Below are 56,655 nucleotides of genomic sequence, written 5' to 3'. Positions count from 1 at the left end.
TTTTGAGGAACAAGGAAAACTGGATGTTTTTCGATTAGATATCGACCGTAACCAAACGGAAGTAGAAGAACTTCGGGGACAACAATCATCGGCAAAAGCGAAGCTAGACAGTTTTACCCAACAGAACAGCGAGCTGCAGAACAGCATTTATAAATTAGAAAAAGATATTGCTGTTCTAAACATCCAAAAGGAAGCTTTACAACAGGAATCGGTACGTACGATGACGGATGCTTCCGCTAAGGTGGAAGAACTCAATGAGTTCAACAAAGCCGTGGACGATCTGGAAGAACGAGTGGAACAGCAACAAAGCCAATACGATGCTGCTATGCAAGCTGAAAACGCGTTGCAACAACAGATCCAATCCGTTGAAGAACAATTGAATGAAACACGTGCGCAATTAAATCGAGAATCTCGTTTGGTAGACGCAAAGCAAAACGAATATAACCTTACCAAGTCTCTAGTGGATAACCTCGAGGGTTTCCCAGAATCCATTAAATTTTTACGCAAAAACGCCGGTTGGAAGAAGTCATACCCTCTCTTTTCGGATATTCTCTTTTGTAAAGAGGAATATCGGGTGGCTATCGAAAACTACCTGGAGTCGGTCATGAACCATTATGTGGTACAAGACCAAAAAGAAGCCGTGCAGGCCATTCAATTACTGAGCGACGCATCCCGCGGAAAAGCAAACTTTTTCGTGTTAGATGCTATTCAGGCGGTCAAAACCAAACCACAAACGCCTGAAAATACGATTCCTGCTTTAGAGGTTGTTAAAGTCGATAAAAAATACAGCTTACTCTGCGAGCAACTGTTGCAACATGTATTTTTACTAAAAACCGAAGCTTCAGATAGCTTAGAAGAAGCCTTACCAAATGGCGATTTGGTCATCTTGCATCCCGAGGGAAAGTTCTCTAAAAACCGCTTAGGCCTAAATGGAGGTTCCGTTGGCCTATTTGAAGGGAAACGTATTGGTCGGGCGAAAAATCTGGAAAGCCTTACCAAAGAGATCAAGGAGCTCAACCATAAAATCGAAAAATTACAGCAGGACGAGGCGGATAACGTCAACAAATTAGCCACATTGCGCGTTGCCTCGCAAAAAGATATTATCGATGAACTTCGTATGGTATTAAATCGTTTAAACAACGAGTTGATTTCCGTAAAAACCAAACAAGAACAATATCAAACATTCATTGCCAACAGTCAGCACCGTAAACAGGATATTGAAAGCAAGATTACAGTAATCCAGTACGAGCTGCAAAAAGCAGAGCCGGAGTTACAGATATTGAAAGTAGAGGCAGAATCGGGGCAAAAGCAATTAACAGAATTGCAAAATGCCTATGCTGAAATTGCCGAGACCCTAAACGAAAAGTCGGCATCGTTCAATCAGGAAAACATCCGTTTCCACCAGCAGCAAAATAAAGTTTCCAGCTTGCAAAAAGATTTGGAATATAGAGAAAGTCAACAAGAAGCTTTCGAAGCTAGGATAGCGAAAAATTCGTTGGAGTACGAACAGGTGAAAGTAGATATGAAAGATACCTCTCACATTGCGGATCATAACGACGAAGATCTAGTGGCGATGTATGCGCAAAAAGAGGAATTGGAAAAAGGTCTTCAAGAAATCGAAGAAGACTTCTATACCACACGCCGGATGATTAACGAATTGGAAGAAGAAATAACCAAATTACGTCGTAGCAAAGATCAAGATGATTTTCTATTATCCGAATTAAAAGATAAGAAGACCGCTTTACAGATTGACCTTAATAGTTTGAAAGAGCGTTTATCGGTCGAGTTTAACATTGATATCCAGTCATTGCTCGAAGGAGACATGCCAGAGATTTCCGCCAGTCAAGAGGAATTGGCAACAGCTTGCGACAAATTCAAAAAGCAGTTAGATGCATATGGTTCCATCAATCCGATGGCAAAAGAAGCATACGACGAAATACAGGAACGGCACGACTTTATTGCCAAAGAGAAAAATGACTTGCTTGATGCGAAAGCCTCGTTGATGGCGACTATCAACGAGATAGACCAAACGGCCAACGACAAATTTATGCACGCGTTCAATACCGTTCGTGAAAACTTTGTGCATGTATTTCGTTCCCTGTTTAATCAAGAAGATTCGTGCGACATGGTATTAACCGATCCTGCCAATCCGTTGGAATCAGATATTGACATTATTGCACGTCCGAAAGGCAAGCGGCCGTTGTCGATTAACCAATTATCCGGTGGAGAGAAAACCCTGACCGCAACAGCGTTATTATTCTCGTTATACCTTCTAAAACCAGCTCCATTCTGTATATTCGACGAAGTGGATGCCCCATTGGACGACACCAACATCGACAAGTTCAATAATATCATTAAAGATTTCTCGAAGAACTCACAGTTTATCATCGTTTCGCACAACAAACGAACGATTGCGAGCACGGATATTATTTACGGAGTGACCATGGTCGAGCAAGGGGTTTCACGTGTAGTACCGGTAGATCTGCGGGATGTAGCATAATCTTGACGAACCGATTACAATCTGATAAGTTAATCGGTTCGTTCAGTCCTGTCACCATTTGATCTTCACCAATAATAAGCTTAACGTTCCGCAGAGTAACAGGATCGCGGTAAACTGATAAATGACGGACAGTCCAATCTGCGCATCCATCAGTGCTCCGCCCAAGTATACCATTATACCACCTACAATGGTGCTAAGACAATTTAAGAATCCGTAGGCCGTTGCCACGTACCTTCCCTCCACAATTTGTCGCAAGAGCGGCATTAAATTAGCATCATTGAATCCTCTACCTAAACCGAAGACAACCATTCCCGCGATAGCAATACCAAACGTCGAGGTCGATGCCAGCAAGAACAAACAGGGCGCCCCCAATACAAACCCCAGAACAATGGCATATAATCTTCCCTTAGCAGATTTGCGCACCCAATAATCTGCCAGAAGTCCACCCAATACAACTCCGGCGAAGGAGCCTATTTGAATATATCCCGTCGCAGAGAGTCCCGCTGCTCCTAAATCCAGCACATATTGTTGTTTCAAGAACGTAGGCATCCAACCATTCACGATCCAATTCGCCATTCCAAGTATGGCAAAATAAATAAGAACAATATAAAATGAGCGTAATTGGAATATAGCGCGAAAAGTCTGTCCCACAGCTATCGTCTTTTCGGAACCAGCGATAGCTTTTTTATCTGCAGCACTTTCTCTGTCTCGATATTCGACTAGCGTAAACCACAGGATTACAGCGTAAGCCACACCGATAAAACCGAACAAATGAAACCCGAATCTCCATCCCCATAAATCGGCCATGTATCCGCCCACCCCACCCAGCGCCATTCCCGCATATAAACCACTCATATGCAACCCGGTAGCCAACGATCGGCTTCTGCCACGATGGTAGTCTGTAATCATGGCAAGTCCAGCTGGAATATAACAGGCCTCACTGACGCCCATCAAGAACCGTGAAACCAGCATTTCTTCAAACGAACGGCAATAACCCGTCCAAATCGTCATCAGCGACCACACAAACACCGAGAAAACGATCAGTGTTTTGCGGGCATACTTGTCGGCCAAATAACCCCCAAGCGGACTAAACAGACCGTATGCGATGAGAAAAATGGTCGTCAGCAACCCGAACTGGGCATCAGTCAAGTTAAACTCGTTCACGATAGGATCACGCATCGAAGTAATCAATATGCGATCAAAGTAATTTAAGAAAGCTACGACCCACAATGCCGCAACCACAAACCAGATATAAAATGTTGACTGATTTCTCATAGATTCTTCGCTTTATGAGGTAGCATGCTCCCTTGAATAACCTGTGATGTCCTGATACCCGGCTTCACCTCTCCCATTGGTAACACTACCGTGTCTCGCACAACAATGGCTGTTGTGGTTACAGGAGGTAAGCTATCCAACAAGTCCATGGTTTGCTGATCATACCATTTTTGCCGCTCTACATCGAACATATGGATTCTATTAGAGAATCCTGGATGGCCCCTACCTAATTGCATCTGCGCCAGTTCTCCATCGTCTCCTCCGAAGATGAAAAATTGCTCGTTATCGGAATCATAGAAACAAGGACTGGGCGCCGCTGCGACAGCACGGGGAAGATTTGTCAATTTTGCCCAACCCTCCCCAGGCCGATAACGGTACGTATCCCGTAAATACTGTCTTTGACCGTCTCTAAGCGCCACACCCGAAAAAACATACAGAGCCTTTCCATCAGTTCCTAGAACCGCTAGCATTCTACCATCTCCCGGCAAAGGGGGGCAGACATCCCAACCATCCTCAGGTTGCTTTAAATCCATCCGGAAACATACATTCTCCGCCTGTACCGCATCCGGCTTAGTTGTCCCTCCGACAATATACCACGAGGTTCCAACGCGTATACCCGACATATTAGCAAGCGGCATCGGCAACGGCTGGAGCTCTACAGTCTGTAAAGAATCATTCTCCAACGTTATTCTGTATACCTTGTCCTGATGTCCTGTTTCATTACTTCCTCCACCTACGTAAAAAGCATTTTCCAAACTAGCAGAAGCACCATATCCCAAACGTATAGGCAATCTACCGCGTTCGAGCCATTCCCTGCTATTGTCCTCTAAAAAGAATATCTTATCGGTCCAATGCTTCTTGCCACCTTCCCACGGCAACTTTCCGTCAGGAAAATTAGCGCCTCCTAACAGGATAATTCCATCATCGAGCTTTCCGGCGAAAGATCCCGCAAAACCTAATGTATCCGGAACAGGGGGCATCATAGACCATTTCCAGTCATTTCTGTGATGCTGCGCATCTCCAACGTTGCAAGATACCATAGTTATAACGGGTAGTAGTAATAATAAAAATACATCGCGCATATACGAGGTCTATAAACCATTGACCAATTCCAAAAAACCAGAAGCGGTCAGATCTTCATAGAGTCTATGTTCTGATTCAGCGTCTAACGACTGTAATGGCAACCGAGGATCTCCTAGATCTAAACCTATCTTTTTCATAATAGACCGTTGTGTAGGGATTGGACCATACTTCACGATCAATTGTACCATCTCCACCGCATGGAAATGGAGTTGTTCTGCTTCCTTAATTTTCCGTTGCTCAAATAAATTCATCACCTCGATATAGAGGCGGGCAGCATAGTTATATGTACTGCCAATAGCTCCTTGTGCACCTACCGCCAGTGCAGGAAGCAACAGTTCATCGTATCCGAAAAGGATATCGTATTTACCTCCCTTATAATGCAAACACGCCTGATATTCGTTTATGGTAGAGGCTGTATATTTTATACCAGCAAAGGTAGGCACATATTCTTCCGCCAATTCCAAAAATTCAATCATATCCACCTGAATACCTGTAATGTTTGGAATATGGTAATAATAAAAAGGTGTGTTAGGAGCTGCCGATGCAATTTCTGCCATACTATCTATCAGGTTTTTAACCGTATTTGGTTTAAAATAGAAAGCAGAGACGGCAGAGATATAATCCGCTCCCATGGATTCCGCGTGCGCTGCCAAACGCCTTGCCTCCTTAACGGAGCTATGTCCAACATGCACAAACACCAGTAAACGACCACGAACAGCTTTCATATAGGCTTCCGCTACCTGCATTCTTTCCTCCGTCGAAAGGCTTGGCCCCTCCCCGTTTGTACCACAAATGAATATCCCCTTCACTTTTTGTTGCACCATGTACTCTGTAATCGCAGGTATTAAATCAAAATTGATTGATCCATCCGATTTGTATGCAGCAAATGTCGCTACTATTAATCCTTTAACTTTCTTCATGTCATGTAAAATGTCTAATTTATTTTTCTACCTCTTGCTATCAAATCGTTTAGTCTTTATCCGCGTCTTTAATTATATCCGATACCGCAAACTTTTGGAAGACCATATCCGCCTGGCTGCTCTCGTACAAAATGCCGATATAGCCGTCATCTACAGAGGTGATGCAGGAATATGCTCTGCTGCTGCCCTCGTCTAATAGGACCTGCAACTCTTGCGGCCACGTGCTTCCCCCATCCAAGCTAGCTTTTAGTGTCATATGGATTCTTTTGGACTTGTGATTGGGATTCGAGAAGAACAAGATCGACTTGCTTCCATTCACCGAAGCTATATCGTGTCGGTACAAGCTAGCCATACAGGTCGGTTCCGGCAAGTCGCGAAAAGAAGTGGGATGTTCCTTCCATGTGGCGCCTAGGTCAGACGACACGCTTATCGCCCTGCCATTGTCTGTTCCCAAATTATCCCTATTCTTGTTCGCTCGCATATTGAGCATGAGCTGTCCATTGGGCAACGCGACAACCGCACACTCGGTCGTTCCCCCTTCTACGTCGATCGCCTTTGCAGAAGACTTCCACGTCTGGCCACCGTCCTTACTATAAGCGATATTCGAAAACGGCTTTCCGGTATGGTCACGGCCCTGCGTTGGGAAAACGAGGGTGCCATCCGGCAAGGTTATACCGTTCCCCGGTGCCGGCGCCCATAGCCACCACTCTTCCTTTTTCCCCATCTTGGTGATATTTATAGGCTCGCTCCATGTTTTACCATCGTCGACACTCTTCACCAACATGAATTGGGAACTTTGCTTAACGTCGAAACCGGCCTGAGAACCCCTCTTTCTCCACTGATGATTCCAAGCCGTGCTCGTATCCTGCAGGCTATCTATCCAATTCCCGGTATCGTCTAACACGCCATACATCCATGTAGCCGCAATGTAAATTGTACCATTAATGCTATCTACCAAGATGCAAGCATCCGATACGCCGTTGAACTTTTGCGGCAAACCACCCCATTCGCCCATATCCATTGCAATTTGCATAGGCTCCCAGGTCTGGCCTCCGTCTTCGCTACGGTGCAAACCTATATCCATATGCCCCTGCAAATCGCGAGCACTCTCATACCGTGCATCAAAAATGGCAAGCAAGGCTCCTTTTTTTGTGCGTGCCAGCCCAGGGATCCGCGAAGTGTGTACGTTGTCCTGATTGTGCCGTCTTACCGCAACGGCAGGATAGAATGTTTTTTCATCTTCAGTTTTGGATTTATAGGTTTTTCCTCCCACTAGAATCTCCATCGTTTTTAACGCAAAGTTATCCGCTAGCTTCCACGTGTCCGGCAAGGCGCATGCGACGTAGAAATAAGAATCTTCTTCTTCCAAAACCACATCACCTGTAAAAATCTCATCAGCGTTATAAGCTATCTTTTTACGACCAAACAATGACCATTCCTGGCCTGGTTTGTTCCGGAATGAAGTGTCCGATTTAGCATAATAAATGGACACCTCCGCGCCACCCGTTGGGACAGCATTCATCTGCATCTGTAAGGCCATTTCACGCAAGCGCTGTCCTTTCTGTCCACTAATTTTTATCTTGGAAACAATTGTCTCCTGTGCTATAACCACCGGCACTTGGCGTTGGAATTCAACATATACTACGGTTTTCCCCTTTGCATACATGCACCCGCCAAGGCACATACTAAGAAAGAGCATATAAAAACCTTTAACTAACTGTAATTTATTCATCCTTAAAATTCAAATAGTGTTTTAACTTCTGTTTCACTCAGGGCTTTTTTATAAATGATAAGATCATCCAAATCACCTCTAAAATAGTTATCAAATCCGGCAACCATCTCTTGCAGGGCGATCTTGAACGGCCCTGCGTTGGATACCACTTTAACAGTGTTCGTGGTCCCCTCTCGAACAAGCATACCGTTAACGTAGATTATCGACCTATTACCATTCCGCACACAAACAACATGATTCCACTTTCCATCGGTCGTCGAGCGGTCACTATTTAGGATAAAACCGCCCGTGGCATCTTCTGTCGCAAATCGCATCTTCCGATCGGTTGTGTTATCTCCTAGGCGCAGCCATGTTTGATTATCGCCGCTTCCGTTCTTCCCACTTTCCTGCCATACCATCATTCTGGACGTATTAGACGACCTCACCCAAACCGATACCGTATAATTCTGGCTCGAAAAGTTCAGGGCGTCGTGATCCGGTATTACCAAGCCACCAGCACCACCGAAGGTGGCCACTTTTCCCCCTGCCCCAGATCGGTCTACACCGTTAAACGACGGCGCCACACCCTGTACCTGGGGAGACAAAGCGTTTGCTGACAAATCCGTTACGTTCCTGTCAAAGGGAATCAGCAACGCGAGATCGCTGTTGTCGACCACGCGGATAGCCCTTTCTTTCACCACCGTTTTGCTCGTATATTCATTGGACACTGTTAGCTTAACCCCATAGATCCCCGGCTGGGCATAACGCACGATCGGCTCCTTTTCGTTCGAAGTACTGGACGACGCACCTTCAAACTCCCACTGCCAGCTTTCTGCCAAACCGATAGATGCATCGAAAAAGCGCACATCATATCCTGTCGGAACCGTACTGTACGCCACATCAAAATCAGCGTTCAGATCCCGGGGATCTAAGACCGTTAAATAGCCTATCTTCTCCGTTATGTCGCTATATTCCGGATTCGAAACGGTAAGCGTTACGTCGTAAACTCCAGGATTTTCAAACACCACTTTTGGATCGCTGTCGGTATATTTGACCTCGTGGTCTGCACTTTTAAATACCCATTCCCATGAAGTCGCAACGCCTTTCGTCAGGTTTTCAAACGTAATTTCCTCCTGAATATACACCACGGTATTCGCTGTTGCAAAGTCTGCTGTCAGCGGGCCGTAGCCCACCGTTATATAGTCCTCGCGGACCACTTCATGGGAAACATTTCCCCGGGTGGTCACAAGCGTGACCTTGTAGGTCCCCGGAAGTTCGTAAACGATCACCGGATTAGCCAGTATCGACGTATCGGGCGATCCACCTTCAAATATCCACTGCAGCCGCGACGGCATCCCTTGAGACCGGTCCGAAAACATCACCGAGTCGCCGGCAGCAATTTCTTGTTTATCCACTGTAAAGTCTGCTTGTAATGGCCCTAGATCTGTCTCATTTTTACTACACGAAAGCATGGACACGCAAAAGAGCGACAACACGACTACCTTCCATATTGTTTTCATCTTCATCAGGTTTGTTATTTAAGGTTATCCAAAGATATGACTTCAAATGCTATCCCCTCGTTAGCATCTGACACGCCGCGTTCATAAAGCATCGCGAGGTTATCAGGATCCAATAAGGCCATGTCGGAGTATGCAGCAAATTCACCGTACAATAGCTGCTCTTTCGGATAGGTCCGGCCGTCGTCGTAGCTCACACGCAACGTCATGTTCCGGCGCCGGGTTTCATGGGCCGGGTTGGCAAACAACAAAATCGATCTGTCGTCTGTATCCGTAAAGGTGAGCATGCTTCCCTGGCAAACCGGATCGATCAATGTTTGGTGTACCTCTGGTGTACTCCAAGACAGGCCTCCATCAGCGCTACGCGAAAGTAACCTCCGCTTGTCACTATTCGGACAACGCATATTCAGTAAAAGGTCTCCATTGGAAAGTTCAGCTACGGTGCACTCGTTGGGCTTAAACACCGGATGGGAAGGAATGCCGCCAAGTTTCCACGTTTCTCCATGATCATCGGAATAGATGCTATGCGCATTCCCGGTATGATCACAGGGAATTACCAAACGACCAGCATATTCCCCTTTTTTAAGCTGTATGCCATGGACAGGACCTGTCGCATACCAGGTCCAGTTGTCTTTTTTAACAGAAGCCGTAATGTCTTTCGGTTGCGACCATGTAACACCATCGTCCGCCGAGCGCGTAACATACACTTGGTCATTATTCAAACACATCAATAAATGGATTTCCCCTGTCACTTCATCGACTACAGGAGCTGGATTTCCAGCCGTGTTATCACCTGCGTCCCAAATAACAAACATATCTTCCCAAGTTTCTCCGTTATCCACCGACCTGCGAAGAACAAGATCTATGTTTCCATCGTCTGCACAGTTGTCCTTCCGCGCCTCTGCAAAAGCCAGCAACGTGCCTTCCTTCGTCCTCACCAGCGCAGGAATCCGATAGCAGGCATAGTCTTTATAGCCTTTCTGATAAATATAGGGCGCGTCTAGTTCATCGTTCTCACGGTCAAAATAATCGTCGGGGATGCGCTCGCCCAATTCCCCGTCGCAGGAATAGCATATGAAACAAGCAGCTATCAGCCCTATTACTATTCGTATATAATTATTTCTTTTCATGGTTATCAAAATTAAAATGAATATCCCTCTGTTTGTTCAAGCAGAGGATTCAAATCTATCTGTGCTTGCGGTATCGGGAAAAACAGCGGTATATTTTTTCCTTGTAGGCTAGGAACCTCTTCATACGCATCTATTGTACCGCCAAAGTGGAAGCGTACCAAATCTGGCCAACGTTTCAGCTCGAGGTATGTTTCTTTAAATGATTCATTTAAAATGGCCTCCTCGATACTTCTTTTGGCCAACGGACCCGTGTATGGACCTATCGCCGCACGCTCACGTACGGCATCCAGAGCTTTTACCGATTCGTCCAGCTGTTCAAGCGCCGCCAGAGCCTCCGCCTGTAGCAGCTGCAGACCACCCCACCGGTAAATAATGATGTCGTTGTCGTAATGGCGATCATCGCTAAAACTGGTTCCGCGAAACTTGTTATCGAAAACGCCGATCGTACTTCCGTTTGCGGCTACAGCCCTGATGATTGACACGCTTGTCCTTTTATCCTGCGGGTATGCGGCAAAGGCTTCGATCAGCTTACTACTTGGGGCGTATACGCTGCGGGCTCCGTTCAAAGCATACGGTATCTGCGCTGCGTTGACCGCATTTTGCACAAAAATGTTCCGGGGCTTGAGACGGCTACTATAGTGGTCAGACTTCTCATCACGTTGAAAATGCAGGGAAAACAATATTTCTGCATTCTTTTTGCTATCCGTGGCGAAGATATCGCTAAACTCGGCCACAGGTGATACGACAGCCAGCGCTATGCGTACCGACTGCAGCGCTTGCTCCAGGTCTTCCTGATCTCCTCGAAGCACTTTAGCCTTCCATAAAAGTAAATCAGCCTTCAGCGCATGTGCAGCCGGTTTGGAAGCCCTCGATTTGTTCGAGACACCATCCTCTGGAAAGAGCCCAATAGCCTGGTCGAGATCCGCGAGTAGCTGTTCCGCCACTTCCGCAGCCGCCATGCGTGGCAACGGCTGCTTGTCATCACTTTCCGTAGGTTCCAGTTCCAACGGGACGTCGCCAAACGTCCGGATCAAGATAAAATACACATACGACCGGATGAACAACGTCTCTGCCATCGCCCTGCTCCGATCATGCTCGTTTACGTACGTAATGGTAGGCGCGTATTTAAGCAGCATATTACATTGCTGAATCACTTCATACAGCTCCAGCCAGTTCGGTGCGTTGGCGTTGTTCAGGTTTTGCTGCCAGCCGGGCGTTACGCCCGATTCCAAACCTTGTTCAAAAGCGTCTCCCCGATCTTCCAACCAGTAGGTCGTATTCATGACCCCGTTCGTTCCCGTACCGCTACCGCCACGAAACCTATTATAAATCCCCGTCAAATAACCGTTTACATCGTCCGGGGCATTCCAAAAGCCATTACCAATAATGGCCGACTCCTGTTCAACATCCAAGATGCTATCGCAGCTCGACAGCAAGCAGATGGAACAAACTAAAACTAAAATACTTTTAAAACGCATAATATATGTTTTTGAATACCTTCATTAAAACGTCACCGAAAGCGCTGCGTTAAACTGCCGCGGCCTTGGATACTCGCCCTGATCATTCCCCTTATAGATCTCTGGGAAGAGACCATCGTAGAATGTCCAATAGCCCAGATTAAAAGCCGCCACTGTAAGGCTCAGCCCTTTCACGCGAGCCTTTCTAAGCCAATCGCCCTGAAATTGATAAGATAACGAGAGCTCCCTGAAGGCCAGAAAATCTCCCTTCGAATAATACAGCGAGTTATTGCTGCTATATCCCGAAGTTCCGCCTATGCCATTAGGATTACGCAAATGGTTCCGGAAATTATAGTCTGCATCACTTTGCACGGTGTAGCGCGGAATCTCTGCCACGTCACCCTGCTCGTTCCACACATTATCGCCCATCACGTCCTTGATAATCATGTTGTTATTTCGTGCACTACCCATGACCCGCGCTTTCCACGAGTTATCAATGACATGTCCAATAGCATAATCCACCACAAACCTGAATGTGAGCGCTTTATATTGTAACGTATTCACCATTCCCCCTTGTTTGTCGGGGCGTATATAACCCATAAATACCATATCGCGGTAGTCGATGATACCGTTTCTATCCTTATCGTACCAGATGGCATCACCGCCAACTTTCTGCCTTCCATTGGCCTCTACATCTTCCTCGGCATGCAACGCTTCCTCGTCTGTGCTGTACACGCCGATCATTTGATAAGCATATCGGGCACCAAACCGCTCACCCTCTGCAAATCCACCTACCTTGACATATTCCTGCTTGTCGGTATCCCAGACAAAATTCCCTCCGCTTCTATTCTTATCCTCTTGGTTTTCCGGCATCTTAACTACAGTTGCTCTGTTAAATGAGAAAGTAAACCCCAGATCCCAATTGAAATGTTCCCCTCGTATAGGCTGCCCGGAAAGCTGCAAGTCAACTCCTCGATTACTGATAGAACCAAAATTGCTTCGGATAGATGCAAATCCGGTAGAAGCCCATAGCGGTCTCATAAATAAACGATCACTCGTCACTTTGTTATAATACTCCGCGGTCAACTGCAACCTATTGTCAAAGAATCCCCAATCCGCCCCTATATCAAATGAAGTGGTTGTTTCCCAAATCAGATTACGGTTAGCTAATACGGAATTATTAATCCCTACAGCACCATCATAAGGAAAACCGGCTGTATATTCACCTTGGGCATCCGCGATGGATAGCTCGTTGTTACCTGTTTGCCCCCAGCTGGTCCGAATCTTCATCTGATTCACGTAGGGTGAAATATTTTGCCAGAAACTTTCGCGGTGCAAGTTCCACCCTGCGGAGAAACCTGGGAAAAAGCCCCACCGGTTATTTTCTGCAAACCGGGAAGATCCATCGACCCGAAAACTGGCCGATAGCATGTATTTCGCCATGTAGTCATAGTCCGCACGACCAAAGTAGCTCATTATTACATCGGTTGCTTTGGTTGTCGTAATACGCTGCGTTTCCGGCTCCGTAGCATTCAAAGTCGGAATGTAATCAGTTGGCGCATTGTAACCGCTACCTCTCATTTGATAGGTATGATCGTTAATATAACTTGAGCCCAGTAACACATTCATATGGTGCCGCTCCGCAAAACGTTTATCATAGGTTAGCAAAGCGTCCGCTTGGATCTTGCGGAACTGATCATGCACCGCGCTCGCGTTCCGGTTACGGTTTGTTTCATTGGAAGCTTCAAAATAATTTTCGATACCCTCCGTCGTGTTGTAGTATAACGCAGGAGCAAACTTGAGCCCGGGCAGGATATTATAATCCAGTCCCAGTCCTATCGTCGTCCGGTATACCTTTACATCATTATATTTTTCTTTGTAATACACTTCGTAATGACGACTCCGGAAATTGGCGGGCCCTTCACCGGGAGCAGGCAGTCCGTCCTCGTAGTAATCACGATACGTAAACGGCATAGTTATCGAACGGGAAAGTACATTTTGGTAATTCCATGGTGCATTGGAACTCCTCATTTGATAGGAAAAGTTGGAGCGCAGCTTCATTTTCTCATTCAAGTTGTACTCACCGTTGAAAAGCGCGCTGTAGTTTTTATATTCTGTACCGACAACTGTACCCGCTTGGCTGTTATGTCCCAGTCCAAGATAATAGCTACCCAAGTCACCACCCCCGCTTACGTTCAGATCATATTGCGTGGAACGACCATTCTGCAAAGTCATGTCCTGATAATCCGTTTCCTTAAAGATCAAATGCTTTTGCGTCACCGGATCAATCATCGTCTCCCAACCCTGATTTTCCATCAGATCCGCCACATAATCCTGTCCATACTCTTGTAAATAGGTATCCAAGAAAGCCAACGTATTCCTACTATTACGCGGATTACCTGTAGACATCCCATAGGCGCCGCTAGACAGGAACATCTCTGGATTCGTTTTATTAAACTTGTGGGTATTGAGCCGACTGATGTAAATGTAATCCCGCGCACTGGCAAAGTCGTACCGCTTAGCTAGTTGTTCCAACGCCGGTGTAATTTTAAAATTGATGGTTGGTTTCCCTGCGCTACCAGATTTTGTTTTAATGATAATAACGCCATTGGCAGCACGCGCTCCGTATATCGCGGTGGATGCAGCGTCTTTAAGCACTTGCATCGATTCAATATCATCCGGATTTAAATCCGAAATATTTCGCATCGTTCCGACAACACCATCCACAATCATTAAGGGCGTATCACCTTCCGGCGACGTTGAACTTCCCCCACGGATGAAAATCTGTGGATTTGCCCCCGGCTGGCCGTTGGATACCTGTAGCGAAACCCCGGCAACCTTCCCCTGCATCTGCAACAGTGGGTTTTGTCCAGGAGCGTTGGCGAATTCTTGCGCGTCCACCTTCCCGACAGATGTAGTCACCGTAGCACGGCTCTGCTCGCCATAACCGATAACCACCACCTCATCCAGATCGGTCTGCTCCTTTGCCAAAAGCACGTCGAGTTCCCCTTCGGCGGGAACCTTCACCACTTGCCTACGGTATCCTACCGCAGAAATCTCGAGCTCACTGTTAACTTGCTGTGCTTGCAATAGGAACGTCCCCGCTGCGGATGTTGTCGTCGATGAAGCGCTCCCCGTTATCGTCACCCCTTCCAAAGGCGTTCCTTCGCTGTCCTTCACTTGTCCCGACACATCCCGGATCTGTCCCAATAATGGAACACAACAAATTGACAAAATAAAAAAAGAAAATAATTTCTTTAAAACTGATTCCCTCATAATCAGAATTTTAATGATTTAAAATTGAGTTATTTAATACTTATGTAGAACATAATAACAAATATAAAGTATTAAAATTAACACTTGCAAATTTTTAGGTTATTTTTTTAAGAATTTTGGGTTTTGGTATGAATTGGTTTTACGCGTTGTATTACAAATGAAAAAAGGAGGAAACTTCCCTCCTTTTTAATTTTTTAGCTTAATCGATCAAAATGTGGGCTTAGATGGATTCGCATAGCTTCTTTAAATTCCTGCGGCGTCCCGTTTTTTATTATCTCTACCAGATCACCGTGTCCGACGTTGCTTATAGGTGGAATGCCGTGGAGCTTCTCTTCTTCCGAAACGACATATTCAAAAATAGGCAGGAGTAAATTTTGAAAGCGCATAATAGTAGCGTTTCCGGTCATAGCGTATAACTTACCGTGAAAAGCAATCTCATGTTTCACTTTAAAAGAAGCTTTATTCTGATTTATACTCTTTTGCACGATTCTTTCGAGTTCAGCCACATCATCATCCGTTTTCCTCCGAAAGATCAAATCGGCTAATCCCATTTCCAATACCATTCGAAGTTCAAACAAATCTTGCAGCGTCCGTTGTTCCAAAATTAGTGGATCTAATACACGTTCAAAACCACCGAATATGTCGGGTTCTGACAACACCATACCTCGCTTCTTTCTTGATTCGACCATACCTAACATCTTTAATCTACTCAAAGCTTCCCGCACAACATTGCGGCTCACCTCAAGCGCTTCCGCAAGCTCCAGTTCCTTCGGTATGGCATCTCCAGGTTTAAACGCATTTTTCTTAAAATAGTCGAGCAGCCTTTTTTCTACAATATCTGCCATCGTCACACTTTCCACCTTTTCTATTTGATATGATTCTAATCCCATATGTTCAAAATTTGTTCAAATGTAGCACATAAAAATAGTACAAATTATTATTTTTTTTTAACATAAATCATATTGTAGCATATCTAACATCTCAAAAGGCAATCCTACTTTAACGATTTTGTATCTATTTTGTTGCAGATTAACTTCAAGTATGTATATTTGTCTGGAATCAGTCTAAATAAAATATATCATGAAGAAAGCTCCATTATTCGTGCTGTTAATAGCACTCCTGTCAAACTGTTTGTCACAAACGGCCCATGCACATGCTCTTTGGATAGAAGCGTCACAGATTGGCAAAAAAAATGGCACACAAACCGTCAAGGTGTTTTATGGTGAATACGAACACGGCACTAGAGATCTAGTCAAAGATTGGTATGCCGACTTAAGCAAACTCGAACTTTGGATACAACATCCCAACGGTCAATCAACACGCATTGAAACTACCGCCGCAGACGATCACCTTTCGGCCTCTTTTACTCCAGAGCAAGACGGGCTGTATCTTATTCATACCACCCATGCGGCAAGTGAATTAGGTGGGCAGACCAAGTATATCTTTTCGGCGTCTCTCCCTGTAGCTGTGGGACAATCAGATTTAATCATCACCAATCCGAAAGAACCAAATTTGTTGGCTTTTGTCGCACCCGGTGAAAACCGAGTAAAGCAAACAGTAAATATCGTTGTCCTAGACGAAGGAAATGCACTCGCCGACGCCGCTGTGACCGTAATCAGCGCGGAAGGTTGGGCAAAAACATTTAAAACCGATGCGACCGGGAAAGTGAGTTTTCAACCTTTATGGAAAGGTATGTATGTGGTTGAAACCAGTAAATATCTACCTAAAGAAGGCGTTTGGAACGATAAACCACACACCCATGTTTGGCAAGGTTCAACAACGACATTCATTGTAAAGTAGCGTATAGAGCGGACCAGGCGATCCGCTCTTTTTTGTTTCTCAACCGTTCGTAAAGAAATTCGTAACTTTAGATAAATTAAAGAAAAGCTGTCATGAAAAGCCAACAGATCATTCCCTACAGCAGCCGGATACTTTTCTTCCTGCTATTTACCCTTTCGATCTCCTGTGCGCAGACGAAATCGAACAGCGATTCCAGCACCATGGACAGGAGCGCCGCCACGGATCTAACAACCGATACAGCCACGTTTGCCGCCGGTTGTTTCTGGTGTGTTGAGGAGCAATTCAAACAGTTGGAGGGCGTTAGTGCGGTAATATCCGGCTACACGGGTGGCCATGTCCGCAATCCGTCGTATAAACAAGTGACTACCGGTAGAACCGGGCACGCCGAAGCCTGTAATATTATATACGATCCCGCTCAAATCTCATACGACGAATTGCTCGCAGCATTCTTTGTTGCCCATGACCCCACCCAGCTGAACCGTCAGGGCGCAGACGTCGGCACGCAGTATCGTTCGGCTATTTTCTTCCACAACGAACACCAAAAAAAGCTCGCAGACTATTACATCAAGCAACTAAATGATGAAGGCGCCTACGAGAAAAAAATCGTGACAGAGATTAGCCCCTACAGTAAATTTTATATCGCGGAAGATTACCATCAAGATTATTACACCAATAACATGGATGAAGCCTATTGCCAGATGGTCATTAAACCCAAGCTGGAGAAATTTAGAAAGGTATTTAAGGGAAAATTAAAACAACAGTAAGCTCCTCGCGTAATTTACCGCAAACCGGCGGGCTTGTTTCGCCATATCCTCTTCTGACAGGTTTCTCTCCTGTAATTCCGAAGTGCGTTCTTTGTCATGTCTCCGGCCATCGTTTATGCTTTCACCTGCCGTGTCTCGTTCTTCCGCGATGTTTATTATCGATCCGGATTCAGTTTCGTGCAAGTAAAATTGCTCTTTTGACTCTTTTCTTTCGTGGTTCATATCGTCTTTATTAACTGTTCATATACAAAAATACGCGGCAGAATGACAACTATATGTCAGTAGGATTTATCCCACATATCACGTTCCTTTAATTTCGCAGGCACTTTTGGAAGGGAGATGGCCAAAGCACTGCAGCCATTAGACCTTTTTTGCCAAACTGCGTGATCTGTATCTGTATACCGTCTTGTATGGATTTCAGCTGTTGTTCGCCACACCAAAAAGGAAAACAACGAATGGAAATTCGTCGCTTTCCGAAATGCTAGGATTAAAAGGATATCCTTGTGGGAAGGTATAATGATGTCGTTTAATTAACATTGGATCTATTTACAATTTATACTTATCATGTAGACCCACGCCATCTAAAATCTGCTGTTTGTACTTTTCAATCCGACCTATTCTCGTCTGGGCTTGTTTAGGCTGTGAAAAATGGATAATGTATCCCCTTTGTCGCCCAGCGGTCAAGGTGTAAAAAGCTTTTTCAAAAACTGGATCTTTTTCAAACGCCTGTAACAATTCTTCGGGGATAGGTTCTGGTTTTTTCCTGAACTCCACTTTTTTCCCGCTTTTTTCAATCTCAACAGCTTCCAGAATATACGATTTCAAAGTCTCCTTTATCTTTTCGATCTCCTCTGTACTGGTGAATTTTACTATCCTATCGGATTGCAGGTTGCCCTGTTGGGAAAGAATTTTTTGTTCGTCAGATAATAACGCTCCTTTGAAAAAGCCAATGTTAGCCGATGCTTTTAATGCACCTACCGAAACGATGTTTTTACTCTGATGAGTATAAATGGGCGCGCCCCATTTTAACTCTTCTTTCAACCCTGTTTCTAAGACAATCTGCCTCAATGCTTCTAGCTCATCCCGCCAAGCATGGACTTTGCATTGGGGAGTAGCGCCATATTTACAGCGCATACAACCATCTATCAAGTATTTATCGACCTGCGGATTTAATTCAATCTTCATTTTTAGCGATTACGAGTTTTCGTTCATTCGGTCGGAAATACCAAGAGATAATGGTTAGCACGAGTAGTAGTGACGGTCCAACATATTCCATCGCTCCGTCGCCAACCGCGATATGGGTAAAAATAGCGCCCGTCATTAAAAAGAAAAAACCTGCGTAAGCCCATTCTTTGATCAACGGAAGTTTCGGTAGCAAAACTACCATTACACCCAATATTTTCCAAACACCAATAATGGTCAAAAAATAGGCAGGATAACCCATCTCAGTCATTTTTTCGACTTCTTCCTCCATTCGGATAAGTTGTACAATTCCTGTTGAAACCATCCCTAAGCTAAGCCAGACCGTTGCTATCCAATAAATAATTCTATTTTTCCTTTTCATCGTATGCCTATATTAGTTTACCAATTACCTTTTCCAGTTGGTTATGTGCCATATTTATTCCCTCCGCAAATGGCATCTGTAACATCATATCCCTGTCTTCTACCGACTTGTAAATCACATGCATGGTCAATTTGCTACGACCACCGGCTAACTCAACAAATTCCAAAAATTCAAGCTGCACAGGGAACGGCGTATTCTCCATTTCGAACGTTCTGGTGATTTTTGCATCCGGTACAAACTCGTGGATCACACCATTGGCCCGGAAAAGAATATTGCCTTGTGCATCTTGCGTCTCGAACTGGTAGCTTCCATGCGGCTTACTTTCCATTTTCAGTACCTTGTTACCCATCCATTGCTCAACTAAATCGGGTTCGATATAAGCTTTGAACAACAAATTGAGAGGCAGTTCAAACTCTCGGGTAATGATGATTTCCTGTTTGCCTTCTACGGCATCCACTTTTGTCTTTCTTTCCATTTTATTACGTTGATTTATAGTTCTTCATGAGGGCCTCCAACTTATTAAACCGATCATCCCAAAGTTTCCTAAAAGGCTCTATGAAATCGGCAATTTCTTTCATTTTGCCTGCGTTGAGATGATAATAGATCTCCCGCCCCTGCTGCTCTTGTTTTAACAATTCACAGGCAGTGAGTATCTGCAGATGTTTCGAAACTGTTGGGCGAGCGGAATCAAAATTGGAAGCAATGACCCCTGCTGTCATGGACTGGGTTGCCAGCAGCATAAGGATGGCCCTTCTTGTGGGGTCAGCAATTGCCTGAAATACGTCACGTCTTAAATTCATTATGAAGTCATTTGACTACAAATATATATGTAGCCAGGTAACTTCGCAATTTTTTTTTAAAAAAATTCAATTTTACGTTGTATGAGGGAGCATATTACACAGCCAATATCCACCTCACCTCAAACCTGTCGACTACCTCTACCAATTTCTGGCTATCGTGATCGACAGCAGCAGAATGTGCAGTATCAAACTCGAGCTTTTCAATTAATACCTGCCTTTCATCCACATTCTTGCAATGCAGAAAAACGGCCATATAATTGCCAACTTTCCTTCCTTCATTATATACAAGATCTGACCCATGAATAGTAATACTGTCAGAAAAAAGCGAGCCAATAACGATAGGCTTTTCTGGATGCCCCTGCCATTCTGTTTCAAAAGGTTCGAACAGCAGTGAACCGCCAAAGCAAGTTTGGTAAAAGGCGAGCGCTTCCCTACAGTTACCCGAAAAAGTAATGAAGACAGCACTCGCACATTTGCCTCGGTTAGAAACGATCATAGTTTATTGCCCATCAGGTATTTCGGGTTCTACCAACTTGATTAATTTCTCCAGGGATTCCTGCCAACCTAAATAGCACATCTCTGCAGGAATTGCCTCGGGAATCCCCTCCTGTAACACCTTCAACTCTGTACCACATGAAACCCTATTCAGCCATACGGTTGTTGTCATTTCCCCTGGCATAGCTGGGTCATCAAACTTATCGGTGTATTTTATAAACTCATTCGGCTTTATTTCCACATACGTTCCTCCAAAAGAGTGGCCATTTCCCGTACTGAAATTGATAAATGTCATATGGTACTTCCCTCCCACTGCGAAGTCCATCTGTTGTACGGTACACACGAAGCCGTAAGGCGGCAACCAGGTGGCATGAGCTATGGGGTCCGAAAATGCGCGAAACACCTTTTCCGGACTTGCCTTAATTACTCGATGTAATGAAACTGAATTCTCCATGACTAATATTATTTTTTAAGTGAACTATTGTATACTAGGTATACTAGGGTTAAACCGATAAGAAACAGCAAGAATACCCAACACTACCAATGGCATCAGCATGAAGCCGATATTCTGATCTACACAGGCATGACTGATGAAGGCGAAGATCAAATTGAAAGTGAGTCCGGCATATGCCCATTCTTTTAATTTAGCAGGTGCTTTTGGATAGGAAATAGCCAACACGCCCAGTACCTTACATATGATCAATGCGTATGCAAAGTAATCGGGGTAGCCCAAAGGTCTGGTACCTATAGTCGCTTGCTCTGGTGAAAAAAGCAGTGCACTGAGCGGCATAACGCCTTCCCACAGGATAATGATAGCAGTTGCGACCCAAAAGATTATCTTATTTCTTTTCATAATAGTAAAGATTAAGGTTTACGATTGTGTTGATTCAACGTAACGCACAAAGTTGTCCGATATAGCTTGCCACCCTTGTTTCTGAAATTCCGGATCATTTTCTGTTTCCGCATCAAACGTGGTCTCTATTTTAGTTTTACCACCTTCTGGAGTAAACAATGTGGTCGACCTTCTGCCATCGGACATAGTGTACGAGATCTCTTTATGTAGCTCAACGCTATCATAAATGCCTTCAAAGTCAAAACCAAAACTGCCGTCTTTGGCCTCCATTCTGTTTTTAAACTTCCCGCCTACTCTCAAATCATTTTCGCTGCTTGGCGTATGCCAGCTTGGGTCAGGCGTGTTCCATTGCATGATATCACTTGGTGTGTTCCATGCCTTCCAAACATCTGCTACGGGAGCATTTGCTACTGCTTCTACCGTAATTCTTGTTACTTCTGTCATTGTTAAACTTCTGATTATTAATTATTACAATCCAAAATTACCAAAGAATACACGACTACGTCTATTGTAAAAACGACAGCCTTAGGGGTAAATTATGACAAAACAATTTGCTAACTTCGTTTAAATCATTTCATGACTATGCAGATTTCTGTCTTTGTTCCCGAGTTTGGTGTTATCGAGGCGATTACACCGCCGTTCAGAACCTTTCAAACTGCCAACGAGTTCCTCACCGTCTTCGGCAAAACGCCCGTTTTTACGGTCGAATACGTCGGTCTGCAAGAATATGTACCAGCCAACAATGGCGAATACGTAATCAAAACCAATAGGCTACTCAAGCACGTAGCCGAAACGGACCTATTGATTATTCCGCCGACTTTCGGTGACACGATCAAAGGGATCCAAGCCAACGCAGAAGCGATCCCCTATTTTAAAAAACTGTACGAAAAAGGTTCATGTCTCGCCAGTTTATGTATCGGAGCCTTTCTTTTAGCCGAAACTGGATTGCTCAACGGTAAGAAATGTTCCACACACTGGGCGCATGTAAACGAGTTCAGAGAACGATATCCTCAGGTGGAAGTCGAAGACGGTGCAATTATTACCGAGCACGACAATATTTACAGCAGTGGTGGGGCAAGTAGTTTATGGAACCTCATTCTATACCTGGTAGAAAAGTTTTCCGACAGGGAAACGGCCATCATGATCTCCAAATATTTTGCGCTGGATATCGGGCGGGATAGCCAATCCCAATTTGCGATATTCAAAGGACAGCGGACTCATGGCGATGACGCTATCAAAAAAGTGCAGGACTACATTGAAACCCACTATCAGGATAAAATATCCATCGAGATGTTGGCCAATTTAGTCCACATCGGCCGCCGAACTTTTGAAAGACGATTTAAGGAAGCCACCAATAATACCCCCATCGAGTATATCCAACGGGTACGGATAGAAGCCGCTAAGAATTTCTTTGAAGCCTCCCGAAAGAACGTCAGCGAAATCATGTTCGATGTAGGTTATACCGACACAAAAGCCTTCCGGGATACCTTTAAGAAAATTACTGGGCTTACCCCTATCGAATACAGAAATAAATTTGCGAAGGTGGCTACTGAAGTGTAAAAAAATGGAAAATAAAAGAATTAACGGCAACGACTTACTTGCCTTAGGATATAAAGAAAACCATGCGATGGGCGTGGCGTTGAAGATCAACAAGAAAAGACTCGGTTTCAGTCGAGAGCAAATGTTGGCGAAATTCAAAGACGTGCTGGACCACCCAGAGTCTTATTTAAACGACAAGACCTTTAAACCTTTGGCCGAGGTCCTGTTAAATATTGACGCGATCGAAAAAGAAACGATTTCTTTGAACGAAACCCCAGATGAGTATGCTGTATATGGCGAAGACCATATCGAAGAAGGAGCCAAGAAGCAGATGGACGTCGCTATGAAGTTGCCGGTCACGGTCGCCGGTGCTTTGATGCCAGATGCGCACCAAGGTTACGGCTTACCCATCGGCGGTGTGCTAGCCACCAATAACGCTGTTATTCCCTATGGCGTAGGTGTGGACATCGGATGTCGAATGGCGCTTTCGGTATTTGATTTACCAAGCGATTATTTGGATACCAACCGCGACAACCTGAAGAAAGTGCTCATGGCCAATACACGGTTCGGGGCAGGCCATGGTTATTTAAGACACGAGCGCGTGGATCACGCTGTTTTGGACAACGAGCTATTTGATACACACGATCTTATCCGATCGTTGAAAGATAAAGCTTGGACGCAGCTAGGTTCTTCCGGCGGAGGGAATCACTTTGTGGAGTTCGGTGTGATAGACTTTACCGAGGCAGATGAAGCCTTGGGTGTAGCACGAGGGAAATATCTAGCATTATTAACGCATTCCGGTTCACGTGGACTGGGTGCCACCATCGCGGGTCATTATACCAAATTGGCAAAAGATATCTGTAAACTACCTTACGCGGCCCAAAATCTAGCTTATCTGGATCTAAATACCGCCGAAGGACAGGAATACTGGTTAGCTATGAATCTAGCCGGCGATTACGCCTCGGCCTGTCATGAGGTTATCCACGATAAGATCAAAACAGCATTGGGTGCCGAATTATTGGCCAAGGTCGAGAACCACCACAATTTTGCATGGAAAGAGCAGTTTGAAGGAGAAGAAGTGATCGTTCATCGTAAAGGCGCCACCCCGGCAAGTAAAGATACAATGGGTATCATTCCGGGTTCAATGGCTACCCCAGGTTTTTTGGTTCGCGGCAAAGGCGAAGAAACCGCCATCAACTCGGCCTCGCATGGCGCTGGACGGTTGATGAGCCGTACGCAAGCCATCAAAACACTGGCAGCCGCCGATTTAAAGACAATGCTTGAAAACCATGGCATTACCTTACTTGGGGCCGGAATGGACGAAGCGCCTATGGCATACAAAGACATCTATACCGTGATGGCCGCTCAATCCGATCTGGTCGATATTGTGGCTAAATTCTCTCCTAAAATTGTCCGTATGGCAGCCGATGGGTCGCGGGAGGATTAAGTACACGGGAGCGGTTTCGGCTACAACTACCCCGTATTGAGATACAAAACGCCTGTTTATTAGAATGATCTTTGTCTTGTCATGATAAAAAAGAAGAACAATGAGTAAAATAGCATTCGTAACAGGCGGAAGCCGTGGATTAGGAAAAGACATGGCGCTACGCATTGCCGAAAAAGGCTTAGACGTCGTGCTGACGTACAAAAGTAACAAAGAAGAAGCCGCCAAAGTAGTTGAAGCCATTGAAGCGAAAGGCCAGCGGGCCTTTGCCGTACAACTGGACACTTCAAAAACAGACAGCTTTGATTCCGTCATTGCGGAGATTCGAAACACGCTAAAAGAAAAACGCGGACAAGAAACAGTTGATTTTTTAGTTAACAATGCAGGCATTGGGGTTGTTAACCCTATTACAGAAACCACAGAAGAGCAGTTCGACACCCTTTCGGATATCCACTTAAAAGGCGTATTTTTCTTAACACAGAAACTTATTCCGCTACTTAACCAGGGCGGCGGAATCATCAATATCTCTTCCGGTCTGGCAAGATTCAGCATGCCTGGCTATGCGGCCTATGCCATGATGAAGGGCGGTATCGAAGTTTTCTCCCGCTACTTGGCAAAAGAACTGGGCAGCAAAGGCATCCGGGCGAACACTATCGCTCCCGGCGCCATAGAAACTGACTTTGGTGGTGGCGCTGTTCGTGACAACGAGCAATTCAATCAGGCCGTTGCTTCGATCACGGCGTTAGGCCGTGCAGGTTTGCCCGAAGACATCGGCGGCGTCGTGGCGTTTTTATGTACGGAAGATGCCTGCTGGGTCAACGCACAGCGTATCGAAGTTTCAGGAGGCATGAACATTTAACAAAAAATGTAAAAAGAAAAGTAGAAGTTTGTATCTTCTACTTTTCTTAATGGATCAGCGCATATGAACAAATTAATCCGAATCGACACGATTACTGAATTTCACCGGTTTAACGGCATACCGCTTCCTGATAACCCACTCATCAGCGTAGTGAACTACGGTGACCTCCTCAAGACCGAGGGACGTTTTCAATACTTAAAATCGTTCTATAGCATTGCCCTGAAAAAAGACGTGGTCGGGAAATACCGTTACGGACAGCAATCCTATGATTTTGACGAGGGCCTGATGACGTTTTTTGCTCCACAGCAAGTACTCCAGGTCCATTATACCGAGGACGACGTACACCGCTCTCCTTCGGGGTATATCTTATTAATTCATCCTGATTTTCTCTGGAACACGAGTCTTGCGGAGAAGATGAAGCGATACGCATTCTTCGGATACGAGGTCCATGAAGCCCTTTTCTTATCCGAAAAGGAAGAAAAGATTATCTTGGAAATATTCCGACAGATCCAGCAGGAATATTCAGGCAATATGGATGATTTCAGCAAGAACATCATTATTTCCCAAATCGAATTGCTACTTAACTATTCCGAGCGTTTCTATAAACGGCAGTTCCTGACCAGAGATCAAAGCAACCACGAAATCCTAACACGGTTCGAAAAGGCATTGGATCGTTATTTTAAAAGCGACGCATTGCTGGACAAAGGCCTGCCTACTGTACAATACCTGAGCGACGAACTACATATCTCTCCGGATTATCTGAGCAGTACGCTAAAACACCTTACCGGTCAGAATACCCGGCAACATATCCAGCATAAAGTTATCGAGCGAGCGAAAGAGAAACTATCGAGTACCGCGCTTTCTGTCAGTGAAATTGCCTACCAGCTGGGTTTTGAACACTCGCAGTCGTTCAGTAAACTATTTAAGCAAAAAACAAATCAAACACCTTTGGAGTTTCGGAAAAGCTTCGATTTGAATTAGATATACAGACCTTCATCGAAGACGAATTTTTTAGCATATCACTGTTTCATTATATGTCGTTTTAATGCGTATACATAGTAAATAACAGCGCTTTAAAGTAGAAGTTTTTTTTCTGTCCCGTTAAATATTTATTATCTTATCGACACTTATCCCAATAATATGAACAAATTACTCAAAGAACTAACGGCAGACGATCAATTCATCATGGAGGAGCACCCTACGGATGTCAGCGCAGAGATAACGGAGGAAGAAGCTATCCGAGGATTGAAAAAGATCAGGAAAGAAATCGCGGAGATCCAAGACATCATCTATGCACACAACAGATATGCCGTGCTGATCTGTTTTCAGGGCATGGATACCGCTGGAAAAGATTCCCTTATTCGGGAGGTATTCCAAAAATTCAATGCCCGCGGGGTTGTGGTCCATAGTTTTAAAACACCCACCTCCAAAGAGTTGCAACACGACTATCTCTGGCGCCATGCGATTGCCCTGCCAGAAAAAGGCAAGTTTGGCGTTTTCAACCGCACCCATTACGAAAATGTGTTAGTAACCCGTGTGCATCCCGAATACATCCTCAACGAAAACATCCCCGGCATAACCACCGTCGAAGATATTCCGAAGGACTTTTGGAAAACCCGATATGATCAGATCAATGCTTTCGAGCGACATGTGGTCAATAACGGGACCATTGTTTTCAAATTCTTCCTCCATCTCAGCAAGGATGAACAGAAAGACAGGCTCCTCAGGCGGCTGGAAAAAGAAAAACACAATTGGAAGTTTTCACCGGGCGACCTGAAAGAACGTGCGCTATGGGATCAATACATGGCCTATTACCAGGAAGCGATACAAAACACCTCAAAGAGCCATGCCCCTTGGTATATTATTCCATCAGACAGCAAGCCCATCGCGCGGTATTTGGTAGCGAAGATCATATTGGATAAACTTAAAAAATACAAAGACATCCAATATCCCGAGATGCCTCCCGAAATCGAACAGCATAAGGCCACGTACAAAAGAGAACTGGAAAATCAGGATTGAGCTCTCGTCAACGATTAACTTGAATTAGTTAAACGACTTCCGAAATGCCAACGGCGTCAGGTCTGTTTTTGTTTTGAACAGTTTACTGAACGATTGAGCATGCTCAAAACCCAATTCATAGGCGATTTCGTTAACGGTTAATTGCGTGGTTGAAAGCTTTTCCTTCGCCTTATCTATCAATTTTAGATGAATATATTGCTGCGTGTTCAGCCCGATTAGCGAACGGAGCATATCACTTAGATACCCCGAAGACACATTGAGCCGCTCGGCCAAAAACTGTACAGTCGGAACACCATTTGTCAACGACCGCTGGTTGTTGAAATAATCGTCCAAAATTGCTTCCGCTTTCTGTAATAAATTATTATTAACCACTTTACGAGTAACAAACTGCCGCTTATAAAAACGGTTGGCATAACGCAACAGTAATTCAATCTGGGCGATGATCACGTCCTGGCTAAATTCGTCTACACGACTATCGAGTTCCTGTAACATGATTTCAAAAAGGGAGAGCATAGTCTCCCTTTCACTTTCAGACAAATGTAACGCTTCGTTGACCGAATAGGAAAAATACCCGTACCCTTTAACTCCTTTCGCCACCGGATACCCCTGTAAAAAATCCGGATGAATCAGCAGCAAGTAGGCGTAGGTTTTACTGTTGTACTCGGTCGTTCCGACGAGTTGATTGGGAGCTGTAAACAACATACTACCCTCGTTAAAATCATAGTAATCTTGCCCGTATTTCAGTTTCCCGCTATTTTTCGTGATGAACGTAATTTTGTAGAAATCCAGCACATCATAAATGGGAGCCATATCCGTATTAAACAGATTTCCTTCATGAAAATGCACCAAGCTAATCAACGGATGCTGGGGCTTGGGCAATCCAAACGCCTCATGGCTTTCCGATATGGATCGGAACCGTACCAGGTTTTCTTTCTTCGTTTTCATCACCATAAATCTAATAAAAATTAGACTACCAAGGAATTACATTATCCCGACCAGAAAAGCCTGCCGGCCCCGTAAAAATCCCCGTAGGAGGATAATCGAAAAATCAGTTGAAAAATCGTCTAAACTCCAAAGGCGTCTGGTTGGTTTTTTGTTTGAAAAGTTTACTGAATGATTGTGGGTGCTCGAAACCCAATCCATAAGCAATCTCACTTATAGACAGGTTGGTTGTGCTTAGTTGTTCTTTGGCGTAATCAATGAGCTTATTCTGGATGTGCTGTTGCGTGGTCTGTTGCGTGTGCAATCGCAAAAGCGTTCCCAGATAATTAGGCGAAATGTTCAGTTGTTCTGCAATGAGGGTGACTGTTGGCATACCATTTCCCAACACGTTATCTTTTTGAAAAAGATCAGAAAGTACGCTTTCAAAACGCTCCAGCAATTCGTAACTTGATTTCTTCCGAGTCAAAAACTGACGCTCATAAAAACGTTCCGCATAAATCAGCAAGAGCTCCAGTTGTGCTACAATCAGTTCCTGGCTGAACTTGTCTATATTCGACTGGTATTCCTGTTCAATCTTGAGCAAGATGTCTACCATAATGTTCTCTTCCTTATCGGAAAGAAAGAGCGCCTCATTTACCGCATACCGGAAAAAGTCAAAGGATTTTATCTTTTTCGCCAAGGGCGTGTTCCAAAGAAAATCAGGATGAATGAGCAAAAGCCAACCTGTGGGCTCTACCACAGCATTCGGATTGACTTCTATTTTCAGAAATTGAAGTGGTGCAACAAATGTCAATACTCCCGAATCAAAATCATATTGCTGCTGTCCGTAATTGAACTTGGCATTGACATTCCGCTTTAACCCCACCGAATAAAAATCCTGAATCCATTTCATCTGACTATCATTGATCGGATAAGCAACCTTACTGTAATCGATCAAGCTGATCAATGGGTGTTCAGGATTCGGCAAACTGCAGAACTTGTGAAACTCGGCTATAGAGTTAAAGCGGAATGTATTTTCCATCATAGCTAAATTACTTATTTTCTTTGTATAATATCATCCCGGCATGATACAAAATGCCGTCCTTAAACTCGCCGTCAGCCGTAAACCCCGTGTCGTCTTTGTAATCAATATGATTTCCCGTTACTTTGTAACTACCTTGGTAGGCACTTTTACGATTTCCACGAGCTTCATCATAACGATTTCCAGGCAATAATTCGTGACGGATCTTCCCATCGGCAGTTACCCACATCCCGATGTAATCTTGGGTTTCTTCGATAGTTTTTGTCATCTTATTTATCTTATCAGTCATCAAGTTTGTTAATTCATAAGTATCCAAAAATGCAATACAGCTTATGATTTTTCCGTTTTTCAACTGCATTTTCCATAAGTACGTATTTTCATAAACAGCATCACTTTTGGTAGTCGCACTTGCCTTAAAGTGAAGCCACACGTTAGCGCCATCCGCTGTAAGATTAATCAGCTCCGGCTTTAACGGAGTTTTCAGTTTGGCGATAATCGGCTGGACAGCACGTTTTAAAAAATCAGCTTTTCCGCTATATTTTCCCGAAACGGGCGATTTGCCGCTGACGGTCCATACCGCGTCATCCGCCAGCAGTTCAAAAAAGCTGGTCTCATTATTTTTCCATTTTTCAAATTGCAGATAAACGATTTCGACCGCCTCCTCCGTCTCGACGCCTACGGTTTCTTGTGCTTTGGAGGAACAACAGGCGCTTCCCATCGCCATAAGCACGATTAGAAGCCGGTGGATAGTGTGTAGCTTTTCCATTGTTCGATATCTTTGTTGAGCACATCCGCCTTGTTTTTCGCCATCTCGTAGGCATCAGCGCCTAGTAATAAATGAACCGGTGGAGTATCATCTTTACTGACAGCAATCAATACATCTGCCGCTTTCTCCGGATCGTTCGGCTGATTGCCGCTGATACTATCCAGGTGTGCTTTTTCGGACTGACGGGCAGCTTCATATTCTTGAATAGCCAGATTTGGTGTTTTTACAGAACCGCCAGCAAGAAAATCAGTACGGAAATACCCAGGATAAACAACCGTCGCGCTCACCCCAAATGCTTTTGCCTCTTCCGCCAATGCTTCGGTAAATCCAGCAACCGCAAATTTGGTAGCACAGTAAATACCCCATCCGGCAAAGCCCCCAAAAAGACCACCTACCGATGAAATATTAAAAATAGCACCCGATTTCTGCTTACGTAAATACGGCATAACATTTCGGATAACATTCAGTGAACCAAACACATTGACATCAAAATTTTCTCTAGCCTCTTCGTCGCTCAGTTCTTCTAATGTGCCTATCTGCCCATAGCCCGCATTGTTTACCACCACATCAATTTTGCCGAAATGAGCCATGCTTTTTTCAATGGCAGCTTTTACGTCGTTATCATCTGTTAGGTTTACTTCCATTGGAAGAAAGACCTCTGATGTATTTCCAATCTCTTCGACGAGCGATGTAGCGCTCCGTGTCGTAGCCACAACGCGATAGTTGTTTTGTAGTAGCTTTTTTACCAATGTAAGTCCCAGACCTTTTGAAGCTCCAGTGACCAACCATACTTTTCTTGTTTCCATTTTCTTAATCGTTATTACGTTAAAACAATGTAACAAAGTTGGTTATATTCAAAGTGTTAGACGTAGTTAAATCAATGATTGACGTAGTCATATCGTGGATACCGCTCGTTGCAGATTATTGATACCTGATTTCGGTTGTAGTATCTAGGTCTGGATAGAGGCGGATAATCATCCCGAAGAGGTATAAATACAGATTCTTTATAATACCATGAGCCGATTAATGCGATTAATCGGCTCATGTACTTGATGACACCTGGCTATTTCATTAAATAGTTTATAGCACCTCCATCTACCAACAGCTCTGTTCCGGTAACAAAACTTGCATTGGAAGACGCAAGGGACAGACCAACGATTTACGTCAGCTTTTTTATTTCATCTATGGATAGTTCCAGCACGTCGGAAATTACTTCTACAGCAAAGCCTTTCTGCAACATTTTCAATGCTGCTTCCTTACGGCTTTTCTCCATCCCCTTCTCCATCCCCTTCTCCATCCCCTTCTCTATTCCTTTCTCTATTCCTTTCTCTATTCCTTTCTCTATTCCCTCTTCAATTCCATCAGCATATCCCTTTGCCCTACCTGCTCGCATTGCTGAATTATATACACTTTCCGCATCACGTTTATGCTTTAGACTCGCTTCGTATGACATAAGTTCCTCCTTTGTTAATCTACCTATTTCACCTATATCAAAGATAAGACCAAATATCCGCTTATCCAAAAACGTGGGTAATTTGTCCATGGTACTCAAGTTTTTCAAGAGATAAAACCATTGATCCATCACGCTGTTTAACTCCGTCGACGTCTTTTTAAAATTGGGAAGCGAAACCAATTTATACCCAAGTTTGTCATAAAATAGCTCATGCGTGTGCTTGTCACAAAGTGCTACATCATAGAAATATGGACGGTCTGTAGTCCGCAAAGCTACATTTCCTCCTTCTCCTCCTAATCGGAACTCCAGAATCCCTATGAAATAGACCTCCGGCAGACGATAATTATTACCTTCCTTCCCCCTAGCCAATTGTTTACTGATCAAACGCGATGTGTAGTAAACCGCGCGGTCCTTAAAGAAATCCTGAAAAAGCTGCTGCATTTCTACAATAAAATACTCTCCGTCGCTACCGATACAATGCAGGTCAAACACGACACGACGCATTTCAGCATGATCACCGTCGTGTTCAACCGACTTATACTTCAGGTCCTTAATCACCTTTTCACCTTCGAAGAGACTGTTCAGAAACTCGATCAACAAAATCTTGTTCTCTTCCCTACCGAAGTAGAACTTCATACCAAAGTCCGTCCGGATATCAACATACTTTCCTACATGTTTTGTCTTTGCCATAATTCTTATATTTTGGTTATAGAAGCAAATATAAGAAAACTAAAATTATTAGCAACAATAACATGTAAATATCCGGTAATGTCGCAGGAAGCGGCAGTTTAGCTTACGTTTTTTTCATCCTGATAACAAACAGCGCAAGGACCAATATCAATACATTGATACCGATATTTGAAGCCTCGCCCTTGGAGATATGAAATAAAGCTGCCGACAACATCAGCAGCACGATTCCCCACGCGGCATAAACGATTAATTGCGGTTTGGCCTTTAGTAGAGACGGCAAGATAATCCCCAGCCCTCCCACAATATCCACGATTCCGACAATCATAACCAGCGGACGATTACCAACGGTCCATGGCCACATTTCGGCCAAGTCAGAGGCTGGGGTAAACAGCTTGGTATAACCAGCCCATAATAATGTCACAGATAACAGTTCCTGTACTATTAAACTTACGATATTCCATTTTCTCACTCGCATTTCTTTTTATTTTAATTATAAAAACAAAAATAGATACCTTTACTATCCCATTGATATTACTATCCCGTTGGAAAGCACTATCCAACCGGGTAGTATCACAAATACGATATTATGCTAGAAGAAGGAGGATGCCCCAAAACGATGCTGTCCATCAGTGATGCCTTAGAGGCCTTAGACGGTCGATGGAAATTATTGATCTTATTTGCCTTATCCGATGGACCACTACGGTTCAAACAGATTTCGCGAGAGGTCATGGGTATCACCGATAAGACGCTATCCAAAGAACTGAAATTACTGGAGTCCAATCTCCTTATAAGCCGCCACGTGTACGATACGTTTCCACCTACAGTCGAATACGCCATTACCGAACACGGCATGTCGCTGGAAAACGTACTTAAGGAGCTGCATTATTGGGGTCTGCATCACCGAAAAAAGGTACTTGGTAAGGTATCTTAATGCCTTTTCCTGACCAAATCAATTATACGAACGAGAATATTCACCATGCAAACGTAACATCCACCATCTAAACACGGATCAAATCTATAACATATAGTCCTGTTTGTATAACGAAGGAGCTAACGTACCTCCATACCTTTGCTGCATCGAATATGAACAATCATCCCGCTAGATAATAGCTGATGACTAAAAGGACATAGCATGGCAACGAAGAAAGCGTACGAACAGAACTTAAACATTATTACCGATGAAAATCGGCACGTTGCGAATTTGTTAGCATATGATGCTGTAGAGAAATTAGCAGCATCTATACAAAACTCAAAAAGGCTTTTTTTCGCTGGAGCAGGGCGAACAGGCTTGGCTTTAAAAATGGCAGCCATGCGTTTTATGCACCTTGGCTATGAGGTGCATGTAATGGGAGAAACCGTTACGCCGGCAATTTTAGAAGGCGATTTATTAATCTTAGGTTCTGGATCTGGAACCACTTCTACACTGGTTACCGCAGGAAAAAAAGCGAAAAACCAGCATGCAACCCTGGCAGTGCTTACGGCAGATAGTCAAAGTACACTAGCACAATTGGCAGATCAATCCGTCCTCATTCCGGCAGCAATTAAGACAGATTTCGGGATGTCTGCTTCCGAGCAATACGCAGGCAGTCTGTTCGAGCAATCCATCCTTCTACTTTTCGATGCCATCTTTATGACCTTATGGCAGGAATCAGGATTGAGTAAAGAAGATTTATGGCCGAAACATGCCAATCTCGAATAAGTAAACACATTTTTTAGATTATATTTTATTATGGCAAAATTACAAGTAGCAATTGATCTACTTACAACAGAAGCAGCATTGGAGTTAGCAGCAAAAGTAGCTCCGTATGTCGATATTATTGAGTTAGGAACACCGCTGATTAAAGCAGAGGGTCTAAAAGTGGTCACTGCAATGAAAAATGCCCATCCAGAAAAATTGGTCTTTGCAGATATGAAGACAGCAGACACAGGCGCATTAGAAGCAGAAATTGCCTTTAAAGCAGGCGCAGATCTCGTAACGGTTATGGGAACTGTAGATGACGCAACAATCAAAGGTGCCGTAGAGTCAGCAAAAAAATACGGTAAACAAGTAGTCGTAGATACCATCGGCGTTAAAGATCGCGTAAAACGGGCAAAAGAAGTAACCGCATTTGGCGTAGCATTTGTAGAGTTACATGCCGGCCTGGACGAGCAGGCACTTCCCGGTTACTCCGTTGAAACCTTAATCAACGAAGGTAGAGAAGCACAGGTACCCTTTTCGGTAGCAGGCGGTGTTAATTTAAATACCATCAAAGACGTTGTTGCTGCAGGCGCAACAGTCGCGGTCGCTGGAGGAGCAATTTATGGCGCGAAAGACCCGGCTGAAGCTGCAAAAGCCTTAAAAGAAGCTATGGAGGCATAATCTTGTATAAGATCTTGGCCCACGAGCTAAATGTGGTGCATTTATTTTTTTAAAAAACATCATTGCAGCACAGTTTTTGCGCTATCGGTATTCATTAAAAAAGATATATGACCACCCAACATTTAAAAGATATACAAACAAATTTTGAAAGGGCTATTACGCCCTTTCACATTTTTGATTTAGATCAAGACAAACTAGAACCATACAGAGAGCCGCATACCAAAGACCATTTTTGCCTGATGTTTATCGACAAAGGACAAATGAAAATGCAGGTCGAAGACCGGAACTACGAAATTATGGAAAACAGCATCTCCGTGATATTTCCCGGGCAGCTATCGTCCAAAGAGCAGGTCAGCAGCAACATTTCTGGCAAGATGATTTTGTTTGATGAGGTGCTTTTTTGCTCCGATATTCTACGAAACGAATTGCGTATCTATAACTACGATATTTCTACCAAACTAAATTATATCGCCTTACCAGAAAAAGAATCAGAAGAGACGCGGATGTTGCTAAAGCAAATTGAGTTGCTGTACAATGATCTTACCTCTGTTAAAAAAGAGCAAGCACGTTTTTTTATTAAAATACTCTTGTTAAAATTGGTCGAATTTGTTCATACCCATGTTGATAGAGAATCGTTGAAAAACGAAAATGCAAAAGTGTACGCAAACTTTTTAGAACTTCTCGAACGCAGTTATAAGACAGACCGAAATGTAGCTTACTACGCAGATCAATTGCACGTCTCAACAAAAAAACTGAATCAGATCACAAAAAAGTTAGCAGGACTCACCGCTATAGAGACGATCCATTCCCGAATTATGAATGAGATCAAGCAACTTCTGCTACTTTCCACCTATTCGCACAAAGAAATTGCGTTTGAACTAGGCTTCAATTCACCGGCAGCACTCAACAAATTTGTACGCTCCAAGTTGGGCGAAACACCTACGGAACTTCAAAACCAACTTATACAGATGTATAACACCTAATCTACAACATTCGTATTTCACAAACATAAGGAGGCTAGTATCTGCCAGCGCGCTCTTCATTGCTTAAATTTAAATAAAAACCTATGACAATATATTCGTCACAGGTTTTTCATCCTTCTAGGTCATTACCAAGGAAGTACATTATCCGGTCCATAAAGGTCCGCCGGCCCCGTAAAACTACCCGTTGGCAGATCTTCTGCTAAAGCCACGCGAATCGGTTCCAACGAACCATATTCCACCGTATCGGTTCCTTGAAAATTATTGAGTGCTGTAGCCGTAAAGCCTGGGCTTACCAGATGGACCTTGATGGGCGTGCTTCCTAACTCAATCGCTAAAGATAGAAAGATACCGTTAAGAGCTGTTTTGGAAGCGCCATAAACCGCATCAAATGCCGAGCGGTACGGATTGTCAGGGTTTGCATTTATCGTCAGGGATCCCAAAGCACTGGAAACAGTGACAATCCGCGGAGCAGACGATTCCTGTAACAACGGTAAAAATGCTTGCGTTACCTCCAGGGTTCCAAAAACATTAGTGTTCCAAACCGTACGCAGCTCACTTATTGACGCGATACTCGGCTTCTGCGATGCCAATACTTCTTCCATCCTTTGCCCATCTTTTCCCGTATGCGAAATGGCAGCATTGTTCACCAACAAGCTCAAGTATCCAAAATCAGCTTGAATTTTCGTTACTGCCTTATGAATAGATTCGCTGTCGGTGATATCTAACTGAATGGCCTTTGCATTTGCACCAAGGGTAGCTGCGGCAGCCTCTCCTTTTTTCAGGTTTCTTGCGCCTACATAAACCGTGTAATTATTTTCTGATAGGGCTTTGGCAATCTGAAAACCAACGCCTGTATTAGCACCTGTTACGAGTGCAATTTTTCTTTGTTCTGTTTGCATCTTTTTATTTTTTTAAATTTATGTAACAAAGTTCCCCATTGCCGTCTTGAGGCTTGTAGCCAAAATGAGGATTCTTGTAGTCGGAACGAGGATGATCGGCTCAGGGTAAAATTTTATTTCATTAAGTAGTTTATAGCACCGCCATCTACCAACAATTCTGTCCCGGTAATAAAACTTGCATTGGCAGACGCTAAGAACAACACAGCACTTGCAATCTCATCCGGATTGCCCAATCTTTGTAAAGCCGTACTGGAAGCTAAGAAATCTTTGGCCTCGGCCGATGCGACTCCGTCAAGACCTTCGGTTTGCGTAGGTCCGGGACTTACGATGTTAACTCTTATTTTTCTTGGCGCCAATTCGTTTGCTGCGATCTGGGCAACTTTGTTTACCGCACCTTTGGTTGCCGAATACACACTCGTATTTACACCCGAAGCTGTCGCTACCGTGGACGAAGTAAATAACACCGATGCCCCATCTGCCAAATGCGGAATCAGTTTTTGTAGTGTAAAGAACGATCCTTTCACGTTCGTATTAAATTGTCGATCAAAGTCAGCTTCTGTCGTATGTTCAATCGGTGCAAACGAAGCAATTCCAGCATTGAGAAAAAGAACATCCAACTTACTTCCATGTTCAACAACTGCCTGCTCTAAAACCGAAATATCCGTGAGATTTGACGTATCCGCAACAACCGTTTTCAATCTCGGACTATTAATTCCTGCTGCTGCCTTTTGCAGATTATCCGCATTTCTACCGGTTATGAGCACGTTAGCGCCTGCGTTTATAAAAGCTTTTGCCGTAGCAAACCCTATTCCAGTGGTGCCACCCGTAATGACTACATTTTTGTTTGTGAAATCCATTTTAATTATTTTATGTTTAACATGAGACAAAGGTATGTTATCGCGGTTATTTTAAGTAACTTTGTATCCAAAAGTAATAGTAACATCGGTGTAACAAGGTAACAATGGAGTGTAATAAAACTAATTTCGGGCAGGAGCATAAAAGAGAAATGCGCGCCGTTCAAGATTCTATGGATGTGTTGAGTGGAAAATGGAAAATCCCTATTATCTCATCCATCTGCTACTACAACAAGAGGCGTTTTTCCGATATTTTGAATGATATTGATGGCATATCCAACAGAATGTTGAGCAAGGAGTTAAAGGAGCTAGAAATCAATCAATTGATCAAACGAACCGTTTTAGAAACACAACCTATAACCGTTGAGTATCAACTCACAGACCATGGTCTAACGCTTAGAACCATCATCAACAACCTTACCGACTGGGGCGTCGAGCATCGAAAAGTGATCGTCGGAAAACCGCTATAATCAGAAAGTCTTATATTTATCGCTCATGAAACAAGTCGGTTTAATATTACTCTACTACCTCACCATGCACATTGGCGTTGCACAAGGGCAGACTAACGAAAAACAATATATAGGCCGATATGGCCATTATGAGGGGGTGTGCCTATTCGACGATGGACAATTTCTGCTTTACGGATATGCTACTGCCGTATTTGGTCGGTACACCAAAAATGGCGACAAGATCCTATTTTATCCAGCCAGACGGGATTTATTTGAAGTATACGGCCACCGCAATCCACAAATTGAAGGAGAGCAGTCTCGCTGGCAATTTATCGGATTTGAAGAAGGCGCAACATTTGCCCAGTTCGATCAGGATTCTATCCATAGAGTTTTCAATGTAGACGCGAATTGCTTTACCTACCCCTATATCACCAACCGAACGCAGCTTGTAGAACATATTACCCTAAGGGATCAGGCCGAAGGCTCGTCCACATTCAAAACATTTCATTTCGCAAATACAGCCGCATACAATGATTTTGTATTGGTTTATAATAAGATAAGCGACGAACAACATGATTTTGTAGGCCGACTCGAAGACAACGTGCTCAAGCTCTCTAACTATGGGGGTGACAATGGATACCTAAAGCAAGAAGAAGATAAGGAGTGGGAAGAGATCTTGCAATTTAAAGCGCAACACGAACAGGCGACGACCTATCGGGAAAACTCCTACATTGATGTTGAAACACAACTTCAGTACGATAAAGTACTTCGGCAAAAAAACAGTAACGAACCCTCAACACCCACGCATTTTGCGAAATCCACTATTTTCCATACTGTGTGTGAGGATTCTCTAGAACTGTACCAATAGACACATCCACCGTCTAAACAAGGATCAAATCTATAACATATAGTCCTGTTTGTATAACGAAGGAGCTAAGGCACCTCCATACCCTTTTCGGTAGCAGGCGGTGTTAATTTAAATAGCATCAAAGACGTTGGTGCTGCAGGCGCAACAGTCGCGGTCGCTGGAGGAGCAATTTATGGTGCGAAAGACGCGAAACACCTACGGAACTTCAAAACCAACTGATACAGATGTATAACACCTAATCGTGAACCGGTTACCCACTTTTGCGCTTCTTTTTCTTTTTTTTGTGTAACAAAAGCGATTGAACTGATACTTACTGTTCAAATAGTTAGAAACACATTCAATTAAAAACAGATGAAGACAAAGAACAAACGACGACAGCAACTTTCGCAAAAGGCCGAAACAACAGCAAACGTATTCGGAATTATTTTTAGCAGCCAACGGCGCTACCCTGAAGCACACGTTAGCTAAAACGAATACAAGTGGAACCAAAAGAACGCGCATTTTTAACACAGATAGAAGCACACAAAGGCATTCTACACAAGGTTGGCAGGATATACGTGGATGACATAGAAGATCGGAAAGATCTTCACCAAGAAATTATCATCCAACTTTGGAAATCCTACGATAAGTTTCAAGGCCAAAGTGCGTTTTCCTCCTGGATGTACCGCGTTGCCGTCAATACAGCAATATCATATTTCAAGAAGGAAAAACGGCACGGTAATACAATCGCCATTGATACGGTAGCCGAACCCGAAAGTGAACCGTACGACCCAAAAGCGGACGAGCAGCTCGAATTGTTTTACCGCGCCGTACAACACTTAAGCCCGGTAGAAAAAGCCATTATCCTTTACTTTATGGAGGGGCTTTCACACCGAGAAATCGGCCTACAGCTAGGTATCACCGAAGGGAACGCCCGCGTAAAGCTGAACAGAACAAAAGAAAAATTACAAACCATTACAAAAAAATACAACGATGAACTTTGATAAAATAAAATCTGCATGGGATAATGCTAATACGAACGATGTAAATATCCCCGACACACTAGAAAAGCTTAGACGGGCACAGCACCCACTCGATAAACTCAAACGGAATATGCGAAACGAATGGTATATGCAGCTCGTATCCATTATCGCTTTATGCTTCGCCCCGCAATTTCTAAATATACACCCCGATTTGCATGCCCTATATTACGCGATGTACGGCATGCTGATTATCGTATCGATATACTATCTGAACCTGTTCAGAAAATTCTATCAGGAACTTATCCACTATACTGCCGAAACCAAAGACAGCCTGAACGACATCTATTACAATTTCCGCTTAAATATCGCGCGGTATCACGCTTTCAGCTTTTTGCTGCTGCCCTACGTGCTCATGGTTGTAGGATTGATAATCTGTAGCCGCTGGATCGAACAAGGAACAGATATGGTTACGATAGCAGCGTACCTTAAACCAACCGGGATTATAGTGACACTCGTCGTGTCAGCACTATTTATAACAGCCGTCCCCATCTGGACCAAAATTTTCTACGGAAAATATTTAACACAGATCAAAAGCGTTCTAGATGAGCTAAAGGAAAAATTTGATTAATTTAGTGCAGCATCATTAAAGTATAAACTTACAAGGTAACACCACATGGAAAACAGATTCGATATGCAACAGACGGAGCCCGATGGCTTCAAAGCGATGTTTGCTTTAGAAAACTACCTACAAAACGCGCAACTGTCGAAGACACATTTAGAGCTTATCAAGATACGAGCCTCCCAGATCAACGGCTGTGCTTTTTGCATCGATATGCATACGAAGGACGCCTTAAAGCAGGGTGAAACGGCGCAACGTATTTTCTTGCTCAACGCCTGGAGAGAGACCGAATTATTTACCGAAGAAGAAAAAGTGGTTTTGGCCATCACCGAAGAAGTAACCCTAATTAATCAACACGGGTTAACAGATGCTACCTATGCGCATGCTGCGAAGCTTTTTGACGAGCATTACATTGCGCAGATCATCATGGCCGTTGCCACGATAAATGCGTGGAATAGGATTGCGATAAGCACCAAGCGGACGGTGAAATAACACCCTTTTATCGGCGTGCTGGGTAAGTAAATCAAACTTGACTCAGTACGCCATATTAAAATATTTCGCTTCCCACTTTTTCCTATTCTTTTCGTGCTCAGCGGGATGAATCTTCGTCAAATGATATCCATCACAAAGTTCGCAGGCATAAATGTAGCGCACCTTCGGCTTGTCCAACCGAAAGCTCTTCCTTGATTTCGACCTCCTGCTGTAACGCCATTTCATCCAGTACATAAAAAATTTCGCTTCGGCGTAGCTTCTGAAACTCACCTTTCCACTGCCCCGGCATTTCGTTCTCTCAATCTGATTAATTTCAACCTGTGCCATCAACTTATCTGTCATGGATCCTCGTTTCTTACGTTTCATGATAACCTCCTTTCTACATCTTAAAATACTTTATTAAGTTTTTCTTTCAGCCACAATGTCAACAACATTTAAAATGCGCTTTTCCAAGTTTTCATCCGGTTCTACCGGTCCAAAAATCTCTGTGTTATTTTTATCGCGCAAATACAGCACGAGCCTCTTATCTTTTCTCCTTACGCAACGTTCAATAGCGCTATCATTTATCAGAAAAGACCGCCGTACAACGAAAAAACGATCCCCGACCGCTTTATGTACTTCCGTCAAGGTCTTTTCCGTTGCAATGTATTCCTCTCCATTTTTCAGTCCAAACCAAGGTACTCCATCTCGCATAAAGAAAAGTGCTATCTCGCGGTGTCGGATCCGTCTCGTGGTAGCACCAAGCTTGTGTAAGTATACCTTGTCCTCTTCAGCAGCTGTATCAGCTGAAGCTTTCACCGTCATAGCATCTTTATAGGTATCAAATTTTGTTTGTAACACCACAAGATCTTCTTTCAAACTTTGAATTTTCTTTTTATCTTCAGCAGCTATTTGGCCAAACGCCGCATTCTTGCGTTCACCGTCTTCCTCCCAAGCACTTCTTTCCGAACGCAATTGTTCACGGAGTAAATCCGCTTCCTTCATATAAAAAGCGATTATGTAACAGGTATTTACAGCAAACAACAGCAAGACGACAATGTATATATCAATATGCAAGAATGTGGATTCGCGTAATGAAAGCGGAAGGATAAAAGAAAACAGGACAAAAACACCCAATATGGTCATAGACGGTAAAAACAAACAGCAGAAAACCTGCCATACCGCTCGTTGATAAAAGTTAATATCCCATGGCCATTTTTCATCTAAGCGTTTAGTAACTATGGAGATAGCAAACAACACAACGGAGCAAGCCAGAAAATACCGCAACCAAATATCTAAGAATTCGCGATGCGTCGCCGATTCTAGAATACCTCCCCTGTATCCGTAATTACATAAAATTCCACTAAATACCACACTAGCGAACATTATCGGCCAGAAATCGCGGTAGCGATTGGGAGACGGCTCCGCCTTCTCCTTAGCGGATATTGGTGGTACTTTCTTCATAAACCAACAATGGCAATGTTTATCTTCGGGTTGTTAATTCAAGATTAAGTTACAAATAAAAAGAATAAGTCCCAAGTGACCGCTAGGTGAAATCCCTGGCTCATAGCGTGTGAACGCCTGTCAGGCAGCCTTTGAACACCTACCATACCGGATTCGCCTGCTATATTCCCGGTTTCGACCTCCGATTTTCCGATTTCAATAAAAAAACAGCCCTCATCACCTCGTCTTCGCCTCACGCATGCTTATTTTTATAAAACACTAATGTAGATTGTTATGAAAAAGACAAAGCAACCCTGGCCATATACGCTCCTCCTATTCGTGATGATGACACTCATTGGTGTAGCCATTGTCCACCTTGTCCGCAATTTTACCACCGAGCTGGAAGCACTTCTGCACGAAACAGCCGGCTCTTTTATACTCTGGAAAAGCATCCTACTTTTAGCTAATACCAGCCTAATTGTTGCCTTGCTTGGTATCGTCTATCTGCTGTATGCTAAAGTTTGCGGCCTACCCATTCCAAAGAAAGGACCGCTATCCTACGTCCTTGATGCCCCCAACCTTCGGCAAGCTTTCGATTTCGGTGTATCCATACGTAATACGTACGTGCTGCTCATTGCCTTACCGACCACGTTCTATGCCCTGTTTCTACAAGCTTCGACTATGGTCATTCTGATCTGCAGCATCGCTATCCTTCTATTGATCTATCTGGTGGAAGCGCGCCACAACATAAAAAATGGCATCACTACGCTTGCTATCCTTGTCCTACTTCTTTTCTGTTTCAACGTCAAACTTACCTCTTTGCAAAACTATAGCCTACTGGGTAATTCTACCCCACGGGTATTATCGTTTTGCATCAGTTTCTTCTTTGCAGCCTCCATGGCCTTTCGGCATCGGCGGTTTTATGTAATCGATAAGAAAAGACCTTCAAAAGAGTCGTGGATGGTTCCCTTAACGATCATGACCGCCGTACTCTTTTGCATCTACTTCCAGACCGTCCTGCTCACGATCAACTGCCATTTCGCTCCACGAACCGGTGGCGAAAACTACCGCGCGACTGTGCATCTCAAATGCCCGATTCACGATCTGCATTTGAAATATCAAAAAAATGGAAAAGAAAAATATGCCGTCATTGAAGTGCACCCGAAGCTATTCCATCGTGTACAAGAGGGCGATACGATCAAGCTACATTTACATACCGGAAGATTAGGCTGGCCATGGTATCACGATCATATCAGTAAGCGCTATTATGATTAATGCACTCCACATATTGCAGGAGGCCGTAAACCATTACAAACAATGGTTCGCAGCGGAAAGTGCGGAAAGCGCTGAAAGCCTACAGTTGGCCTTGCAGCATGCCTGTGAACAAACCCTAACCGAGATCAACAACCTTTACCGCCAATATACCGAGCATCAGCTCGCTGAACACGCTGTTCAACATTGCCATCGCTTGTTGACAAATATGCATAACACCCTTCATGAAGAACGTCCAGCAGACAGCATGCTTCTCGAGCTATTGGCGGCGATGATCGAGCAATATGAGCTTTCCTACGAATCTTATCTCCTGCATACCTCTACCCTATCACGCTATGCAGAAAAAGAACTTCGCGAAGCCGTCCTACTACGCTTGAAGAACGTGCTCCCCTCTTTACGAAAAAAGAATATCCCGGCAGTATACCTCGCCGAACTGTCGTCCGCGATCAACAGTCTTTTCACCGCTGGTAAGCTGCCTGAGCTGAAATTCAGCCATCGGCATTACCTATCTGTATTCTTAACAGCACTAGAAGAGATGGCAGCTGATAGCAGAAAGAAAGACTGGGCAACACGCTTTCTACATATCCTTATTAATTACAATTTTAATCATATGGGTTTCTTCAATCGATGGAAAGAGTTGCAAGCTAAACTTCTCTCCGAGAAACATAGCCACCAAGATCATATCAGGTTACTCCGGCAGCAGGAAGATGATCTGCGACTACATATCCCCGTACCCACCTACAGCTACGACCCGCTTCGTCCATCACTCGCGTCTTACATGTCAGAACATGTACGCGCAACCATAGTATCTATACAAACCGCCATCGAAGAGAACCCTTTGCTCGACGAAGAAGTGCTTCTCAGCACGCTCAGTGCCGATGAAATGTGTGTTATCTTCCATGCGACCTATCATGCTAATCTATTCCCGCATTCCACAAAACGCGAGGCAGCCAAATCATTTGCCACAAACATCCGATCCAAGACCGGCCGAAAGATATCCTACAAAACATTGGTAAAATTCGACAGACCAGCACTTGAACCGGCGGCAAACAGCAGTAGGAAAAAAGTCAAACTCATGCTCCATTTTATCGAAAGAGAATTTAATACTATTGGAATGCCTAAAATATTAATCACGGGAAATGGTTTTGATCTAAGTTTTGGTCTTCCAACCGCTTATTCGGATTTTATAAATATTTGTAAAAAACTACAGACATGCTCTGAGTTTAATTGGGAAGATTTAAAAGAGGATATCTTAGCTTTACAAAACTCAAATATCGTCCCATCCTCCTCATTCGATGATTTTGAAGGTTTCAAAACATGCCTAAGCGAAAGTACTTGGTTTAAATATCTATCACGAGAATATACGATCAACACATGGATAGATTTTGAAAAACATATTGAAAAAGCTTTAGAAGCCATCTTAATCCACCTTGATCAAATTAGAACGGAGACTTTTATCGAAAGTGGAAGATATTCTAAAAATAAAAATATTTATTACAAATCGGGATTTGATCAAAAAAAATACGAGGCATATCTGACATTAATAGATTTTAAAATATTTATGGTGAAAGAAGGCTTTAAACCACAGCTAAACCCCCATTACTTGAAGTCAGTTAATGAATATTACGTCGACTTTGAAAGAGACAAATTATTCACTGCGATACTAGAAGATTTAGATGATTTCCGAAATATTTTTTCAGAATATTTAAACCATATAGTCACCCCACTGTATGAAATATTAAATAATGACGATAGAAGCATTTTGCTAAAAAATATTACTCATCATTTCACATTCAACTATACCCCAACCTTTAATAAACTAGTTTCACACACGCCCTTAACCTCTTTTATTCATGGAGAATTGGGAGGTGATAACAACATCGTTTTAGGCATTAATGACTGGGAAAACATAGGAGACGACGGATCGAATTTAATACCATTTACAAAATACTTTCAGAAGTTGAATTTCGGTATCGATCTCAAGTTTATAAATGAGGTGCAGTCTCGAGATAGTCTTTATCAATTCTTTTTTTGGGGACATTCTCTCGATAAATCAGATTCCTTATATATTAATGAAATCTTTGACCGGGTAGGAAATTTAGAGAAGGGGCGTGCAGAAGGTAGAATTATAGTAATTTATCACAGTAAATCATCGAAGTTTAACATAATTAAAAACCTTATTGAAATTAGAGGAAGTGAGGACGTACTGTACAAACAACGGAAAGGGCAACTGACATTTACTCATTGTAACTCAGAAAAGTTAGAAAAGGAATTGAATTTCGTAATACGGAGTAGAACAGCTTCGGACGGAGTAAATATATACTAATCAAATAAATAATATGGAAGAATTTAAAATTGGAGATGAGATTTTTCACAAATCAAACCCGTCGGTAAAATGGGTCATTGAAAGTATTGATGGCGAACAAGTAGCGTGTTCTACAGTACTAAAAGAAACACTTGAACAAAGGAAAGAGGTTTTTGTAACGACATCTATTAAGAAGTGTGCTGATCCTAAAACAACTTTTATAAACATTAATAAAAGAGATAATTATTGGTAGACAGATTTTACATTAAACTACATAACTTGTCTATAACGGAGGTCACTGGTCCAATTATTACGGAACTGGAGCCACCCGCCTGTATCTGTACTATCTATATTTAGATAAAGCCACAAAAATGTCTAAAACTATAACTTAAAAATGTCTAAAATGTCTATGAGAAAAACAAAATAAAAAACTGAAAAACAGATTTTTAACAAAAAAAATATTGCTAAAAAACGTCTAAAAAGCACATAAAAATGTCTAAAATCCAACTACTTATTTTTTACCAATCGCCACTCCTTACCCTCTACATAGATTACTTTTTTGTGTTTAAGCTCTTGTAATTGGTTCTTTATCTTATCTCGCTTTTGAACATCACTTAAACCTTCAGAAAGCTTCGGCATTAACACAACTTCTAAATCCTTGCGTAAGGTTCCGCCAAATTTTGATAAGTAATCAATAATAATCTTTTGGATATAACCATTATCTATACCACGAAGCTTGATGTAATCATCCTCCTGCTTAGTCGCCTTAGCGATATCTGAAGAAATATGATAGTTGGGTTTACGTCCTTCAATTAGACCCTTTGACCGCAAGCCTCGTATTGCCTCACTAGACAATTGCTTTTGTTTAGCCACCTTATCCAACAGCATAATCTCTTCCAATGACAATTCCGGCAACTCTGCTAATTTCTTGGCATAATTAACATCGATCAGTTTACCAAAGAAAACCGCTTTCACCTTATCGTCAGAAAGATCATAGTCTGGCAAAGGAAAAAATTTATGCCGCTGTATATTAAACATTTTCTTGATACCGCTGCCGATGGTATCAATCATATTCAGATTGACCATAGCGGCAACAAGAAAACTATTTCGATATGTTGGTTCTGGGGAATCTTGGATGACAACTTCTTCCACGCTATTCGGAATAAACTTACCAACATTGGTAAAAGACAACCAACCGTCTTCACTTTCTACGACGACAATCTTCCCTCCCATCGTATAGTCTTGATGCGCGATACAATTGTTGAGTGCCTCTCGGATAATGTAAGGGTCGTATTGATCCACCTCTTCCGGAAACAGAGTATTACCAGCTATATACCGATACTTTAGATTACGAATCTTGGTACTCACCTCTTCTACCGCAGTGACAAAAGGGCAATAGAAATGCTCATAATCTTTTTCTACATTATCGCGATCTTTCAGAATCCACGTAACCCGGGCAACAGCAGGACTGATTAAATGTTCAGACTCCGGCTTTCCCAAAAGAAGGATTGCCGTATTGGTAACCTTACCTTTGATCGTCAACTTGGCTTTATCTAAGAAAACGGAATCGCTCCATCGGCTAATTTCATCTTTTAGTCTGGGGTGCTTTTCTTTAAATTCTTCCCGGGCAAAAGCGATAGCCTCTGGCGATAGATCTTCCACCGTTGCTGAAGCTACAGTCTTTGCACTCCAGTCTTCCGTATCAAGCTGTTTCTTTATTCTTTCATACTCAAAATCGTGTAATGCTACTAAGGCTTCGCCGTCCCTCCCATACCAATGTCCCTTCCAAGAGACGGGGTAACCTTTGGATGCTGCAGGTATCTCGAGTAAAATAACCTCACCATTCGTTGTACTAATTCGATGATCTTGCAGAAAGTTGCATTTAGGCGATGTGTGCTTACTGATTTCCTGCTTGTACTCATTGAGCTGTCTATCGGTTATCTTCGTCCCTACGATCTTCCTAGAATCGTTTACTCCTAATACGAGCCACGCACTAGCTCTACCTTTGAGATTCGCCTCATTGCTTAACGCAGAAAAATACTTACCTAATTTATCTTTATCGAATTGGGTTTTCGCTTCCTTGAACTCGACGATTTCATTTTCGGCTTCGAGTTTCAGTAGTTCTTCTAATTTGGATTGGGGATTCATTTATTGCTTAGCTGTAGTGATCGGTTTTACACGCTCAAAAAAGATGCCTTCAAACTCTTTGGGTAAAGCTATACACTTTTGAATCCTCTCTACCAAAAAATGTCTAACATCACCACCTCGTAGTAAGCAATTGCACTTGAGAGTAGATTTTGACTCATCTTCCGGAATAGCTTCAGGTTTAGGAACAAAATCTTGAACGTACACAATTCTTTCCGTACTGACACCATTACTATCGATATAGGAAATCTTGAACCATTTATCCTTTACATCTGTCTTATTCTCTTCACTTAAATATTTCTGTATATTGCTTTTATCGCCTAGATCTTTACCAGACCTCAACATTTTTTTTAAATCGACATAAGATCTTACTGGAAAAGTGTGGGAATAAGAGCGAGACTTATTTGTAAATACATTCATCCCATCGTAGACATAATAATAGTGATTAAACGTTGTTGAAGTGAGTAAGACAGGAATCGATTTCATATATACATCGGTATTGTCCTCCAACTGCTTAGGTACCTTTAACGACAAGAGATAAGTTTTCTTCTCATTGTAAATAACAGGGTTTTCATTAAACTTAACCAACTTCAAGCATTCTAGTGGAACAGCTTCCTCACTGAATTTTCCAGATTCATTATTGAGCCATTTTAGCTTTGCATGCAATTGATGTTTTTTTGAAGTCACTTTGCCCTTATCATTGTGTTTCGTATGATCATCCTCATATTTGACATCCATAATAGATGCCACGGGAGGAAGATAATCTAACAAGTTACTGACTTTCATTTTTGAACGACCATCAACCGTATCTAAAAAAGTCTTTTTCTTGCCTAACTCTAAATCTACCGTCTGCAGAACTACCTCTTTTCCAAGCAATTCCTTTTTCCAATCAGTGATATCGAAAGAGCTAATTCCATGATCTTCCTTTACATAGTTTCCTATGTACTTTAATTCCTCACTTTTAAACCAAAGTTTCTCGAATTTCCCCTCTTTTGTTGAATAAAAAAGGCACTTGTACTGATTAGAATCCTTAACTCCTGTAAACGTATCGTGTGTAGTTTTGTTTAATATCTCTATTACGATCATCAGTGGTGGAGTAAATCTTGCATAAGCTCCGATCTTTGGCTCGAAATAGTTGGTTTGGTAAGGATGGCTCTTTAAGGCTACTATATCGCCTAGTTTAAATGTGTCATTACTGAAAGCGCTTTGTTCGATATTACTTATATAACAATTTGCACTTATTTCTTCATTATTCATAATATAAATTATTAATTGTGTTCGCAATTTAGTAAATTCGGACAGCTTATGCAATGGGATAAACAGTAGTTTACAATTAGGTAGGATTATAGAGCCTCTAGATTATTTAAAATTTATGCTTTACTATTAGAAATAATAGGTTGAGTGTTTATACAACGGTGTCTCGAGCAATCCGAGAGCATCAGTTGAAACAACTTCTAGGATGAGGTCTGATGCCGCTATCAGGTCAAACTGAAGCAGCAGAGCTAATGTTGCAAATTTAAACAATTTCTTCATACGCTTTGATATTATCTCATCTAGTTTATCGAAATTACAATGACTCAGTTATTGGGTCCTGGTCCGCACCGCAAGGTGGTATGTAAACAATAATACATTATTGAGAGTCCATTGTGTAAGCTTATTTAAATTATGAAAAGAAAACCAGACTGGCTACAGAGCAAAGGCTATATGCATATTACACCATCACTAAGTATGGAGCGTAATTGGGAAGATTATTATCACAAAATAACTTCTAAAAAATATATGGAGACCTACGCTTTCTTCCCGTTGATACACCGCATCCTTTCGGATCGAAAATACAAAAAGCCTGATCCGAAAAAACACCATATCAAAGCCGGAAAGAGCAGAGCGCATAGTCACAAAAAACTTGATGGTTCAGGAACTGTCAAAACAGTCAAGCAAAGACCGCTACATTACGCAAGCCACTTCGATGCCTTGATCTATGCGTACTACGCGCATGAACTAGGTAAGAAATATGAAGCTAAATTAAAAGAAGATCCAGAGCTCGACAAAGCCGTGTTGGCCTATCGCACCATTCCAATAAGCGAAGAAAACAAAAAAGGTAAAAGCAATATTCACTTTGCACACGAGGTATTTGAGGAGATCAACAAAAGAGTGGATACAGAGGGTGAAGTGGCAGTACTGGCCATCGATCTAAAAAGCTTTTTCTCCACCTTGCATCATCCTACCCTCTATAAAATATGGGCTTATGCACTCGGCGAAGATGAGTTACCGAAGGACCATCTGAACGTATTCAGATCCTGTACCAATTTTAGCTACGTATTGTACAATGACCTAAAGAAGAAAGGTAAACGTCACTTTGACGAATCGCGATTAGCAAAAATCAGAAAGACGAAGGGTTTCAAATGTTTCTTCGAATCGAATGCGGATTTCCGGAAAGCAATTAAGGAAGGGCGACTCCCAGTATATAAAAATCCTTTCTTCAGCGACAAAGATGAAGACAGCAAAAAAGAGCGAATCGGTATACCCCAAGGACTTCCCATTAGTGCCGTTCTAGCGAATCTCTACCTTATTGATTTCGATCGAACTATCATCAATGATCTGTCGCGTAAGTTGGGTGCACATTACCGAAGATATTCAGACGATATCTTGATCTTATGCAAGCCGGCGCAAATGAAAGATATAGATGACTATGTTAACGAACTGATAAAGAAGTTTCATGTCAAGATCAGTACAGAGAAAACGGAACGGTTTCTTTTTAGGAACATGGTGTACAATAAAAATGGCGACAAACGGATAACTGCGATTAAGATTATTGAGGGTGACAGATGTGTAATAGATAGTCCTCTCAACTATTTGGGATTTGAATTTAGAGGTTACAATACGCTGATCAAGTCTACGAATATTGCAAAATACTACCGCAGGGTAATCGAGATTATAAAACGGCGTTCAAGAAGAGTTATACGGCTATCATCTCATAACCCAACCATACCGCGCGCCGTATATCTTAACCAGGTAAAAAAGCTTTATAATGCTCCAATTAAGTATGCTAATAAAGTGGAGAACAAACAGGTGTTCCGCCGTCGATATTCGTTAACCATCGATGACCGGGGAGATTTTATATTTGACCATTTTGATGTACCGATAAAACAGCAATCGAATTATCTTTCTTATATCAAACGTTGTAAAAGACAATTCGGCTCGAATTCCTTTTCTCGACAACTAAAAAAGAAGAAACAGATCATTGGCCAGGCTATAAATAAGCATCTGGTGAGAAAGAGTTGGTGAGATGACGTACAAAGATTTATATAATAACAAATTATGATTATTGAAATATTAGGTGTTATTTTTGGTTTTTATGGTTTTACGAGAAAGGTTCTCAAAAACGATCCGATTAGAACACACTTCGATAATTTTTATGTAAAGATTAACGAAATCCTCGCCAAGTATAAAAAGCGTAGCATTTCAGAATCGACAGATGGACTTCTAAAGGTTGGGACTAGGTTTCTCGTTTACATTACTATTGCGATCTGTTTGACTCTTATTTTCCCCAAAAAGATTGCAGAAGTCTTTGGAATATTTCTGTATCCAATATTTATCACGCTCATGGGCTTGGTGTTCTCGTTAAAATGGATACATCAGCACGGCAAGTCTGTTAAAGATAATTTTTTAAACCTACCGTTTTTAAGTATTGTGTTCTTACCGTTAATATTACATTTCCTAGAAATACAAGGTGTTATAAAAAGCTCGCCAATTGAAGAGATGTTTATTTTTAAAATACTACCTATGAGCATTTTATATCTCCAGATCCTATGGGCTGTCGGCATCATTACTATGTTTTACATCGGTGGTTTTATTATTGCCGTCCCAATGTATTTAATGATATACTCAATTCTTTTTATTTCGTCCCGCATCATTGTCGTGTTTGAAAAATATATTAATGTCCACATACTAGATGGAATAGTGGGAACTGGAGCTTTGTTAATCGTAATTGCTAAAGCTGTTTGCAAGTAAACAAGTCCGTCTCCATGAGGTTCTAACTTAAAACACTAATCACCTATTCAGCTTCCTTGTATAAATCGGGCTCGGTGTACCCACTTTGGATATAGGCCGCTTTATTCATCTCGAAGTGCATAGTAGTCATATCGTTTAGATATTCGGATAATGGTGATAGGCCATATTCGGTTCTTCGCGTATCTATATTGGCGGAATCAATCAGACCATTTCGAGGTATGGCGCGGCCTGTAGATTCAACTAGATAATCTACTTGTGTCCCGAATAGCTGTTTTTTCCCGGCATTTACCTGAACGCGATCAAAAAGATAAGCGTAATTCTTTGGGTCGGCGTTATTCTTTTTGACCTGAATTTCCATCTCTTTCAATACCTGCTTTTGAAACTTGGGATCGTGATCACAATGCTGGACCAATAACCAGAAATGATTCGATCCTTCTTTCCCCACTTCATTGTAGCCAAGATACCCATAGGTCTTGAAATAGCCAGCAATGGTCTTTTGATTGGTCTGAAAAACGCTATCTTTAAAGGCTTGCCACTGCTCGTCTGTGTAATCGCTATATATACCTTTCTTTGGGAAGGCTGCAATTTGATCTATCTTGACCATCTCCAGCAAGTTGTTCTGTATTTCAGTTTTTGTGTCTCCGGCAATAGGTTGATATGAGCGACATCCTAAAATATAGGTAAGGAATAAGATGCCGAAGATTATGCAGTAGTTTCTCATCGCAATTTAGTTTATCTGTTAAATTTAACTAATATTCTAATGCTATCAATATGCTCCGCGTTTTTTTACCGAGTTATCCCTAAAAGTGTATTGTCGATCCATCTATTTTTACGGTTCGAATTGTGCCAGTTAAAAGATGACCCGAATTTTATCGAATTGCTAATCAGTCCCGGGTTTCTAGGGATAGGACCTCCCAATTTAGCAATTGCTTGGTACCTATAACGACTAACAAAGTACACACCTAGCGTTACGCAAATACAGAACGCGATGGGGATGAATACTGCAAAAATCTTTTTTAGTACCGTGTCGTTGAGCAAGCAGGTCGTCTCGATCACGGGGCCCAACATGGCCGGCAGCCTTGCAGATTACGCGGACGACAGAAAATCTAGCGCAACATGATAAAGCTCATCAAATTTTGTCTAGGATATGTTGTCCCATAGCACTAATTTTTTAAATCAAAAAATTCAATTACCTTAGTATAAATATACAATTATAGATATATGCGCCAACTCGTAGTTTTGACACTTTTACTTCTGGCTTTTGGTTGTAAAAAAAATGAAGATTATAATGACGACACCAAGGATAAACGTATAAGGAGTAAATTTTCGTACGTTAATCCTCAGGGAAAAACTCTTCCGGACTCTACACTGATTTTACCGACATATGGTTTCGCTATAAATGTAGATAGTCCATATAAAACATACGGGGGTGCTAACTTTGTAAATGAGACTCACTGGGAAACTAAGTCCGGTCAAAAACTTAATACAATGCAGGGCATCTTTTTACAATGGAAGCTCTTAAACCTAGCAAATGACAAATGGGTAAGAACAGATACAACTGAAGATTTAAAATTGCAGATTTTTGATCCGGGAAAATACAAGCTTTTCCAGTATGTTTATTCAAGTGCGGAGAACAGAAAAAACTCCATGTACCCACTAGATTCTATCTCGAAGAGTATCGAATTTGTCAATGTGAAACAAATTGATTCGATCACTGTCGACACCTTATCGTTTCATAGCCCATACCTAAATTGGGAACTAGACAGAGATGCTCCAGTGGACGCTTTTGTTTCGGTTTACAGCAGTAACACAGATATGGAGAACGGTGAAGAACCTATATTCACATCTGAAACGATCAAAGGTCTGAGACAAGGAACAACAGGTATCAAATTTAATCTCTCGGGATTAGACCATTTTATCCCCACTTTTATGACGACAAGAGGAACGGAGGATGGTGCATTATTACAGCTTAATGTTCAGCAAGGTGGAAAAACTTACACGCTGATAGACAATGATTGGCGCTTGATTTTCCGATACCTACAGACTGGATATCTGTCAGAAGATAAAAGTAGTGTGATGGAAGAATTAAAGATACGATTTGGAAACATGACCTTAAAGGTTAATTCATCCTTTAAGTTCTCCCAGTAGTAATCTTAGGCTCGTTCCTCCAATACAACACTCCCAGACGAGGTACTGATGAGTAGGATTTACGTTTTTCGAGATCATAAAGTGATGCTTGATCAAGATCTGGCGGAGTTATACGGAGTTACCACTGGAAATCTAAACAAGGCTGTTAAGCGTAACATCAAACGTTTCCCTGAGGATTTTATGTTTCAGCTAAGCGAAGATGAACTCAAAAACTTGATATTCCAAAATGGAACATCAAGTTGGGGTGGTACGAAAAAAGATTAGCAAAATTTTAGTACGTTAATACAAAATCTTCTTTAGGTACACGTACTTTTTTCATAGTCGAAAGCCAATCTTTTTCTACATCGGCATAACCTACATACATCAAAGAAACGCTTTTCAGACCATGTTTTTCCAATTCTAGCACTTCGTCTATAATCGCATTATTAAAACCTTCGGCTGGAGTAGTGTCTACACGCAATTCAGCCGCTTGAGCCAATGCCATGCCTAGCGCAATATAGGTCTGACGTGCTGTATGAGCAAAATTGCGTTCGGCAGGTTCGTTGAGATAAACATTTTTGAGCATATTGGTATACGAATCAAATCGTCCACGTGGCAATCCTCTTTCGTCTGTTGTGAAATTATACACATGATCTATACGATCTGCCGTATATCTATCCCAAGCTGCAAAAATAATGATGTGTGAAGCATCGCGCATACATTCTGGGTTCAGCGCACCTTTTACCAATTTGTTTTTCACTTCCTGGTCTTGTACTATGATTACCTTAAACGGTTGTAGACCAGAAGAAGTAGGTGCTAAACGCGCTGCTTCTACTATTTTGTCAATATCTTCTTGACTTACTTTTTTATTCGGATCATACGCTTTGACAGCATGTCTCCATTTCAAATCTTCTATTAATGACATTGTTATTTATTTTAAAAAATCTTTTTGTTTAAAGCTTGGATTAGGATATTTATAAAACCCTTCACCTGTCTCTACACCCAATTTACCTTTATCTATAAATTCTGCTTTCAGCTTATCTGCAATTTTAAGCTTCACAGGATCTTTTGTTTTATCTGCCACCATTTTATTAATATTATAAGCGGTGGTAATTCCCACAACATCCAAAATACCAAAAGGACCTAATGGAGCACCTGTAGCAACCATCCAAGTCTTATCTACAGTCTCAATATCTGCTACATCTCTTATCCACAAGTCCATTCCGGCGCTCAAAAGAGGAACTAGCAGTGAATTGACAATGTAACCTGGCTGTTCTTTATGAATGGCCAAAGGCACCATGCCGATCTGTTTAGCAAATACTAATAAACTTTCAAATACTTCATCCGAAGTACCAGGATGTTTCATTACTTCCCCAGTATTATGTTTCCATATTTCATTGGCAAAGTGTAGGGCCACAAATTTTTCCGGACGTCCGGTATACGCTGCAAATTGACTCGGTAATAAGGTAGACGAGTTGGTTGCAAAAACGGTTTTCTCCGGAGCAACTTTTGCTAATTTTTGATAAAATTCAATCTTAATTTGTGGATTTTTATGTTACTTTTAATTGTTAGTTACTACCAATTTTACTTCTATATTTCCGCGTGTCGCATTGGAATAAGGACAAACTTGATGCGCCTGTTCTACGAGTTTGTTGGCTTCTTCTATAGAGACCCCTGGAATATTAACCTCTAACTCGGCCTCCAAACCAAAACCACCATTATCCAACTGTCCGATACCCACCTTAGCGGTTACCGTAGTTTCTCCTGTCTGAATACGTGATTTTTTAATCACCAAATTCAAAGCGCTATCAAAACATGCTGCATATCCACCAGCAAATAACATCTCAGGATTAGTAAAGTCATCACTTTTACCGCCCAATGCTTTCGGTGCACGTACATCTACATTCAATACACCATTTTCACTTTTAATGTGTCCGTCTCGTCCTCCTTGAGCGGTAACACGTGTTGTATACAAAGTTTTCATTTTTCTGTTTTTATAAATTTGATAATATCTTGTCTATACTATTTTTCAATAGTTTTAATTCTGCTACAGGTATCGACATTGCATCAACCATTGCTGAAGGTACATTTTGTGCTTTCGTTTTTAATTGATGACCCGCTGCTGTAAGGGAAATGACTACTATTCTTTCATCTGCCTGACTTCTCTTCCGCATTACAATTTCCTTTTGTTCTAACCGCTTTAAAAGGGGGGTCAGTGTACCACTGTCTAGATTCAACTTCTCTCCGATGGCCGAAACAGATTGTTCATCTTTCTCCCAAAGCACGAGCATCACCAAATATTGTGGATAAGTTAACTCCAAATCTTCTAGCAAGGATCGATATTTGTTCACCATCTCTTTTGCCAAAGTGTAAATTGGGAAGCAAACTTGATTTTCTAATTTTAAATGATCCATCTTATACTCGTTTACTGTACAAAGATAAAGCCATTATGTATTGTGGCACAAATACGGACGGGCGCTTAGGCTACGTGTATAGATTGTAATTGTGTTAACATAATCCAATAACTAAAATTTATAGGCTAGCCCCTACAGCGCCGATAAAAATTCTTTGATGACCGCTGTCGTTCGTTCCAGTTGATCGTGGTGCAGGTTATGCCCTCCCCCATCAATATGCACAAGCTTACCCTTCGGCATAGCCGCAGCGGCATCCTCGTTAGCTTTACGAACTTCGGCAGAAGCGTCTGCTTTTAGGATAATAGCGGGTACCTGTATTCTAGACAACGCATTCCCGATATTCATCGTTCCGGTCATCGCTTCAGCGGCCTCGCTCGTATAAGGACCGTGATATTGCTTCTTCGAAAGCGCCCAATATGCAATATCCATCTCTCCCCATAGCGGGTTTTGCCTACGCCCCAAGGCGATCAGATCTTCGAAACTATAATTGTTTTGTGTCACAAGAGCCTCCGGATTACCAAACATATTAACCGCAATCTTGGGTTTTGTTGGAGCAGATTTGGACGATACATCCGTGTTGGGTTTGCTGTTATTCC

General features: G+C 42.5%; 62 protein-coding genes (2 of these 62 only partly in view). 24 read left to right on the top strand and 38 right to left on the bottom strand.

The genetic code is table 11. From position 1 onward, the window contains the following. Nucleotides 1-2,500 carry the 3' portion of a chromosome segregation protein SMC gene (smc, locus tag C5745_RS05075; RefSeq protein ID WP_105715893.1) on the top strand. Its footprint begins 1,037 nt before the window's first position, so only the last 2,500 of its 3,537 coding nucleotides appear in the window; its start codon lies beyond the left edge, outside the window; the stop codon is at nucleotides 2,498-2,500. 51 nt (nucleotides 2,501-2,551) lie between these two features. On the opposite strand, the gene C5745_RS05070 is transcribed toward smc, so the two are convergent. The 9 genes from C5745_RS05070 to C5745_RS05030 form a co-directional block, all read right to left on the bottom strand. Further along, nucleotides 2,552-3,775 (bottom strand): MFS transporter, encoded by a 1,224-nt coding sequence (locus tag C5745_RS05070; RefSeq protein WP_105715892.1) that lies wholly within the window; start codon nucleotides 3,773-3,775, stop codon nucleotides 2,552-2,554. Then, the gene (locus tag C5745_RS05065) at nucleotides 3,772-4,815 is read right to left on the bottom strand and encodes a galactose oxidase (RefSeq protein ID WP_133166293.1); all 1,044 of its coding nucleotides are present in this window, start codon (nucleotides 4,813-4,815) and stop codon (nucleotides 3,772-3,774) included. Before C5745_RS05065 ends, C5745_RS05070 begins: the two co-directional genes overlap by 4 nt. A gap of 51 nt (nucleotides 4,816-4,866) precedes the next feature. Beyond that, on the bottom strand, nucleotides 4,867-5,778 hold the full coding sequence (locus tag C5745_RS05060) for a dihydrodipicolinate synthase family protein (protein WP_105715890.1): 912 nt from the start codon (nucleotides 5,776-5,778) through the stop codon (nucleotides 4,867-4,869). A 49-nt stretch (nucleotides 5,779-5,827) separates the two neighbouring features. Further along, the gene (locus tag C5745_RS05055; RefSeq protein ID WP_207795718.1) at nucleotides 5,828-7,510 is read right to left on the bottom strand and encodes a sialidase family protein; all 1,683 of its coding nucleotides are present in this window, start codon (nucleotides 7,508-7,510) and stop codon (nucleotides 5,828-5,830) included. A gap of 2 nt (nucleotides 7,511-7,512) precedes the next feature. Next, nucleotides 7,513-9,015, bottom strand: coding sequence for a LamG-like jellyroll fold domain-containing protein (locus tag C5745_RS05050; protein ID WP_105715889.1), 1,503 nt, complete (start codon nucleotides 9,013-9,015; stop codon nucleotides 7,513-7,515). Between the two features lie 8 nt (nucleotides 9,016-9,023). Further along, nucleotides 9,024-10,136, bottom strand: coding sequence for a sialidase family protein (locus C5745_RS05045; RefSeq protein WP_105715888.1), 1,113 nt, complete (start codon nucleotides 10,134-10,136; stop codon nucleotides 9,024-9,026). 11 nt (nucleotides 10,137-10,147) lie between these two features. Next, entirely contained in the window at nucleotides 10,148-11,614 is a 1,467-nt protein-coding gene (locus tag C5745_RS05040) for a RagB/SusD family nutrient uptake outer membrane protein (RefSeq protein ID WP_207795717.1), read from the bottom strand. A 24-nt stretch (nucleotides 11,615-11,638) separates the two neighbouring features. Then, complete coding sequence (locus tag C5745_RS05035) at nucleotides 11,639-14,869, bottom strand: SusC/RagA family TonB-linked outer membrane protein (RefSeq protein WP_105715886.1); 3,231 nt, start codon at nucleotides 14,867-14,869, stop codon at nucleotides 11,639-11,641. A 194-nt stretch (nucleotides 14,870-15,063) separates the two neighbouring features. Further along, entirely contained in the window at nucleotides 15,064-15,759 is a 696-nt protein-coding gene (locus C5745_RS05030) for a FadR/GntR family transcriptional regulator (RefSeq protein ID WP_105715885.1), read from the bottom strand. A 190-nt stretch (nucleotides 15,760-15,949) separates the two neighbouring features. On the opposite strand from C5745_RS05030, the gene C5745_RS05025 reads away from it, so the two are divergent. Continuing rightward, nucleotides 15,950-16,669 (top strand): DUF4198 domain-containing protein, encoded by a 720-nt coding sequence (locus tag C5745_RS05025; protein ID WP_105715884.1) that lies wholly within the window; start codon nucleotides 15,950-15,952, stop codon nucleotides 16,667-16,669. A gap of 92 nt (nucleotides 16,670-16,761) precedes the next feature. Beyond that, a complete protein-coding gene (gene msrA / locus C5745_RS05020; RefSeq protein ID WP_105715883.1) occupies nucleotides 16,762-17,433 on the top strand; it encodes a peptide-methionine (S)-S-oxide reductase MsrA in 672 nt (223 codons plus the stop codon). Here msrA and C5745_RS05015 read toward each other — a convergent pair. The 9 genes from C5745_RS05015 to C5745_RS04975 all read right to left on the bottom strand — a co-directional run bounded on the left by C5745_RS05015 (nucleotide 17,419) and on the right by C5745_RS04975 (nucleotide 21,589). Then, nucleotides 17,419-17,655, bottom strand: a complete 237-nt coding sequence (locus tag C5745_RS05015; protein WP_105715882.1) for a hypothetical protein — start codon at nucleotides 17,653-17,655, stop codon at nucleotides 17,419-17,421. The genes msrA and C5745_RS05015 overlap by 15 nt on opposite strands. A gap of 324 nt (nucleotides 17,656-17,979) precedes the next feature. Then, complete coding sequence (locus C5745_RS05010) at nucleotides 17,980-18,618, bottom strand: YdeI/OmpD-associated family protein (protein ID WP_105715881.1); 639 nt, start codon at nucleotides 18,616-18,618, stop codon at nucleotides 17,980-17,982. Further along, entirely contained in the window at nucleotides 18,608-18,997 is a 390-nt protein-coding gene (locus C5745_RS05005; RefSeq protein WP_105715880.1) for a DoxX family protein, read from the bottom strand. The genes C5745_RS05010 and C5745_RS05005 overlap by 11 nt, the downstream gene beginning before the upstream one ends. 7 nt (nucleotides 18,998-19,004) lie before the next feature. Beyond that, on the bottom strand, nucleotides 19,005-19,472 hold the full coding sequence (locus C5745_RS05000; RefSeq protein ID WP_105715879.1) for an SRPBCC domain-containing protein: 468 nt from the start codon (nucleotides 19,470-19,472) through the stop codon (nucleotides 19,005-19,007). 4 nt (nucleotides 19,473-19,476) lie between these two features. Then, nucleotides 19,477-19,797 carry an ArsR/SmtB family transcription factor gene (locus C5745_RS04995; RefSeq protein ID WP_105715878.1) on the bottom strand — a complete coding sequence of 107 codons (321 nt, stop codon included), beginning with the start codon at nucleotides 19,795-19,797 and terminating at the stop codon, nucleotides 19,477-19,479. A 94-nt stretch (nucleotides 19,798-19,891) separates the two neighbouring features. After that, the gene (locus C5745_RS04990) at nucleotides 19,892-20,293 is read right to left on the bottom strand and encodes a VOC family protein (RefSeq protein WP_105715877.1); all 402 of its coding nucleotides are present in this window, start codon (nucleotides 20,291-20,293) and stop codon (nucleotides 19,892-19,894) included. Between the two features lie 3 nt (nucleotides 20,294-20,296). Then, the gene (locus C5745_RS04985; RefSeq protein WP_105715876.1) at nucleotides 20,297-20,746 is read right to left on the bottom strand and encodes an SRPBCC family protein; all 450 of its coding nucleotides are present in this window, start codon (nucleotides 20,744-20,746) and stop codon (nucleotides 20,297-20,299) included. Between the two features lie 24 nt (nucleotides 20,747-20,770). Continuing rightward, entirely contained in the window at nucleotides 20,771-21,145 is a 375-nt protein-coding gene (locus C5745_RS04980; RefSeq protein ID WP_105715875.1) for a DoxX family protein, read from the bottom strand. An 18-nt stretch (nucleotides 21,146-21,163) separates the two neighbouring features. Continuing rightward, nucleotides 21,164-21,589 carry an SRPBCC family protein gene (locus C5745_RS04975; protein ID WP_105715874.1) on the bottom strand — a complete coding sequence of 142 codons (426 nt, stop codon included), beginning with the start codon at nucleotides 21,587-21,589 and terminating at the stop codon, nucleotides 21,164-21,166. Between the two features lie 138 nt (nucleotides 21,590-21,727). Between C5745_RS04975 and C5745_RS04970 the strand changes: the two genes are divergently transcribed. The 5 genes from C5745_RS04970 (at nucleotide 21,728) to C5745_RS04950 (ending at nucleotide 27,006) form a co-directional block, all read left to right on the top strand. Further along, on the top strand, nucleotides 21,728-22,705 hold the full coding sequence (locus C5745_RS04970) for a GlxA family transcriptional regulator (protein ID WP_105715873.1): 978 nt from the start codon (nucleotides 21,728-21,730) through the stop codon (nucleotides 22,703-22,705). Between the two features lie 4 nt (nucleotides 22,706-22,709). Further along, nucleotides 22,710-24,131, top strand: coding sequence for an RtcB family protein (locus tag C5745_RS04965; protein WP_105715872.1), 1,422 nt, complete (start codon nucleotides 22,710-22,712; stop codon nucleotides 24,129-24,131). A gap of 100 nt (nucleotides 24,132-24,231) precedes the next feature. After that, the gene (locus C5745_RS04960; RefSeq protein ID WP_105715871.1) at nucleotides 24,232-24,987 is read left to right on the top strand and encodes an SDR family NAD(P)-dependent oxidoreductase; all 756 of its coding nucleotides are present in this window, start codon (nucleotides 24,232-24,234) and stop codon (nucleotides 24,985-24,987) included. A 63-nt stretch (nucleotides 24,988-25,050) separates the two neighbouring features. Beyond that, on the top strand, nucleotides 25,051-25,968 hold the full coding sequence (locus tag C5745_RS04955; protein WP_105715870.1) for a helix-turn-helix domain-containing protein: 918 nt from the start codon (nucleotides 25,051-25,053) through the stop codon (nucleotides 25,966-25,968). Between the two features lie 159 nt (nucleotides 25,969-26,127). Next, nucleotides 26,128-27,006: a PPK2 family polyphosphate kinase gene (locus C5745_RS04950; RefSeq protein WP_105715869.1), complete on the top strand. Its 879-nt coding sequence runs from the start codon at nucleotides 26,128-26,130 to the stop codon at nucleotides 27,004-27,006. Nucleotides 27,007-27,030: 24 nt separating this feature from the next. Here the strand turns inward: C5745_RS04950 and C5745_RS04945 are convergent, their stop codons facing one another. From C5745_RS04945 to C5745_RS04915, 6 genes are all read right to left on the bottom strand, one after another. After that, on the bottom strand, nucleotides 27,031-27,951 hold the full coding sequence (locus C5745_RS04945; RefSeq protein ID WP_105716033.1) for a helix-turn-helix domain-containing protein: 921 nt from the start codon (nucleotides 27,949-27,951) through the stop codon (nucleotides 27,031-27,033). 103 nt (nucleotides 27,952-28,054) lie between these two features. Next, a complete protein-coding gene (locus C5745_RS04940; protein WP_317046833.1) occupies nucleotides 28,055-28,972 on the bottom strand; it encodes a helix-turn-helix domain-containing protein in 918 nt (305 codons plus the stop codon). Nucleotides 28,973-28,979: 7 nt separating this feature from the next. Then, the gene (locus C5745_RS20585; RefSeq protein ID WP_243403251.1) at nucleotides 28,980-29,735 is read right to left on the bottom strand and encodes an Atu4866 domain-containing protein; all 756 of its coding nucleotides are present in this window, start codon (nucleotides 29,733-29,735) and stop codon (nucleotides 28,980-28,982) included. Further along, entirely contained in the window at nucleotides 29,702-30,541 is an 840-nt protein-coding gene (locus C5745_RS04930) for an oxidoreductase (protein ID WP_105715868.1), read from the bottom strand. Before C5745_RS04930 ends, C5745_RS20585 begins: the two co-directional genes overlap by 34 nt. Nucleotides 30,542-30,894: 353 nt before the next feature. Beyond that, nucleotides 30,895-31,878: an Rpn family recombination-promoting nuclease/putative transposase gene (locus C5745_RS04920; RefSeq protein ID WP_105715867.1), complete on the bottom strand. Its 984-nt coding sequence runs from the start codon at nucleotides 31,876-31,878 to the stop codon at nucleotides 30,895-30,897. Between the two features lie 103 nt (nucleotides 31,879-31,981). Further along, nucleotides 31,982-32,353, bottom strand: coding sequence for a DoxX family protein (locus C5745_RS04915; protein ID WP_105715866.1), 372 nt, complete (start codon nucleotides 32,351-32,353; stop codon nucleotides 31,982-31,984). Between the two features lie 111 nt (nucleotides 32,354-32,464). On the opposite strand from C5745_RS04915, the gene C5745_RS04910 reads away from it, so the two are divergent. From C5745_RS04910 to C5745_RS04895, 4 genes are all read left to right on the top strand, one after another. Then, a complete protein-coding gene (locus tag C5745_RS04910) occupies nucleotides 32,465-32,809 on the top strand; it encodes a winged helix-turn-helix transcriptional regulator (protein ID WP_105715865.1) in 345 nt (114 codons plus the stop codon). Between the two features lie 201 nt (nucleotides 32,810-33,010). Further along, nucleotides 33,011-33,577 carry a 6-phospho-3-hexuloisomerase gene (hxlB, locus tag C5745_RS04905; RefSeq protein ID WP_105715864.1) on the top strand — a complete coding sequence of 189 codons (567 nt, stop codon included), beginning with the start codon at nucleotides 33,011-33,013 and terminating at the stop codon, nucleotides 33,575-33,577. Between the two features lie 30 nt (nucleotides 33,578-33,607). Continuing rightward, a complete protein-coding gene (gene hxlA / locus C5745_RS04900) occupies nucleotides 33,608-34,237 on the top strand; it encodes a 3-hexulose-6-phosphate synthase (RefSeq protein ID WP_105715863.1) in 630 nt (209 codons plus the stop codon). 107 nt (nucleotides 34,238-34,344) lie between these two features. Beyond that, on the top strand, nucleotides 34,345-35,220 hold the full coding sequence (locus C5745_RS04895) for an AraC family transcriptional regulator (protein ID WP_105715862.1): 876 nt from the start codon (nucleotides 34,345-34,347) through the stop codon (nucleotides 35,218-35,220). 125 nt (nucleotides 35,221-35,345) lie between these two features. On the opposite strand, the gene C5745_RS04890 is transcribed toward C5745_RS04895, so the two are convergent. Together C5745_RS04890 and C5745_RS04885 are read right to left on the bottom strand one after the other, a co-directional pair. Next, complete coding sequence (locus C5745_RS04890) at nucleotides 35,346-36,119, bottom strand: SDR family NAD(P)-dependent oxidoreductase (protein ID WP_105715861.1); 774 nt, start codon at nucleotides 36,117-36,119, stop codon at nucleotides 35,346-35,348. A gap of 113 nt (nucleotides 36,120-36,232) precedes the next feature. Next, a complete protein-coding gene (locus tag C5745_RS04885; RefSeq protein ID WP_105715860.1) occupies nucleotides 36,233-36,976 on the bottom strand; it encodes an SDR family oxidoreductase in 744 nt (247 codons plus the stop codon). A 104-nt stretch (nucleotides 36,977-37,080) separates the two neighbouring features. Here C5745_RS04885 and C5745_RS04880 point away from each other — a divergent pair, with 104 nt between their 5' ends. From C5745_RS04880 to C5745_RS04860, 5 genes are all read left to right on the top strand, one after another. Further along, the gene (locus tag C5745_RS04880; RefSeq protein WP_105715859.1) at nucleotides 37,081-37,443 is read left to right on the top strand and encodes a winged helix-turn-helix transcriptional regulator; all 363 of its coding nucleotides are present in this window, start codon (nucleotides 37,081-37,083) and stop codon (nucleotides 37,441-37,443) included. A 25-nt stretch (nucleotides 37,444-37,468) separates the two neighbouring features. Further along, nucleotides 37,469-38,290: a hypothetical protein gene (locus tag C5745_RS04875; protein ID WP_105715858.1), complete on the top strand. Its 822-nt coding sequence runs from the start codon at nucleotides 37,469-37,471 to the stop codon at nucleotides 38,288-38,290. Nucleotides 38,291-38,769: 479 nt separating this feature from the next. Next, nucleotides 38,770-39,273, top strand: coding sequence for an RNA polymerase sigma factor (locus C5745_RS04870; protein WP_105715857.1), 504 nt, complete (start codon nucleotides 38,770-38,772; stop codon nucleotides 39,271-39,273). Then, nucleotides 39,263-39,880: a hypothetical protein gene (locus C5745_RS04865; RefSeq protein WP_105715856.1), complete on the top strand. Its 618-nt coding sequence runs from the start codon at nucleotides 39,263-39,265 to the stop codon at nucleotides 39,878-39,880. The genes C5745_RS04870 and C5745_RS04865 overlap by 11 nt, the downstream gene beginning before the upstream one ends. 45 nt (nucleotides 39,881-39,925) lie before the next feature. After that, complete coding sequence (locus C5745_RS04860) at nucleotides 39,926-40,363, top strand: carboxymuconolactone decarboxylase family protein (RefSeq protein ID WP_105715855.1); 438 nt, start codon at nucleotides 39,926-39,928, stop codon at nucleotides 40,361-40,363. A gap of 42 nt (nucleotides 40,364-40,405) precedes the next feature. Here the strand turns inward: C5745_RS04860 and C5745_RS04855 are convergent, their stop codons facing one another. Genes C5745_RS04855 through C5745_RS20050 form a run of 3 tightly spaced genes read right to left on the bottom strand, consistent with a single transcriptional unit; the run spans nucleotide 40,406 to nucleotide 42,042 of the window. After that, nucleotides 40,406-40,729: a hypothetical protein gene (locus tag C5745_RS04855; protein WP_105715854.1), complete on the bottom strand. Its 324-nt coding sequence runs from the start codon at nucleotides 40,727-40,729 to the stop codon at nucleotides 40,406-40,408. Between the two features lie 33 nt (nucleotides 40,730-40,762). After that, complete coding sequence (locus C5745_RS04850; protein WP_105715853.1) at nucleotides 40,763-41,806, bottom strand: LytTR family transcriptional regulator DNA-binding domain-containing protein; 1,044 nt, start codon at nucleotides 41,804-41,806, stop codon at nucleotides 40,763-40,765. 44 nt (nucleotides 41,807-41,850) lie between these two features. Continuing rightward, nucleotides 41,851-42,042 carry a hypothetical protein gene (locus C5745_RS20050; RefSeq protein ID WP_133166292.1) on the bottom strand — a complete coding sequence of 64 codons (192 nt, stop codon included), beginning with the start codon at nucleotides 42,040-42,042 and terminating at the stop codon, nucleotides 41,851-41,853. A gap of 37 nt (nucleotides 42,043-42,079) precedes the next feature. On the opposite strand from C5745_RS20050, the gene C5745_RS04845 reads away from it, so the two are divergent. From C5745_RS04845 to C5745_RS04835, 3 genes are read left to right on the top strand one after another with little or no spacing between them, the layout of a single operon-like run. Beyond that, complete coding sequence (locus tag C5745_RS04845; protein ID WP_105715852.1) at nucleotides 42,080-43,060, top strand: hypothetical protein; 981 nt, start codon at nucleotides 42,080-42,082, stop codon at nucleotides 43,058-43,060. Beyond that, nucleotides 43,053-45,383 (top strand): AbiH family protein, encoded by a 2,331-nt coding sequence (locus C5745_RS04840; RefSeq protein WP_105715851.1) that lies wholly within the window; start codon nucleotides 43,053-43,055, stop codon nucleotides 45,381-45,383. Before C5745_RS04845 ends, C5745_RS04840 begins: the two co-directional genes overlap by 8 nt. A 13-nt stretch (nucleotides 45,384-45,396) precedes the next feature. Further along, on the top strand, nucleotides 45,397-45,615 hold the full coding sequence (locus C5745_RS04835; protein WP_105715850.1) for a hypothetical protein: 219 nt from the start codon (nucleotides 45,397-45,399) through the stop codon (nucleotides 45,613-45,615). 254 nt (nucleotides 45,616-45,869) lie between these two features. Here C5745_RS04835 and C5745_RS04830 read toward each other — a convergent pair whose 3' ends face one another. The 3 genes from C5745_RS04830 to C5745_RS20165 all read right to left on the bottom strand — a co-directional run bounded on the left by C5745_RS04830 (nucleotide 45,870) and on the right by C5745_RS20165 (nucleotide 49,040). Next, nucleotides 45,870-47,510, bottom strand: a complete 1,641-nt coding sequence (locus C5745_RS04830) for an RNA-binding domain-containing protein (RefSeq protein ID WP_105715849.1) — start codon at nucleotides 47,508-47,510, stop codon at nucleotides 45,870-45,872. Continuing rightward, complete coding sequence (locus C5745_RS04825; RefSeq protein ID WP_105715848.1) at nucleotides 47,511-48,764, bottom strand: hypothetical protein; 1,254 nt, start codon at nucleotides 48,762-48,764, stop codon at nucleotides 47,511-47,513. It abuts the gene before it with no gap. A gap of 126 nt (nucleotides 48,765-48,890) precedes the next feature. Next, nucleotides 48,891-49,040 carry a hypothetical protein gene (locus tag C5745_RS20165; RefSeq protein WP_165793020.1) on the bottom strand — a complete coding sequence of 50 codons (150 nt, stop codon included), beginning with the start codon at nucleotides 49,038-49,040 and terminating at the stop codon, nucleotides 48,891-48,893. Nucleotides 49,041-49,172: 132 nt separating this feature from the next. Between C5745_RS20165 and C5745_RS04820 the strand changes: the two genes are divergently transcribed. Together C5745_RS04820 and C5745_RS04815 are read left to right on the top strand one after the other, a co-directional pair. Continuing rightward, a complete protein-coding gene (locus C5745_RS04820) occupies nucleotides 49,173-50,792 on the top strand; it encodes a reverse transcriptase domain-containing protein (RefSeq protein ID WP_105715847.1) in 1,620 nt (539 codons plus the stop codon). A 33-nt stretch (nucleotides 50,793-50,825) separates the two neighbouring features. After that, on the top strand, nucleotides 50,826-51,518 hold the full coding sequence (locus C5745_RS04815; protein WP_105715846.1) for a hypothetical protein: 693 nt from the start codon (nucleotides 50,826-50,828) through the stop codon (nucleotides 51,516-51,518). Nucleotides 51,519-51,561: 43 nt separating this feature from the next. Here the strand turns inward: C5745_RS04815 and C5745_RS04810 are convergent, their stop codons facing one another. Then, a complete protein-coding gene (locus C5745_RS04810) occupies nucleotides 51,562-52,239 on the bottom strand; it encodes a DUF6624 domain-containing protein (RefSeq protein ID WP_105715845.1) in 678 nt (225 codons plus the stop codon). Between the two features lie 500 nt (nucleotides 52,240-52,739). Between C5745_RS04810 and C5745_RS04805 the strand changes: the two genes are divergently transcribed. Continuing rightward, entirely contained in the window at nucleotides 52,740-53,666 is a 927-nt protein-coding gene (locus tag C5745_RS04805; protein ID WP_105715844.1) for a hypothetical protein, read from the top strand. Nucleotides 53,667-53,714: 48 nt separating this feature from the next. Continuing rightward, nucleotides 53,715-53,930 carry an ORF6N domain-containing protein gene (locus C5745_RS04800; protein ID WP_105715843.1) on the top strand — a complete coding sequence of 72 codons (216 nt, stop codon included), beginning with the start codon at nucleotides 53,715-53,717 and terminating at the stop codon, nucleotides 53,928-53,930. A 7-nt stretch (nucleotides 53,931-53,937) separates the two neighbouring features. Here C5745_RS04800 and C5745_RS04795 read toward each other — a convergent pair whose 3' ends face one another. The 5 genes from C5745_RS04795 to C5745_RS04775 form a co-directional block, all read right to left on the bottom strand. Then, nucleotides 53,938-54,570: an NAD(P)H-dependent oxidoreductase gene (locus C5745_RS04795; protein ID WP_105715842.1), complete on the bottom strand. Its 633-nt coding sequence runs from the start codon at nucleotides 54,568-54,570 to the stop codon at nucleotides 53,938-53,940. Nucleotides 54,571-54,576: 6 nt separating this feature from the next. Then, entirely contained in the window at nucleotides 54,577-55,185 is a 609-nt protein-coding gene (locus C5745_RS04790) for a 3-hydroxyacyl-CoA dehydrogenase (RefSeq protein WP_105715841.1), read from the bottom strand. 21 nt (nucleotides 55,186-55,206) lie between these two features. Further along, a complete protein-coding gene (locus tag C5745_RS04785) occupies nucleotides 55,207-55,629 on the bottom strand; it encodes an organic hydroperoxide resistance protein (RefSeq protein WP_105715840.1) in 423 nt (140 codons plus the stop codon). A 10-nt stretch (nucleotides 55,630-55,639) separates the two neighbouring features. After that, complete coding sequence (locus tag C5745_RS04780) at nucleotides 55,640-56,059, bottom strand: MarR family winged helix-turn-helix transcriptional regulator (RefSeq protein ID WP_105715839.1); 420 nt, start codon at nucleotides 56,057-56,059, stop codon at nucleotides 55,640-55,642. A gap of 132 nt (nucleotides 56,060-56,191) precedes the next feature. Further along, nucleotides 56,192-56,655, bottom strand: partial view of an alpha/beta fold hydrolase gene (locus C5745_RS04775; protein ID WP_105715838.1) — the final stretch only. 487 nt of this gene lie beyond the right edge of the window; the window shows 464 of its 951 coding nt (coding positions 488-951); its start codon lies beyond the right edge, outside the window; it ends in the stop codon at nucleotides 56,192-56,194.

The organism is Sphingobacterium haloxyli, from assembly GCF_002980525.1.
Classification (GTDB): Bacteria; Bacteroidota; Bacteroidia; order Sphingobacteriales; family Sphingobacteriaceae; genus Sphingobacterium; species Sphingobacterium haloxyli.
Note: the sequence above shows the minus strand (reverse complement) of the source record. Positions and strands in the feature narration are given on the sequence as shown.

What these genes read in the sequence shown, in the direction of transcription:
- C5745_RS05070 (WP_105715892.1), bottom strand. Translation starts at nt 3,775, where the DNA reads ATGAGAAATCAGTCAACATTTTATATCTGGTTTGTGGTTGCGGCATTG.
- C5745_RS05065 (WP_133166293.1), bottom strand. Translation starts at nt 4,815, where the DNA reads ATGGTATCTTGCAACGTTGGAGATGCGCAGCATCACAGAAATGACTGG.
- C5745_RS05060 (WP_105715890.1), bottom strand. Translation starts at nt 5,778, where the DNA reads ATGAAGAAAGTTAAAGGATTAATAGTAGCGACATTTGCTGCATACAAA.
- C5745_RS05055 (WP_207795718.1), bottom strand. Translation starts at nt 7,510, where the DNA reads ATGAATAAATTACAGTTAGTTAAAGGTTTTTATATGCTCTTTCTTAGT.
- C5745_RS05050 (WP_105715889.1), bottom strand. Translation starts at nt 9,015, where the DNA reads ATGAAGATGAAAACAATATGGAAGGTAGTCGTGTTGTCGCTCTTTTGC.
- C5745_RS05045 (WP_105715888.1), bottom strand. Translation starts at nt 10,136, where the DNA reads ATGAAAAGAAATAATTATATACGAATAGTAATAGGGCTGATAGCTGCT.
- C5745_RS05040 (WP_207795717.1), bottom strand. Translation starts at nt 11,614, where the DNA reads ATGCGTTTTAAAAGTATTTTAGTTTTAGTTTGTTCCATCTGCTTGCTG.
- C5745_RS05035 (WP_105715886.1), bottom strand. Translation starts at nt 14,869, where the DNA reads ATGAGGGAATCAGTTTTAAAGAAATTATTTTCTTTTTTTATTTTGTCA.
- C5745_RS05030 (WP_105715885.1), bottom strand. Translation starts at nt 15,759, where the DNA reads ATGGGATTAGAATCATATCAAATAGAAAAGGTGGAAAGTGTGACGATG.
- C5745_RS05025 (WP_105715884.1), top strand. Translation starts at nt 15,950, where the DNA reads ATGAAGAAAGCTCCATTATTCGTGCTGTTAATAGCACTCCTGTCAAAC.
- msrA (WP_105715883.1), top strand. Translation starts at nt 16,762, where the DNA reads ATGAAAAGCCAACAGATCATTCCCTACAGCAGCCGGATACTTTTCTTC.
- C5745_RS05015 (WP_105715882.1), bottom strand. Translation starts at nt 17,655, where the DNA reads ATGAACCACGAAAGAAAAGAGTCAAAAGAGCAATTTTACTTGCACGAA.
- C5745_RS05010 (WP_105715881.1), bottom strand. Translation starts at nt 18,618, where the DNA reads ATGAAGATTGAATTAAATCCGCAGGTCGATAAATACTTGATAGATGGT.
- C5745_RS05005 (WP_105715880.1), bottom strand. Translation starts at nt 18,997, where the DNA reads ATGAAAAGGAAAAATAGAATTATTTATTGGATAGCAACGGTCTGGCTT.
- C5745_RS05000 (WP_105715879.1), bottom strand. Translation starts at nt 19,472, where the DNA reads ATGGAAAGAAAGACAAAAGTGGATGCCGTAGAAGGCAAACAGGAAATC.
- C5745_RS04995 (WP_105715878.1), bottom strand. Translation starts at nt 19,797, where the DNA reads ATGAATTTAAGACGTGACGTATTTCAGGCAATTGCTGACCCCACAAGA.
- C5745_RS04990 (WP_105715877.1), bottom strand. Translation starts at nt 20,293, where the DNA reads ATGATCGTTTCTAACCGAGGCAAATGTGCGAGTGCTGTCTTCATTACT.
- C5745_RS04985 (WP_105715876.1), bottom strand. Translation starts at nt 20,746, where the DNA reads ATGGAGAATTCAGTTTCATTACATCGAGTAATTAAGGCAAGTCCGGAA.
- C5745_RS04980 (WP_105715875.1), bottom strand. Translation starts at nt 21,145, where the DNA reads ATGAAAAGAAATAAGATAATCTTTTGGGTCGCAACTGCTATCATTATC.
- C5745_RS04975 (WP_105715874.1), bottom strand. Translation starts at nt 21,589, where the DNA reads ATGACAGAAGTAACAAGAATTACGGTAGAAGCAGTAGCAAATGCTCCC.
- C5745_RS04970 (WP_105715873.1), top strand. Translation starts at nt 21,728, where the DNA reads ATGCAGATTTCTGTCTTTGTTCCCGAGTTTGGTGTTATCGAGGCGATT.
- C5745_RS04965 (WP_105715872.1), top strand. Translation starts at nt 22,710, where the DNA reads ATGGAAAATAAAAGAATTAACGGCAACGACTTACTTGCCTTAGGATAT.
- C5745_RS04960 (WP_105715871.1), top strand. Translation starts at nt 24,232, where the DNA reads ATGAGTAAAATAGCATTCGTAACAGGCGGAAGCCGTGGATTAGGAAAA.
- C5745_RS04955 (WP_105715870.1), top strand. Translation starts at nt 25,051, where the DNA reads ATGAACAAATTAATCCGAATCGACACGATTACTGAATTTCACCGGTTT.
- C5745_RS04950 (WP_105715869.1), top strand. Translation starts at nt 26,128, where the DNA reads ATGAACAAATTACTCAAAGAACTAACGGCAGACGATCAATTCATCATG.
- C5745_RS04945 (WP_105716033.1), bottom strand. Translation starts at nt 27,951, where the DNA reads ATGAAAACGAAGAAAGAAAACCTGGTACGGTTCCGATCCATATCGGAA.
- C5745_RS04940 (WP_317046833.1), bottom strand. Translation starts at nt 28,972, where the DNA reads ATGATGGAAAATACATTCCGCTTTAACTCTATAGCCGAGTTTCACAAG.
- C5745_RS20585 (WP_243403251.1), bottom strand. Translation starts at nt 29,735, where the DNA reads ATGGAAAAGCTACACACTATCCACCGGCTTCTAATCGTGCTTATGGCG.
- C5745_RS04930 (WP_105715868.1), bottom strand. Translation starts at nt 30,541, where the DNA reads ATGGAAACAAGAAAAGTATGGTTGGTCACTGGAGCTTCAAAAGGTCTG.
- C5745_RS04920 (WP_105715867.1), bottom strand. Translation starts at nt 31,878, where the DNA reads ATGGCAAAGACAAAACATGTAGGAAAGTATGTTGATATCCGGACGGAC.
- C5745_RS04915 (WP_105715866.1), bottom strand. Translation starts at nt 32,353, where the DNA reads ATGCGAGTGAGAAAATGGAATATCGTAAGTTTAATAGTACAGGAACTG.
- C5745_RS04910 (WP_105715865.1), top strand. Translation starts at nt 32,465, where the DNA reads ATGCTAGAAGAAGGAGGATGCCCCAAAACGATGCTGTCCATCAGTGAT.
- hxlB (WP_105715864.1), top strand. Translation starts at nt 33,011, where the DNA reads ATGGCAACGAAGAAAGCGTACGAACAGAACTTAAACATTATTACCGAT.
- hxlA (WP_105715863.1), top strand. Translation starts at nt 33,608, where the DNA reads ATGGCAAAATTACAAGTAGCAATTGATCTACTTACAACAGAAGCAGCA.
- C5745_RS04895 (WP_105715862.1), top strand. Translation starts at nt 34,345, where the DNA reads ATGACCACCCAACATTTAAAAGATATACAAACAAATTTTGAAAGGGCT.
- C5745_RS04890 (WP_105715861.1), bottom strand. Translation starts at nt 36,119, where the DNA reads ATGCAAACAGAACAAAGAAAAATTGCACTCGTAACAGGTGCTAATACA.
- C5745_RS04885 (WP_105715860.1), bottom strand. Translation starts at nt 36,976, where the DNA reads ATGGATTTCACAAACAAAAATGTAGTCATTACGGGTGGCACCACTGGA.
- C5745_RS04880 (WP_105715859.1), top strand. Translation starts at nt 37,081, where the DNA reads ATGGAGTGTAATAAAACTAATTTCGGGCAGGAGCATAAAAGAGAAATG.
- C5745_RS04875 (WP_105715858.1), top strand. Translation starts at nt 37,469, where the DNA reads ATGAAACAAGTCGGTTTAATATTACTCTACTACCTCACCATGCACATT.
- C5745_RS04865 (WP_105715856.1), top strand. Translation starts at nt 39,263, where the DNA reads ATGAACTTTGATAAAATAAAATCTGCATGGGATAATGCTAATACGAAC.
- C5745_RS04860 (WP_105715855.1), top strand. Translation starts at nt 39,926, where the DNA reads ATGGAAAACAGATTCGATATGCAACAGACGGAGCCCGATGGCTTCAAA.
- C5745_RS04855 (WP_105715854.1), bottom strand. Translation starts at nt 40,729, where the DNA reads ATGAAACGTAAGAAACGAGGATCCATGACAGATAAGTTGATGGCACAG.
- C5745_RS04850 (WP_105715853.1), bottom strand. Translation starts at nt 41,806, where the DNA reads ATGAAGAAAGTACCACCAATATCCGCTAAGGAGAAGGCGGAGCCGTCT.
- C5745_RS04845 (WP_105715852.1), top strand. Translation starts at nt 42,080, where the DNA reads ATGAAAAAGACAAAGCAACCCTGGCCATATACGCTCCTCCTATTCGTG.
- C5745_RS04840 (WP_105715851.1), top strand. Translation starts at nt 43,053, where the DNA reads ATGATTAATGCACTCCACATATTGCAGGAGGCCGTAAACCATTACAAA.
- C5745_RS04835 (WP_105715850.1), top strand. Translation starts at nt 45,397, where the DNA reads ATGGAAGAATTTAAAATTGGAGATGAGATTTTTCACAAATCAAACCCG.
- C5745_RS04830 (WP_105715849.1), bottom strand. Translation starts at nt 47,510, where the DNA reads ATGAATCCCCAATCCAAATTAGAAGAACTACTGAAACTCGAAGCCGAA.
- C5745_RS04825 (WP_105715848.1), bottom strand. Translation starts at nt 48,764, where the DNA reads ATGAATAATGAAGAAATAAGTGCAAATTGTTATATAAGTAATATCGAA.
- C5745_RS20165 (WP_165793020.1), bottom strand. Translation starts at nt 49,040, where the DNA reads ATGAAGAAATTGTTTAAATTTGCAACATTAGCTCTGCTGCTTCAGTTT.
- C5745_RS04820 (WP_105715847.1), top strand. Translation starts at nt 49,173, where the DNA reads ATGAAAAGAAAACCAGACTGGCTACAGAGCAAAGGCTATATGCATATT.
- C5745_RS04815 (WP_105715846.1), top strand. Translation starts at nt 50,826, where the DNA reads ATGATTATTGAAATATTAGGTGTTATTTTTGGTTTTTATGGTTTTACG.
- C5745_RS04810 (WP_105715845.1), bottom strand. Translation starts at nt 52,239, where the DNA reads ATGAGAAACTACTGCATAATCTTCGGCATCTTATTCCTTACCTATATT.
- C5745_RS04805 (WP_105715844.1), top strand. Translation starts at nt 52,740, where the DNA reads ATGCGCCAACTCGTAGTTTTGACACTTTTACTTCTGGCTTTTGGTTGT.
- C5745_RS04800 (WP_105715843.1), top strand. Translation starts at nt 53,715, where the DNA reads ATGAGTAGGATTTACGTTTTTCGAGATCATAAAGTGATGCTTGATCAA.
- C5745_RS04795 (WP_105715842.1), bottom strand. Translation starts at nt 54,570, where the DNA reads ATGTCATTAATAGAAGATTTGAAATGGAGACATGCTGTCAAAGCGTAT.
- C5745_RS04785 (WP_105715840.1), bottom strand. Translation starts at nt 55,629, where the DNA reads ATGAAAACTTTGTATACAACACGTGTTACCGCTCAAGGAGGACGAGAC.
- C5745_RS04780 (WP_105715839.1), bottom strand. Translation starts at nt 56,059, where the DNA reads ATGGATCATTTAAAATTAGAAAATCAAGTTTGCTTCCCAATTTACACT.